Below are 56,016 nucleotides of genomic sequence, written 5' to 3'. Positions count from 1 at the left end.
CCGACCTCGCGCACGAGGTGGCTGCCCTGCGCGAGCTGTGGGTGCTGCGCAGGGGTGAGGACTGGGCACCCGTTCCCGAGGCCGCGAACAAGATCGCGCGCGTGCGCAGACATCCGACACCGCTGGTGCACATCGCGGTCAAGATGATGTTCGGCGGACTCGTGCTGGGAATCGTGCTCTTCCTCCTCGCGCTGGCCTCGGGCGTGTACGACGGCTCCGAACCCAACGTCTTTGCGGACATCGTGTTCCACCCCATGGCGCTGTGCATGGTGCTGCCGCTCGGGGCGTATGTCGGAACCTTCGTGGTCGGGGCGATCGTCCGTCGTCGCTGAGGCCGTGCGGTGCGGCGGTATGCCAAGCGGCGTACTCCCTCGAGTGGCGCTGAATGTCAGGTGCCTGCGGCCTCGCCAGAAGACCTGAAGGTGTGGAAGTCCCAGCCTGTCCTCCGCCCCTCCGCCCCTCCGCCCCTCTGCCCCTCCTCGTCCGCGCTGCTTCGGGACGGGTCCCGTCGGCGTACCAGTACGTTGCCGCGCATGACTCGTACGCCTGCGTCCCGAGCGATTCGCCTGTTGGCGGTCACGCTGCTTGCCACGATCCTGGTCGGCTGCGGCGGAAGTGAGGACCCGTCGCCGAGGGCATCGAAGAGTTCCGCCCCACCGCCCGAAAGTCTGCGGGAGGCCGACCCTTGCTCCTTCCTCCCGAGGTCCCGGGTGACTGCCTACGACCTCAAGAAGGTGGGCAAGGACATCAGCGAAACGTCCCGCAGTTGCACCTGGACCTCTGCCAAGTTCTCGATGATGATCCTCGTCAGGTGGGACTCCCAGACACTGGTCGACTTCGGCCAGGCCTTTCCGGTCCCCGGCGAGGACGACGTGAACCTCGACGGTGTGGGTGTCGTCATCGGCAAGAGCGATGTCAGGCCGGCGTGTGCCTCGGTGTTCCTCCCTGAACAGGGAACGGTCGTCCAACTCGTCGTCGGTGACAAGCGCCCGTCCACTGCTGACGCCGCTTGCGAACGCGTCAAGACCATCGGTGCGTCCACGATCCAGGAGATCCGCGACCAGAACCTGCTGGACGCAGAACCCAGCGCAGCCGCGTCGACAACCTCTTGATGCCCTAGGACGATCGCTGCCGCCCCGCGTCCGTCGCCCAACTGCTCGTCGCCTGGCAGCACATGGCCGAGGTGTACTCCGGCCCCGAACTGCTGGCCGCGCGCCGCCCTCGGTGTCCCCGACACCCACCACCTGCCGAACGTCCCGGGCTCGGGATATCTGGAGTACGGCACCGACGAAATGGTCCGTTTCAAGGCGGCCTAGGTGTCCGGCCTGTACCGGCCCGCCTCTGCCCGAGTCACCACAGGGGACGGACAGCTGCCGGTGGACGGCCGCCCCGGGCCGTTCACCCCGGCCCCGGTGACCGTGCACCATCTGTAGCCCGGCCCCTGGCCCAGGTGCCGGACCCCGGGCGGGCGGGAACGATTCGCTGGCCGACACGGTTCTCGACTTCGGCGGTGGCGGCATGAGTCGATGCCGACGCTGCTGCGGGCCGCCGACGACTTCGACCAAGCCCTCTTCTTCCTCGTCTTCGGCGAAAGCGAGTCCGGCAAGTCCAACCTGCTGCGCCTGCTCATCAAGCAGCTGACCGACCTGCACGACGGGGACTCCTGCAAGCTCTTCGTCATCGACAACCGCCGCTCCCTTCTGGACGCCACCCCGGCAACCCACCTGGCCGAGTACGTGCCCATGTCCAACGCCATGGACCACCATGTGGAGGCCCTGGCCGACCTCATGCGCCGCCGGACACCCTCGCCCGACGTCACAGCCGAACAGTTGCGGGCCCGCAACTGGTGGAGCGGTCCGACGATCTACGTGATCGTCGACGACTACGACCTGGTGTCGACCTCCGGCGGCAACCCCCTCGCCCCCCTCACGGAACTCCTCCCGTTCGCCCGCGACGTGGGCATCCGCTTCATCGTCGCCCGCAACACCGCAGGCGCCGGCCGCTCCTCCTACGAACCCTTCATGCAGCGGATCAAGGAACTGGGTGCCCAGGGCGTCGTGCTCTCCGGCGATCCGAACGAGGGCGACATCCTCGGCAACGTACGTCCGAGTCGGATGCCGGCGGGACGGGGAATCTTCGTCTCGCGCAGGCGGGGGAACCTGCTGGTGCAGACGGGCCTCATGGGCGGGGAGAGTCAGAGCTGACAATCCCGCGGGCGACGGCGTGAATTGCGCATCGCGGGTTTCGGCCGCCGAACATCCATCTCCGCCGAACATCCATCTCCGCCGTACATCGTCTCGACGGCGACGACCGGGAGGGGTCCCGGGACCGGCTCTGTAGCGTGCGTGAGCGAGCAGTTCACAACCGGCTCTGTTCTCCGTCCAGTTCTGTCCCAGGGGACGGGAAAGGAGGCGCCATGAGCAAGACCCGAGAAGACGTCAAAGCCGGGATCTGGGTCATCGGCGGTATCGCCGCCCTCGTCACGATCGGTCTGACCCTCACCCTCGCCATCGGTGGGGTCAGCCGGCTGACCGCGCCGTTCCGCGGCGAAGTCGACAAGCGCGACCGCACCGAAGGTTCAGGCTCGTTCCGGATCGCCACTTACGAGGAGTTCTTCGGACTCTGCTCCACGGTGCAGTCGAAAGAAGGGGCCATGAAAGCCCTGGAGGAGGAGAACAAGACCGCCTCCGAGCCCAGGCGGGCTCAGATCAGCACCTCCCTCACCGCCCTGAAGGCGTCCCGGATCGAAGCGGTCAACGAATACAACGCCAAGGCCGCGCAGGAGCACCGGGCCGCGTTCAAGGACAAGGATCTGCCGCCGCGGTTGGCCGTGGACGACATGAACACCACGTGCGCGCCCTGACGAAGAGGGGGAGAAGATGAAAGGCGCCCGTACCGCGCTCGTCGTCGCCGCCGTTCTGCTGTCCGGCTTCGGCGTCACCGCCTGCGAGGACGACTCCTCACAGGCGAAGGAGACGAAGGCGAAGGAGAAGGCCTACGACAAAATGGTGGCGAACCAGCCCATAGAAATCCCCGAGTACTCGACGACGCGAGAGACCATCAACAGGTGGATCAAGACGTGGGGGAAGGCGAGCTCGAAGGGCAAACTCAGCTACGTCTACCTTCAGAACGCCAAGGGTGAGTACGGGTACTTCGTTCTCAAGGGACTGCCAGTCTCGTACTGTTCGCTGGGTACGCCACCGTCGAAGACGGAATCGAGCAACGGCGGCATGGTCAACGTCCCGCTGCCGGAAATGGACGGCACTTACAGCAACGGGGCCGGCACCTGCAACACGTACTACGGCTTCGACGCCACCACGGGTGCCTACCTGGAATTCACCCTCGGCATGAACCAGAGCTTCTTCCTCTTCGACCAGCCTTCGACGCTGCCGGAATTCACCACCGCGTCCCAGATGGGACCCAGCTCGATCGACGACGTGGCCCGCTGAACTCCGTGAGTCCCGGTCCACCGCGCCATCAGTCGGCCTCGACCGTCACCCGCACCCCGACCCGCACCCCCCACCCCGCCATGACCCCGGCCTGCGCCTCCAGTACATGCCGCGACCGCAGCCGGGGCAGCCCCAACCGACCCGGCTTCATGGTCCGTACGGCGATGACACGCATCCCCTGGTCGAGGTAGGCGACGTCGATGGGCATGCGCATACGGAACGTGTGGACACTGCCCGCCGGCGTGAGCAGCATCGCCCCGTCGACGGCATCCCGCCCCAGCAGTCCCTTCGTACGGGCCCGGTACGACGCCGCGATCTCCAGAGGGACCGGCACGTCACCCCGCTCGCCGTGCACGAGCAGCGTCCCCCACCCGTCACGCCACCGCCGCCCCATCCTCAGCAACCTCCTGGATTTTCGGTTGTCCGCCCAGTGTTACCCGGGTAGGAAGGCCCCATGACCGGACTCGGCGCAGTTTTCCGCCCCCAGCTGGCCCCCGAAAGACTCCGCACCGTCGCCCGGCTCGCCGACGACGCGGGCCTCGAAGAGCTCTGGCTCTGGGAGGACTGTTTCCGGGAGGGAGGGATCTCCACCGCGGCGGCCGCCCTCGCCTGGACCGAGCGGATCAAGGTCGGTGTCGGGCTGCTGCCCGTGCCGCTGCGGAACGTCGCGATCACGGCCATGGAGGCCGCCACTCTGCACCGGATGTTCCCGGGGCGGCCGATCCTCGCCGTCGGACACGGTGTGCAGGACTGGATGGGCCAGGTCGGGGCTCGGGTCGAGTCACCGGTCACCCTGCTGCGGGAGCATCTCGACGCGCTGCGCGCCCTGTTGCGAGGGGAGACGGTCACCGTCGAGGGGCGGTACGTCAAGCTCGACGACGTCGCCCTGGACTGGCCGCCCGCCGAGCCGGTGCCCGTGCTCGCCGGGGCCACCGGGCCCCGCTCGCTGCGGCTGGCCGGTTCCGCCGCCGACGGGACGCTGCTCACCGCCTCGACTCCGCCCGAGGGCGTGCGCAAGGCGCGGAAACTCATCGAGGAGGGCCGGGAGTCGGCCGGACGCCCCGGTGCCGAGCCGCATGAAGTCGTCGTCTACCTGCTCACCGCCACCGGGACCGACGGGCCCGCCCGGCTCAAGGCCGAGCTCGGGGCCGAGGGGCTCGCCTCCGTGCCCGATCTCGGCGTCGCCGGGGACGCGGGAGCCGTGGCGGAGGCCGTGCAGCGGCTCGCTGACGCCGGTGCCGACACCGTGGTGCTCCAGCCGACCGGGGACGAGCCCGATCCCGAGGGGTTCGTGCGGTTCGTCGCGGAGGAAGTGCGGCCGTTGGTGCCGTAGGGCGTCGGTCGGCGCGGGGGCGTTGTCAGTGGCTGCTGCCACACTCCGGGTATGAGCGATGACCCGAACATCGGCAACGCTGTGGACGTACGGCTCCGGGAGGTGCTGGACGCCGACCTGGAGGCCTTCCTCGCCCACGAGCACGACCCCGAGGCCATCCGGCGATCGAGGTCCACGCCCCGGCCGCGCGAGGCCTTCATGAAGCACTGGCGGACGAGCGTGCTCGGGGACGAGACCTGTCTCGTGCGGACGGTCCTGGCCGGGGACGAGGTCGCCGGCAGCGTCGTCTCATGGTGGGAGGGGGAGCGCCGCTTCCTCGGGTACTGGCTCGGGCGGCCGTACTGGGGGCGAGGCGTCGGCACCAAGGCCCTCGCCCTCTTCCTCGACACGGAGCGGACCCGTCCCCTGTACGCCGACCCCTTCCACGCCAATACCGCCTCCGTGCGCCTCCTCGAACACCACGGCTTTGAGCGGACCGGCACCGTCCGCCACGGCGACGACGAGCACATACTGCTGGTGCTGTCCGGTCCCCTTCAGTCCGGCCGCTGATCTCCCGTCGCCCCGTCGAGCAACTCCCGTACGGTGCCGCACCGCCGAAGGCCGACACGAACCAGCCGTACTCCACTGAGCCGAGGTGCTGGTCCGCCATGGCGCGGAAAACCGGCAGCGGCCACCGACAACACCCTGCGATCATGACGGCATGGGAGAGAACAGCCGGTCGTTCGAGGACCTCGTCGCCGAGGGTGTAGCCGTGCCCACCGAGGGCTGGGACTTCTCCTGGTTCGAGGGGCGGGCCGGCGAGGCGCGGCCCAGCTGGGGGTATGCCGTGTCCCTCGCCGGGCGGCTGGCCGGTGCGAGTGCCGCGCTCGACCTCCAGACCGGGGGAGGCGAGGTCCTCGACTTCGCGCTCGGCCGGGCCCCGAAGGCGCCCGCGCTGACCGTCGCCACCGAGGGCTGGCCGCCGAACGTCGCCAAGGCCACCGCCCTGCTCGCCCCGCGCGGTGTCGCGGTCGTCGCCTCGCCCGAGGACGCCCCGCTGCCGTTCGCCGACGAGGCCTTCGATCTGGTCACGAGCCGGCACCCGGTGCGGGCGAACTGGACGGAGATCTCCCGCGTGCTGCGCCCCGGTGGCACCTACTTCGCCCAGCACGTCGGGCCGCACAGCGTCTTCGAACTCGTCGAGTACTTCCTCGGTCCCCAGCCGGACGAGGTCCGCAGCGGCCGTCACCCCGACCGCGAGCGCGCCGACGCCGAGGCCGCCGGCCTGGAGATCGTCGACCTGCGCGCCGAGGAACTCCGCATGGAGTTCCACGACATCGCCGCCGTCGTCCACTTCCTGCGCAAGGTGGTGTGGATGGTCCCCGGCTTCACCGTCGAGGCCTATCGGCCCCAACTCCGCGCCCTGCACGAGCAGATCGAGTCCGACGGCCCCTTCGTCGCCCACAGCACCCGCCACCTCTTCGAGGCCCGCAGGCCCGGCGTCTGAGCCGACGCCGGGATGATCCGAACGACAGGGTCTAGGCGTGCGGACCGACCGTCACCGTCCCCACCACCAACTCCGCCTTCGCCTCCAGTACGTCCCCCACCCGCTCCACCTGCTCGCCCAACTCCCGCTCCTGCCGCGCCGTCAGACGCCGTCCGATCAGCTCCACCGTCACCGTCGTACGACGGCCCTGGCGCCGCTGGTGCCAGACCCCGGCGACGACCCCGTCCACCAGCAGCACCGGAAAGTTCCCCGCCTGACCGCCGGCCAGCGCCCGCCGGTAGGCCTCCCCGGGGAACAGCGACTCCCGCGGCTGCGCGGCGATGGCGTACGCGTCGAAGTACGGCAGCAACCGCACCCCACGCACGCGCCCGTCCGGGAACTCGGTGTCGCCCGCCGCGACCCAGGCCCTCGATCCCTCGAAGGGGACTTCCTCGACGGCACCGGCCTCCGCCAGCTCCCTGAACAAGGAGGCTGCCCACCCCGCGGGCGCCGCCAGCCACTTGGCGAGGTGCTGAGACGTCGCCGGGCCGTACGCGCGCAGATACCGTCGCGCAAGCTCCCACAGGGCCGCCTCCCCCGGCACCGGGCCCGGCTCGAACCCCGGCGGCCGCGTATACGTCACCTTCCGCCCCCGATTCGGCCCGAAGCACAGCGCGCCCGACTGGCCGGCCCGGTGTATTACCTGGCGCCAGCGCGGCCACAGGTCCTGGAACGCGGGCATCACCAGGTCGCCGGCCCACGGACCGGTGCGCGCCACAACCTCCTCGCCCAGCTCCTCCACGGTCAGGCACACCCCGTCGAGAGCGTCCCCGATCGCCGCCACGATCTGTGCCGCCTGCTCTGCCGTGACCCGGACATCCGGCGGAAACGGGCTCGGGCCCGTCGGAATCGCGGTCAGGGCGCCGCACCACAGGGGCAGTTCGGCGGCGGGGAGCAGATGGACGGTTCCGCGCGGGCCGAACGTCTTCACCAGTGAGCGGTCGTCCCAGAGCGCGGACCGTACGTCCGCCCGGGTGACCCCGGCGGCCCGCACCCCCACCGACATCTCGGCCGCGGACAACACCTGCGCGTGCGCGCCCAGCATCGCCCCGACCACGTCGGCCACCGGTGTGCCGCGCTCGGCGGGACGCGCCAGGAACTGCCGCTCCATGCGCCGCGCACACGCCTCGCCCCAGGTGATCGTCTTGCTCGCCCTTGCGGTCATGGGCCGACGGTAGGCCGTATACAGGTCAGCTGCTGTCCGCTGAGCGCTACCTGGTGCAAACCGTGCATCCGTACGCGATGCGCCTTAGGTCCCTGCGCATCCAAGGAGCCCACACCTTTTCCACATTGTTATGGAGGCCGACTCGATTTCCCCTCACCTCTCGCGTAAGTTCGGACCAAGGTAATTCGCGTACGCAAAGCTGCGCGGCGGCACCGCGCAGTGGAGGGGGCTGCGCGGTGCCATGCCCCCGTATGTGTCCCTGATGGACGCGCGTCGCATCGAAACCGCGTCCGACCCTCGAAGCCATGCGCCCCGTCAAGTCGACGTTCGCGGTCGGCGTCACCCGGGGGAGGGAAGCGCGGACAAGTCGCCGAGCAGGCCCCAAGCCGAGCCAAACCCTCCGTATCCGGCCGCATCCTGCCCGTTTCCCCTGGAAATCCGCCCCGGAGCGGCCATGAATCGGCCACGAAAGAGCCCTCTCGCGGCTACCGGGCCGTCGCCGAGCGATTTCGGAGAGTAGTTGTGGCACGCCGATGCACGCACCATCCCTTACGAAGGGTTATGGTGGAAACCCCCCCTCGGGCCGGTCCGTCTCCCCCCCACGGACCGGCCCGTTTTTTTGCCCCGGACCGGGGCGCGCATCCAAGCGCCGGGGGACTGCACGTGCCTATAGGGGCGCGGGGAACTGCGCGATCAGCCCCCACCACACGCACCCGCCGACGCACCCCGGCCGCCCCCACCCAAGGCGCCAAACACCCACCCGCACCCCCAAAGACGCGCCCACCCCAAACCCCGGTACGCTCCAAGGCGCGGGGACCGCATTCGTACGGAGGGGCGGACAATCACGTGAACCTGCGCGACAAGCTGCGCGGCCTGCTGGTCAGGCTGTACGCACGCCGGGTGGAGGGTCACCTGGACCACGCTCAGGTGCCCAAGCACATCGGCGTCATCATGGACGGCAACCGGCGCTGGGCGAAGGCCGCGGGTTCCACCACCGTGCACGGTCACCGGGCCGGGGCCGAGAAGATCGAGGAGTTCCTCGGCTGGTGCTCCGAGACGGACGTCGAGGTCGTCACCCTCTGGCTGCTGTCGACGGACAACTTCGACCGGCCGCAGGACGAGCTGGTCCCGCTCCTCGGGATCATCGAGGACGTCGTCCGCACCCTCGTCGCCGACGGCCGCTGGCGCGTGCACCACGTCGGCACGCCCGACCTGCTGCCGTCCGGGATGCAGACCACGCTCAAAGAGGCCGAGGAAGCCACCGCCCACATCGACGGGATACTGGTCAACGTCGCCATCGGCTACGGCGGCCGCCAGGAGATCGCCGACGCCGTGCGCTCGATGATCGTGGACGCCCACGACAAGGGCACCTCGATGGAGGACCTGGCCGAGTCCGTCAGCGTCGACCTGATCGGCCGGCACCTCTACACCGGGGACCAGCCCGACCCCGACCTCGTCATCCGCACCAGCGGCGAGCAGCGGTTGTCCGGTTTCATGCTGTGGCAGACGGCCCATTCCGAGTACTACTTCTGCGAGGTCTTCTGGCCGGCCTTCCGCAAGGTGGACTTCCTGCGCGCCCTGCGTGACTACGCGGCCCGGCACCGGCGTTACGGCGGCTGAGAAAACCCCCACCGCGGGACGGAAGTAACAAGGAGTTCACCAGCGCGCCGTCATATGCGCTGGCATGGCACCGCATGTTCGAGGGCATAAGCCAAGCAGGTCGACACCCGAACCACGGGTGTCGTATCTCAGCGGGCGGCACCGGAGCCGTCCGCCCGGGAGGCCCTTTGCACCAGCCCTACCGTGCGGTCACGGCACGGAAGAAGCAGTGGAGGGCCGGTTTTCGGCCCGTGCATGGCGTGCAGGGCGGCCGACGACCGGTCCAGCTCCACTCCGTCGCTCCCCGACCTCATCCGAGGGGGTACGTCCTTCCGTGGTGACCAGCACAAAGCGCCACAAGCCAGACCGGCGCACCTACGTTCTCGACACCAGCGTCCTGCTGGCCGACCCGAACGCCCTGAACCGCTTCGACGAGCACGAGGTCGTGCTCCCCATCGTCGTGGTGACGGAACTGGAGGCCAAGCGGCACCATCCCGAACTCGGCTACTTCGCCCGGCAGGCGCTGCGCCTGCTGGACGAGTTCAGGGTCCGGCACGGTCGCCTCGACGCCCCCATTCCGATCGGGGACCTCGGCGGCACCGTCCGTGTCGAGCTCAACCACTCGGACCCCAGCGTTCTGCCGACCGGCTACCGCCTGGGGGACAACGACTCCCGCATCCTCGCGGTCGCCCGCAATCTGCAGGCCGAGGGGTTCGACGTCACCGTCGTGTCGAAGGACCTGCCGCTCAGGATCAAGGCCTCGTCCGTCGGCCTCCTCGCCGAGGAGTACCGCGCCGAGCTCGCCATCACGGACTCCTCCGGCTGGACCGGAATGTCCGAACTGACCCTGCCGGGCGAGCAGGTGGACATCCTCTTCGAGGAAGGTCACATCTACGTCCCCGAAGCCTCCGACATGCCCGTCCACACCGGGCTGACGATCCACTCCGAGCGCGGCAAGGCGCTGGGCCGGATCACACCCGAGGGCAACGTCCGTCTGGTGCGCGGAGATCGGGAGGCCTTCGGTATCAAGGGCCGCAGCGCCGAGCAGCGGATCGCACTCGACCTGCTGCTCGACCCGGACGTCGGGATCGTCTCCATGGGCGGTCGCGCCGGCACCGGCAAGTCGGCGCTGGCGCTGTGCGCGGGCCTGGAGGCGGTGCTGGAACGCCGTCAGCACCAGAAGGTGATGGTCTTCCGGCCGCTGTACGCGGTGGGCGGGCAGGAGCTCGGCTATCTGCCGGGTTCCGAGGCCGAGAAGATGAGCCCCTGGGCCCAGGCGGTCTTCGACACGCTGTCCGCGGTCACCAGCCGCGAGGTCATCGAAGAGGTCACCTCGCGGGGAATGCTGGAGGTGCTTCCGCTCACCCATATCCGTGGGCGCTCGCTGCACGACGCGTTTGTGATCGTGGACGAGGCGCAGTCACTGGAAAGGAATGTCCTGCTGACTGTTCTGTCCCGAATTGGCGCCAATTCGCGGGTGGTTCTCACCCATGATGTGGCTCAGCGGGACAATCTGCGGGTCGGGCGCTACGACGGTGTCGTCGCCGTCGTGGAGAAGCTGAAGGGACATCCGCTCTTCGCCCACGTCACGCTGACGAGGTCCGAGAGGTCCCAGATCGCGGCCCTTGTGACCGAAATGCTGGAAGACGGGCAGATCTGACCCAAGTGCTCAACTTGCGGTAGCTACTCGTTGGTTGGCGCCGTTCGGAAAAGGCAGTGAGCCTATCCGGGCGGCGCCTCGGCGTGTGCGGCTTTCCGTAAAACCCCTGGCACAAACGAGGTGTGAGCTTTCACACGCAACACAGAATTGCCTTGCGGTGTCGGGTTACGGCAGAGTCTCACTCCTGTCAGGCCCCGCATACGACACACCTGTGCCCCCAGCGGTACGGAACCACAGCAGCACCACAACCAACTGCATAGCGCCGTCGTATGCCGCCCGAGTCTTCACGCGGCGCTTCCCTCGAGGGAGTTGCCCACCGGGTCCGTGCCTCCCGTGACCCCGCAGTTGGGAGGCCAGCGCCAGGGGCACGATTGCGTCCGCCAGGGTCACCGAAGCGGGCGATGCTGGAAGGAAACCGTGTGAGTCCGATTTCGGTCAGGGGATTCGCAGTGGCGTCGGCCACCGCGGTCACCGCTGTCGGAAGCGTCGTCGGCGTTGCCTCGGGCAGCACCGCGCAGAACAACGACGCCGAGGCGACGGCTGCCGATTCGACGCTCCTCGCGGACATACCCGCGGGCCAGCAGGCCCAGGTGCAGACCGAGTCCCTGTCGGCGCAGGCGGATGTCCAGGCCATTGCCGCGGACGTGAGCGCAAAGAAGGACGCCGAGGAGGCCGCCCGCAAGGCCGCCGCCCAGAGCGCGATCGAGAAGAAGGAAGCCGCCGAGAAGGCGGCGAAGGAAGCCAAGGAGCGCGAAGAGACCGAGGCGAAGGCCTCCCGGTCCTCCTCCGCGGACTTCCCCGTCCAGAGCTCGTACAGCATCGCGCAGATCCAGGCGATGGCGCGCCAGATGGTGCCGAGCGACCAGTTCCAGTGCTTCAGCAACATCGTGGACCACGAGTCCGACTGGAACTACCGGGCCGTCAACCCCTCCTCCGGTGCGTACGGCCTCTTCCAGGCCCTGCCCGGCTCCAAGATGTCGTCCGTCGGCTCGGACTGGCAGACGAACCCGGCCACCCAGATCAAGTGGGGCCTGAACTACATGAACGAGCGCTACGACAGCCCTTGTGGTGCGTGGTCGTTCTGGCAGGCCAACCGCTGGTACTGAGCGCTCCGCTGGGAGAGCCATGAGTGTCGTGGTTCGTCCGCGGCGCCGTTGTGGCTTGTCGCGCCCGCGCGGCGGTAGCCGCAGATCCAGTACAGCCCCGCGCCCCTGAGATCCGCTTTCTCAACCCTGCGTCGCCCCTCGCCGTCCTTTGGTGAGGGGCTTTCGCGCTTCCCCGTGCAGCTCCATGTACGGTCGGACGCAGCGACTCCAGGGGGAGTGGTGGGGAGAGACGGGGGAAGAGGACGGATCATGTCGCGAGTGCCAGGGTGGCTCGGTCGGCTCGGCGCCGGACTGACCGAGGTGAGTGAGCGGTTGGACGAACGCCGCGCCGCGGTGGAACGGGAGAGCGGCGAGCTCCAGCCGGTGCGGAAGTCCTTCACTGAGCCCGAGTCCTCCTCCGCCGACGCCCCAGCGACGCCCACCGGCCACGTGCCACGGCCCCCCGACTACGCGCCCACCGTTCCGCCGCCACGGCCCGACCCCGCACAGGTCGTGCCGTGGGGCGTACGGGTCGCGGCGGAGGCCGGCTGGCGGCTGCTGGTGCTGGCCGGCACGGTCTGGGTGCTGATGCGGGTCATCAGCGCCGTCCAACTCGTCGTGTTCGCCTTCGTCATCGCGTTGCTCCTCACCGCGCTGATGCAGCCCTCGGTGGCCTGGCTGACCCGGCGGGGCGTGCCGCACGGGCTCGCCACCGCCCTGACCGCGATCCTCGGGTTCGTCGTCATCGGGCTGATGGGCTGGTTCGTGACCTGGCAGGTCATGGAGAACATCGACAACCTCTCCGACCAGGTCCAGGACGGCATCGACGAACTGCGCAACTGGCTGCTCAACAGCCCCTTCCACGTCACCGACAAGCAGATCAACGAGATCGCCGAGAACCTCCGGGAGGCGATCGGCGCCAACACCGACGAGATCACCTCGGCCGGTCTGGAAGGCGTCACGGTCGTCGTCGAGGCCCTCACCGGCATTCTGCTGGCCGCCTTCTCCACTCTGTTCCTGCTCTACGACGGCAAGCGGATCTGGCAGTGGACGCTGAAGCTGGTCCCGGCCGCCGCGCGTCCGGGCGTCGCCGGCGCCGGTCCGCGCGCGTGGGCGACGCTCACGGCATACGTACGCGGCACGGTCCTCGTCGCCCTGATCGACGCCGTGTTCATCGGCATCGGCATCTACTTCCTGGACGTCCCGATGGCCGTCCCGCTGGCCGTCTTCATCTTCCTGTTCTCCTTCATCCCGCTCGTCGGCGCGGTGGCCTCCGGCGCGCTGGCCGTGGTCGTGGCGCTGGTGACCCAGGGCGTCTTCACCGCGGTCATGACCCTGGTGGTCGTCCTCGCCGTGCAGCAGATCGAGGGCCACGTCCTCCAGCCGTTCATCCTGGGCCGTGCGGTACGCGTCCATCCGCTGGCGGTGGTGCTGTCGGTGGCGGCCGGGGGCATGGTGGCGGGGATCGGCGGTGCGGTGGTGGCGGTGCCTTTGGTGGCGGTGTCGAACTCGATCGTGGGGTATCTGCGGGCGTATTCGCAGGAGGCGGTGGCACCGCGGCCCCCGGAGACGCAGCAGACCCCGCCCACCGACGGTGAGCGGGGTCCACAGGGCGACGGCGACTACTCGACGTCGGCCAGTACGGCCTCGGCCTCCAAGGTGGAGCCCACGGCCTGAATCACCGAGGCGATCTTGAACGCCTCCTGGACGACCTCGCGGTCGACGCCCGCCTTGCGCAGCACCTGCTCGTGCGAGTCGAGGCACATGCCGCAGCCGTTGATGGCGGACACGGCGAACGACCACAGCTCGAAGTCGACCTTGTCGACACCGGGGTTGCCGATGACGTTCATCCGGAGACCCGCGCGCAGGTTGCCGTACTCGTGGTCGGACAGCAGATGCCGGGTGCGGTAGAAGACGTTGTTCATCGCCATCACGGCGGCCGCGGACTTCGCCGCGCGGTACGCCTCCGGCGTGAGGTTCGCCTTCGCCTCCGGTGCCAGCTCGCGCAGCACGATCGGGGAGCGCGCGGCGATGGCGGTCGCCAGTACCGTGCCCCACAGCTGCTGCGCCGGGAGGTCGGAATTGCCGATGACCGAGCCGAGGTTGAGCTTCAGGTCCTTGGCGTAGTCCGGTACACGGGACTTGAGGGAGTCGAGGGACATGTCACTCACTCTCCGGCAAGCAGCTTGACCGGGTCCAGGGTGTCCTCGCCCTTGGTCCAGTTGCACGGGCACAGCTCGTCCGTCTGGAGAGCGTCCAGGACCCGCAGGACCTCCTTGGGGTTACGGCCGACCGAGCCGGCGGTCACCATGGAGAACTGGATCTCGTTGTTCTGGTCGACGATGAAGACGGCGCGCTTGGCGAAGCCGTCCTCGCCCTCGATGCCGAGGTCGCGCATCAGCTCGTGCTTGGAGTCGGCCATCATCGGGAACGGCAGGTCGCGCAGGTCGTCGTGGTCCTTGCGCCAGGCGTGGTGGACGAACTCCGAGTCACCGGAGAAGCCGAGGACCTGGGCGTCGCGGTCGGCGAACTCCTCGTTCAGCTTGCCGAAGGCCGCGATCTCTGTCGGGCAGACGAAGGTGAAGTCCTTCGGCCAGGCGAAGACGATCTTCCACTTGCCCTCGTAGGTCTTGTGGTTGATCGTCTCGAACTCCTTGCCCTTCTCCAGCGAGACGCAGGCGGTCAGTTCGAACTCGGGGAACTTGTCACCGACAGTGAGCACACGCTCTCCTTGCAGCGAAGAGACACCCGTTCGGACAGGTGTCTCCCTTTGGGTTGGACCTTACCGATCCTGGCACAGGGTGCATTGATACGGGAAATAGCTACACTCGGTCAGGTTGATCGGAGGGTGCTATCAGTGACTGTGAGTAAGAGGAGGCAGCCCAGCCTCGCCCAGTTGCGTGCGTTCGCGGCCGTCGCCGAGCACCTCCACTTCCGGGACGCCGCCGCCGCGATCGGCATGAGCCAGCCCGCGCTGTCCGGTGCCGTATCGGCGCTCGAGGAGTCACTGGGAGTGACGCTTCTGGAGCGCACCACGCGCAAGGTGCTGCTGTCGCCGGCCGGCGAGCGGCTGGCGGTGCGGGCGAAGGCGGTGTTGGTGGAGGTCGGGGCGTTGATGGAGGAGGCGGCGGCGGTCCGGGCGCCGTTCACGGGAGTGCTGCGCCTCGGCGTGATCCCCACGGTGGCGCCGTACCTCCTGCCCACCGTGCTGCGGCTCGTCCACGACCGGTATCCGCACCTCGACCTCCAGGTGCACGAGGAGCAGACCGCGAGCCTCGTGGACGGCCTCACCTCCGGGCGCCTGGACCTGCTGCTGCTCGCGGTCCCCCTCGGTGTGCCCGGTGTCGCCGAACTCCCGCTCTTCGACGAGGACTTCGTGCTCGTCACGCCGCTCGACCACGGGCTCGGCGGCCGCGAGGGCATTCCCCGGGAGGCGCTGCGCGAGCTGAAGCTGCTCCTGCTCGACGAGGGCCACTGCCTGCGCGACCAGGCCCTGGACATCTGCCGGGAAGCCGGGCGCAAGGACGCGCCGGTGACCACGACGGCGGCGGGACTGTCCACGCTGGTCCAACTGGTCGCCGGCGGGCTGGGTGTGACCCTCCTGCCGCGCACCGCCCTCAAGGTCGAGACCAGCCGCAGCAGCCAACTCCTCACCGGATACTTCGCGGACCCGGCCCCCACCCGCCGCGTCGCCCTCGCCATGCGAACGGGCGCGGCACGCGGCGCGGAGTACGAGGAGCTGGCAGCGGCCCTGCGCGAGGCCCTGCGGCCGTTGCCGGTGCGGGTGGTGGGCGCGGACGGGTGAGGCCGATCGTGCCGCCCGCTTTCGCCAGGGCGGCCGTCGCGGAGGCCGGACGGGTGAGGCCGATCGTGCCGCCCGCTTTCGCCAGGGCGGCCGTCGCGGAGGCCGCCGACGCCGGCATCGGGCTCACCGGCGTGATCCATCTCGCGGAGTTCACGGGCGACTTCGTCCTGAGCGTCGATCGCGCCTGTGCTGTCGCGCGCACCTTCGTCCGAACGGGGACGGCCGAGGCCCGGGCCAGTGGAACGACGTCCAGGACAGGGCCTGGCCGCGCGGCATCGGGGCCCCGGCAGGGCTGACGGCCGCAGGCCGTCCGGACCCGTGCGGTTCGGACGGCCTGCGGCCAGTGGCGGGGTGACGCCCCTCACGCCGGGACTACTCCGTGCGCAACCCGTCCGGCCGCATCAGCCGCAGCAGTGGGGGCAGGCTGAGCAGGGTCACTCCCAGGACTACGCCCGCGGCCACGCCCGTCATGGCGAGGACGCTCGGCCAGTCCACGGCGACCGGGGTGTCCGCCATGCGGAGCAGGACCGCGCCCAGGGTCAAGCCCACCGCCGAGGCCAGCAGCAGGCCCAGGGCGATCGGGATCGCCGTCTGCCACAGGACCGACAGGCTCAGGGTGCGGCGCCGGGTGCCGAAGGCGACCAGGGACGACAGGAGCTTCTTGCGGTCGCGCAGCTGCTCCAGCTGGGAGACCAGCAGGCTCGCGCCGATCAGCAGCATGACGAACACGGCGCCGACGAACAGACCGGTGCGGATGGTGCCGTAGCGGTCGGTCGTCTGGGTGGAGGACCACGTCATGGGGTACGCGAGCGGGTCCGCGGCCGTCGCCGTGTTCCGTACGCGGTCGTACACGTCCGACACCGACTGGTCGAGCTTGAGGTACACCTGGCCCTTCAGCGCCGGCGCGGCCGCCGCGGGCATGGCCTTCGGGGTGACGAGGAAGCCACCCCGCCGCTGCCCCGTCAAGTCCTCCTGCGTCCGGGCCTCCTTCAGGCCCTTCGGCACGGTCCAGGCGATCTCCTGCCGCGGCGGTCCGCCATCGTAGGAGGGGCCCAGATACACCGTCCGGCCCGGCTGCTTGGCCAGCTTCGGGGTGTCCTTGTCGTACTCGGAGTTCGACACGTAGAAGATGTCGCCGTCCCGGCAGGAGGGAAGCCGGGCCGTCTGGCGCAGCGACGCGCAGTCGCCGACGGTCATCTCGACAACCATGTCCGGGTCCTTGGGCCGCTCACCCAGATAGCCCTCGGCGTACGCGTAGACCTCCTGGACGCCCTTGGTGTCCCGGAACTCCGCGACCGCCGGGTCGAGCGGCGTGTTGGGGGACAGGGCCACCTCCATCTGCGCCCGCTCGATGTCGTGCAGGGACTCCTTCGTGTACCTGCTCGCCACCCCGGCGAACAGCATCTGCAACGCGATGGCCCCGGCGACCGCGACCGCGACGCCGTTCACCATGCGGGCCGCCGTACCGCTGCTCAACTGGAGCCTGCGGACGGCGAGTTGCCAGGCGACGCCACCCGAGCCGAGCCGGGCGACGACCGCCTCGACGGCCCACGGCAGCAGCGTGGTCACGCCGATGAGCAGCAGCAGCACACCGCCGATCACCAGATACTCGTTGAAGGTGCCCTGGTCACTGCCCTGGCCGATCATCGGCCACAGCATCGCGAGGCCGGCCAGCGGCAGCAGCAGCCGCCACCACAGCCGGCGCCGCGAGGGCTTCGCCGTACGGACCACACCGAGCGGCTCGATCACCACGCCCCGCATCGCGAACAGCGTGACCACCACGGCTGCCGCCGGGACCGCGAGGCCGACCAGCAGGGCCAGCGCGGGGGAGGGGTTGAGGTAGCTCGGGAAGACGCTGACCTCGAACACCTCTACCGAGCCCGCGATCTGGCGGCCGACCAGGAAGAAGACCGTACCGAAGACCAGTCCGAGCACCGCGCCCGCCAGCGCCTCGCCGGCCGCGATCCGCCGGGTCATCCGGCTGTCGGAACCGACCAGCCGTAGTGCCGCGAGCCGTCGGTCGCGCCGCTCGCCGCCGAAGCGCACGGCCGCGGCGATGAACACGGCGACCGGCATCAGCAGCGCCACGAAGACGACGATGACCAGCAGGAGCAGCACGGGGTCGGTCCGGGCCTCGGTCGGGCTGGTGTCCCCGAACCGTTCGATACGGGCGACCCGGGAGCCGTCGATGTACGGCGCGAGGTCGGCGCCGCCCCGGAAGAAGGCGAGTTCGTGCGAGCCGATCAGCCCGCTCTCCCCGATGGTGCCGACGATCCGCTCGGGCAGCCGTTCACGCAGCAGCTTCGCGCCGTCCGACTCCAGCAGCCGCTTCAGCGCGGGGGAGACGACCATCTCGCCCACCGCCGGGAACTTCTCCAGCCCCGGAGGGAGCGGAGCGCGGGGTCCCTCGGGCTCCAGCGCCCGGCCGCGGATGTCCTTGTCCTCGAAGTCGGTGTCGACGTCCGCGACGATCAGGGTGGCGTCCGACCTCTTGGTCTCCGTGTAGCTGTAGTCGATGTCGGCGCGGGCGCTCTCCCGGTCGTGCCGGACCTGCTGCATGTTCGGGATCGCCGTCGTCAGCAGCAGCAGCGCCACGCCGAGCCCGACGCCGACGGCGGTCAGCAGGGCCCGGACCCAGCCCTCACGTCCGCCGGCGAAGGCGAACCGCACCCCCATCGCCAGGTCCTTGGCCCACTGGCCCACGCTCATATGACGCGCTCCATGTCCCGGGACCTGCCGTCCCGTACGACGATCTCGCGGTCGGAGTAGGCGGCCACACGGGCCTCGTGGGTGACGAGGACGACGGCGGCGTTGGCCGACCGGGCGGCGTCCGTCAGCAGCTCCATCACGCGCTCGCCGTTGAGGGAGTCGAGCGCGCCGGTCGGCTCGTCGGCGAACAGCACGCGCGGGTTGGTGACCAGCGCACGGGCGACGGCGACGCGCTGCCCCTGACCGCCGGAGACCTCACCGGGCCGCTTCTTGCGCAGGTCGTCGACCTCCAGCCGCTCCATCCAGGTCAGCGCGGCCCGCTCGGCCTGCTTGCGGGAGGTGCCGTTCAGCCGCAGCGGAAGGGCGACGTTCTCGACGCACGTCAACTCCGGCACCAGCTGACCGAACTGGAAGACGAACCCGAACTCCGAGCGCCGCAGCGCACTGCGCTGGGCGTCGTTCATGGTGGCCAGCTCACGGCCGTTGTAGGTGATGGACCCCGAGTCGGGCGGCACGATGCCGGCGAGGCAGTGCAGCAGCGTCGACTTGCCGGAGCCGGACGGCCCCATCACGGCGACGACCTCGCCGGGGTGGATGGAGAACTCGGCCCCGTCGAGCGCGACGGTCGGGCCGTAGGCCTTGCGCAGCTCCTGGGCCGCGAGCAGGGAACCGGGAGGCGGAGTCACTTGACCACCACCTCGGCCAGCTTGTCGAGGCGCGCGGCGGTGAGCTCCAGCCAGCGCAGGTCGGCCTCCAGATGGAAGAGGGCGTGGTCGCAGATCAGCTGGTCGGCCAGGTCCCCCTTCCGCTTGCGGTCGGTGAGGATCCGCATCATGCGCAGATGCTCGGCACGCTGGGTGTCGAGGATGTCGGCCGCGTCGCGCCGGGTGAGCAGCGCGAGCACGACCTTGGTGTAGAGGGTCGACTGGAGGTACGGCTCCGGCTTCTCGGGCGTCGCGAGCCACCGCTGTACGTCGGTGATACCGGCTTCCGTGATGGCGTAACGCTTGCGCTCGGGCCCGCCGCCGGGCTCGATCCCGTCGACCTCGACGAGCCCGTTCTTCAGCAGCCGGGACATCGTCGAGTAGACCTGGCCGTAGTGCAGCGGCCGGTCGTGACCGAACTTCTCGTCGAAGGCCCGCTTGAGGTCGTAGCCGTGGCGGGGGCCCGACTCCAGGAGCCCTAGGAGGGTGTGACCGATGGACATGAGCAGGACTCTACACGGCGTGTATACGCCGCATGTATACGCCGAGTGTGGAGATCATGGCGGTGGGTGTGAAGGGGCAGCTGGGGGCCGATTGTCACGGTTCTGCTACTGCGACTCAGGGGGCTGCACGGGAGGCCGGCCGCGCCGCGGGATCGGCTTGGCCTCGCCCGGCAGCCGCCCCGCCTCCGCGAGAGCGCGCCGCAGCAGGAACTCGATCTGTGCGTTGGCCGAGCGCAGCTCATCGCCCGCCCACCGCGCGAGTGCCTCGTACACCGACGGGTCGAGCCGCAGCAGGACCTGCTTGCGCTGCTGCGGCCGACGCCGAGGGGCGGGCTCGGCGGAGTTCTCGAACGGGTCGGAGGGTGCCGTCACTGGTAGAGCGTCCCGGTGTTGAGGACCGGCTGCGGGGCCCGGTCGCCGCACAGCACCACCATCAGGTTGGACACCATCGCCGCCTTGCGTTCCTCGTCCAGCTCCACGATGTCCTGCTCGGAGATCCGCGCGAGCGCCGCCTCGACCATGCCCACCGCCCCGTCGACGATCTGCCGCCGCGCCGCGACGACCGCCCCGGCCTGCTGTCGCTGGAGCATCGCGGAGGCGATCTCGGGAGCGTACGCGAGATGCGTGAAGCGCGACTCGATGATCTGCACCCCGGCCGCCTCCACGCGCGCGTGCAGTTCGACGGCGAGCTTCTCGGTGATTTCCTCGGCGTTCCCGCGCAGCGAGAGGCCGCCCTCGTCATGGGCGTCGTACGGGTACTCGATGGCGATGTGCCGCACCGCCGCCTCCGTCTGGGTGGAGACGAACTCCAGGAAGTCGTCCACCTCGAACGTGGCCTGCGCGGTGTCCTCGACTCTCCACACCACGACCGCGGCGAGCTCGATCGGGTTGCCGTAGGCGTCGTTGACCTTGAGGACGGCCGTCTCGTGGTTGCGGACCCGGGTCGAGATCTTGGTGCGAGAGGTGAAGGGGTTCACCCAGCGCAGCCCGTCCTCCCGGATCGTCCCCCGGTACCGCCCGAAGAGCTGGACGACCCGCGCCTCGCCCGGTGCGACCATGTTCAGGCCGGACATCGCGAGGAGTGAGCTGAGGGCGACCACTACGCCCGGAACGATCAGCGAGGCCTTGACGCCTGCCGCGGCGGCGGCCACGGCCCCGCCCGCGATCAGCCCACCCGCGGCCAGCAGCCCGCCCAGCCCGAGCAGCAGGGCGAGTCCGCCGCCGATGCTGTGCGCGGTGAACTCGCGGACGCGCGGGGCCGGCATCTCGGGTACGTCGGGTGCGGCCGGTGTGGTGGTGCCGCCGGTTGTGGCGTCGGTCTTGTCGTTCTGGCCCTTCGGCATGGGTGGTCCCCCGTCCTTCGTGGAGTCGCGGGCGGCGCACGCCTGGCTCCGTGATCATGGATCCAGCCAATAGCTAAGTGATATCACTTTACCCCGTCCGAGCAACCCTGTGCGCGCCTCAGCCGTCGGTTCAGTTGGGACAGGTGCTGATTGTCACGTCCCCAAAAGCCCGGATCGACAGGGCTTTGTCACAACTTCCGGTGTTAGCTTTCTGAGCTGACCTGAGCGGCGAACCTGTGTGGCAGAAGTGCACACAAGAACGAAGCGGAGCGGAACGGACCCATGGGACGAGCGGAAGACAGACGAGCGCGACAGCGCGGTGGCCGCCGCGCGGCGCCCCGGCGTCCTTCCGGGTCGCCGTCGGCCACCGGGGGAGATGCGTCGGCCACCGTCATCGGGACACCGTCGGCCGCCACGGGCGGCCGGGCCGCGGCCCGGCGGGCGGCCAGGTCCGGAGGCAGGGGCGGCGACGGCAAGGGCCTCCTGCGCCGGCTCTTCACCTGGAAGAAGATCCTCGGCACGTTCCTCGGCACCTGCCTGCTCGCCATCGCCGCGTTCATCGGGCTCTACCTGTACGTGGACGTGCCCGACGGCAACGCCGCCGCCCAGGCCGCCCAGCGCCAGAGCAACGTCTACAAGTACAGCGACGGCGCGACCCTGGCCCGCGACGGCAAGGTCAACCGCGAGATCGTGGACCTGTCCAAGGTGCCGAGGGAGGTCCGGGACACCTTCGTCGCGGCCGAGAACAAGTCGTTCTACAACGACAACGGCATCGACCTGAAGGGCACCGCCCGCGGTGTGCTCAACACGCTGATGGGCAAGGGCGCGCAGGGTGGTTCGACCATCACCCAGCAGTACGTCAAGAACTACTACCTCAGCCAGGAACAGACGGTCAGCCGCAAGCTCAAGGAGATCGTGATCTCCCTGAAGGTCGACCGTCAGATGTCCAAGGACGACATCCTCGCCGGCTACATCAACACCAGCTACTACGGCCGCGGCGCCTACGGCATCCAGGCCGCCGCCCAGGCCTACTACCGGGTCGACGCCGAGAAGCTCAAGGTCGAGCAGGGCGCGTACCTCGCCGCGCTGCTCCAGGCGCCGAGCCAGTACGACTGGCATTCCGCGTCCGACACCGGCAAGAAGCTGGTCAAGGCCCGCTGGAACTACGTCCTGGACAACATGGTCGAGGAGGGCTGGCTCGACAAGTCCAAGCGTCAGGGCATGACCTTCCCGGAGCCGAAGGAGCCCAGGCCCACCGCAGGCCGGGAGGGCCAGAAGGGCTATCTGATCGAGCTCGCCAACCGTCAGCTGGAGGACCAGCTGATGAAGCAGAAGAGCCTCACCCGCTCCCAGGCCGAGGCGGCGGTCGTCGACCAGGGCTGGACCATCACCCTGAACATCGACAAGAAGAAGCAGGCGCAGCTGGAGAAGGCCGTCAAGGCGCAGCTCACCAGCAAGCTGGACAAGAAGAAGCGGCCGGTCGACGCGGACGTCCAGGCCGGCGCGGTCTCCGTCGACCCCAAGACGGGCAAGATCGTCGCGCTGTACGGCGGCGTGGACTACTTCAAGCACTACACCAGCAACGCGACCCGCACCGACTACCAGCCCGCGTCGACGTTCAAGCCGGTGATCCTGGCCGCCGCCCTGGAGGAGAGCGCCCAGACACGGTCCGGCAAGCCGATCACCGCGAACACGGTCTACGACGGCACCAGCAAGCGCCAGGTTCTGAACGCCGACGGCAGCAAGGTCGGCTTCGCACCGGAGAACGAGGACGACCGGAACTACGGCCCCATCACCGTCCAGACGGCGATGAACAAGTCCGTCAACTCCGTCTTCGCGCAGATGGGCGTCGACGTCGGCATGAAGAACGTCATGGACGTGGCCGGCAAGCTCGGCATGGACACCAGCGACGAGCAGGCCGTACCCGCGCAGACGCTCGGCTCCATGGGCGCGAGCCCGCTTCAGATGGCCGGTGTGTACGCGACCCTCGACAACCACGGCCAGAAGGTCACCCCGGGCATCCTCAAGGCAGCCGAGCACAACAGCGGCAAGGTCGAGATCCCGAGCGCGATCGGCGAGCAGGTCATCAGCCGTGAGGCCGCCGACTCGGTGACCTCGGTGCTGACGGGCGTCGTCGACGACGGTACGGCGAGCGCGTCCGTGGCGAACAACCCCAAGCGTGACGGCCAGAAGGTCGCCGGCAAGACGGGTACGTCCGACGACAACAAGTCGGCCTGGTTCACCGGTTTCACGCCGGACCTGGTCACGTCCGTGGGCCTGTTCGGTGAGGACGAAAAGCCTCCGCACCCGCAGGTCAAGATGTACGGCGCGGGCGGCGAGCCCCGCGTCAACGGTGGCGGTTTCCCGGCGCAGATCTGGGCGGCGTACATGTTCGGCGTGACCGATCCGGACGCCAGGTTCGACCTGAACACCGACCAGGGCGCCGCCGTCCAGCCGACCTGGACCCCGACCCCGAGCCAGGAGCCGACGACCCAGGAGCCGACGGAGGAACCGACGACTCAGAAGCCCACGGAGACCCCGACGACCGAGGAGCCGACGGAGACCCCGACGACCGAGCCGCCGACGCAGACCCCGACGACAAAGCCGGCCCCGCCGACCCCGACGGGAGAGCCGACGGACGACGTCAGCCTGGACCCGGTCAGACCCGGTGACGACCAGTAGGACAGCGCCCTGAAGGGGCGCGGGGCTGTGTTGAATCTGCGGCTCCGCCGCGCGGGCGCGACAAGCCACGACGCACCCGCGCGGTCGGCGACGCGCAGTTCCCCAACGGCGCTCAGCCGCGATTCAACTCGAACCAGACAACTTTCCCGGTGCTCAACCGCGTGGCCCCCCACCGCCGAGCCAGCCGGTTCACGAGGTACAGCCCCCGCCCACCCTCATCCGTGGCCCGAGCCTGCCTGAGCCGCGGCAACTGCGGCACATCGTCCCCGACCTCGCACCGCAGCACATCGGTCCGCAACAGCCGCAACGTCACCGGCCGCGTGGCATACCGCACCGCATTCGTCACGACCTCACTGACCAACAGCTCCACCGAATCGGTGAGTTCCTCCAGGCCCCAGCGGGCCAGCGCACGCCGGGCCAGACGTCGGGCACGACCCGGCGCCGAGTCCTCCGGCTCCAGGAACCAGTACGCCACGTCGCTCGGCGCGATCCCGTCGAAGCGGGCGGCGAGCAGCGCGATGTCGTCGTCCCGGTCGCCCGGCCCGAGCATGTCCAGCACCTCGTCACACAGGGCCTCCAGGGGCGGCGGATGGTCCGGCCCCGTCAGCTGCGCGGTCGCGGCGAGCTTCTCGCGCAGCTGCTCTATGCCGGTCCACACGTCACGCAGCCGCGACTCGACCAGACCGTCCGTGTAGAGGAACAGGGTCGCTCCGGCCGGCGCGTCCAGCTCAACGGCCTCGAAGTCGACGCCACCGACACCGATCGGCGCGCCCGCCGGAACCCGCAGTACCTCCGCGCGGCCGCCCAGGTGCAGCAGGACGGGCGGCGGATGGCCGGCGTTGGCGATGGTGATGCGGTGCGAGACCGGGTCGTAGACGGCGTAGAGGCAGGTCGCCATGCGGTCGGTGCCCAGGCGCTGGGCCTGCTCGTCGAGGTGGTGCAGGACCTCCTGCGGGGGCAGATCGAGTCCGGCGAGCGTCTGGGCCGTCGTCCGTAGCTGGCCCATGATCGCGGCCGAGGTCATGGAGTGGCCCATGACGTCACCGACGACCAGCGCCACGCGGCTGCCCGGCAGCGGGATCGCGTCGTACCAGTCGCCGCCCACCCGGGCGGTCTCGGCGGCCGGGAGATAGCGGGAGGCGAGCCGTACGCCCGTCGGGCGCGGCAGCGTCTCCGGCAGCATGGTGCGCTGGAGCTCGTCGGCGATGTACGCCTCACGGCCGTACAGCACCGCCTTGTCGATGCCGAGCGCGCTGTGCGTGGCGAGCTGGGCGGCGACGAGGAGGTCGTCGGGCTCGAAGGCGAGGCGGTCGGGGCGGCGCAGGAAGACGGCGGCGCCGATGACACGGCGCCGGCCGCGCAGCGGGGCGAGGATCGCGCGCTGGCCGTCCGGGATGATCAACTCGCCGTTCTCGCCGAGGAGTTCGGGCAGGGCGGCGCGGGCCGCTGGGGCGTCGGCGAAGACGGGACGTACGCCGCGCAGCACCTCGGCGAGCGCGCCGCCGGGCCGGACCTCGCACAGTTCGGCAGTGACCGTGGACAGGTCGGCCAGCTCGGGCGGCTCCGGCTGCTGCGGTGCGGGCAGGAAGCCGCCGCTGTCGGTGTCCCGCTCCTCCGGGATGCGGTCCGTGCGGCGCAACCGCAGCACGACGGGACCCGTGGGCCGCTCGTCGCCGACCGGCAGCGGGTCGCGCAGATAGACGAGGATCGCGTCGGAGAAGGTCGGCACGGTCGCCCGGCACAGCCCCATCACGATCTCGTCCAGGTCTATGCCGCGGGCGATCCGCCGGGTGGCGGCGCCCACGAAGCGCAGCCGGTCCCCGTCCCGCCGCATCGGCGTGGGCCGCCCGGGCGGCAGCCCCTCTCCGGTGCGCCGCTCGGCGGCGGACTGGGGCGGCTCGGTGCCGGGCTGCGGCGGGATGGCCTCGGGGACGGGCCGCGGCCGGTGCGAGCCGGGCTCGGCGGCGACGGAGGGCTGCGAGTGCTCGGGGCCGTTGCCGGCGATGTCTGAGGGCTCCTTGCTCGGGCCGGACGGTGCGGTGGTGCCCGGCGTGGAAGGGGTCTCTCCGGTGCGTGCCTGCGCGGGCAAGGCGGTGCCGCCGGCGCAGGCTCCGCCGCCAGGGGGGTGCGGCGGCGTGGAGTGCGTCGTCGACGGTGTGTCCGGTGGTGTCGAGGTACGCGCGAGCGCCCCGCGGGACTCCGCGGGGTCGACGCCCGTCTCGGGGCGTTCGAAGGAGATCGGCTGCTCCGTCACGCCTTTCGAATCCATCCGTCCGGGGCTGCGCACCACGCGTGCAGTTCGGCCCGCCGAAACTCCGATACCCGGAATACGTGCCCCAGGAACGGAATTCCCGCGTGACCGGAGGCAGTTCCTGTGCCGCCCGTGGGGCGTCCGCCCGTCACGGCGTTGCCCTGGTAACCCTCGCTCACGTCCTGCCGCCCCTCGGTGACGATCGGTCAAGCCCGGCGCGCACTCTGGTAGTTGCTGCCGATGCGCGCCCTTGCGGAGGACGATCCTACGTTTGATGCCCGGGGGCGCATCAAGGGTCTCATGAGGACATGTGCGCCGGCGTGCGATCCCAGTCCTCAGGCAAAGAAGGTACAGCCCAGGCGGGATCCGGGCGCCAGTGCTGCCAGCCGTCGGCGAACGGCGGCCCCCAGGCGCGGATCACCTCGACCGCGCCGCGCCCCGCCGCCCGTACCCGCGCGGCCAGCCGGTCGTCCACCAGCCCGTCCCGCTGGGCCTGCGCGAACTCGTCCTCGTCCCGCCAGTGCCAACTGCGGTCAGGATGCACGGAGATGTCGAGGAAGTGGTCCTCGGAGTCCACCCCGCCCGTCCAACGGGCCAGTGGCTCCTCAAGGTTCACATACCAGTTCTTGAACTGCCACCCGGGCTCCCAGAACAGCCACACCGACCACGGCTCACCGGGCCGCGCCAGCTTCAGCACCCCGGTCCCGAACCAGCGGTCGCGCTGGACCGTACGCGGCTTGGTGTACCGCGTCTCCAGCGGTTCCTCGTGTACCGACGTCCCGTCGGCGAGCACGGGTTTCACACACTCCGTGCCCGGAGCCAGCCATACGGCGAGGATCTCCTGGTCGTCCCGTACGACGGTGACGGGACGCGCGATGTGGAAGCGACGGCCGGCGTTCTCCCGGTACCGCCACAGGATCTGTGTCCCGGGCGCCCAGAATCCCGTCGAGCCGCCCGCTTCCACTTCCGTCGTCACCGCTCCACCGTCTGCCATGTACAGATATTAGGTGCCACAGGCATACGACGCTGCGGCGAGCGTCACGGTTCACCGACGGCACGGCGACCTCGCGACGAGTCGTTACGGCCGCGTCATCCGCAGGACATCGAGGGCCTCGTCCAGCTGCTCCGTCGTGAGGTCGCCCCGCTCCACATACCCGCCCTCCAGGACGACTTGGCGGATGGTCTTCCGCTCCGCCAGCGCCTTCTTGGCGACCTTGGCGGCCTCCTCGTACCCGATGTACCTGTTGAGCGGCGTCACGACGGAGGGCGACGACTCCGCGTACTCCAGGGCCCGTTCGCGATGGGCGACGATGCCGTCGACGGTCCGGTCGGCCAGCAGCCGGGAGGCGCCCGCGAGCAACCGGACGGATTCCAGGACGTTCTTCGCGATGACCGGCAGCATCACGTTCAGCTCGAAGTTGCCGGAGGCGCCGGCGGTGGCCACGGTGGCGTCGTTGCCGACGACCTGCGCGGCGACCATGAGCACGGCCTCCGGAATGACCGGGTTCACCTTGCCCGGCATGATCGAGGACCCCGGCTGGAGGTCGGGGAGCGAGATCTCGGCGAGTCCGGTGCGCGGCCCGGAGGACATCCACCGCAGATCGTTCGAGATCTTCGTCAGGCCGACCGCGATGGTCCGCAGCTGCCCACTGGTCTCCACGATCCCGTCCCGGGCACCCTGCGCCTCGAAGTGGTCGCGTGCCTCGGTGAGCGGCAGCCCGGTGGCGCGGGCGACCTCCTCGATGACGGCGGCGGAGAAGCCGGGCGGGGTGTTGATGCCGGTGCCCACCGCCGTCCCTCCGAGGGGCAGTTCGGCGAGCCGGGGCAGGGAGGCGCCCAGCCGCTCGACGCCGTACCGCACTTGGGCGGCGTAACCGCCGAACTCCTGTCCCAGCGTCACCGGCGTTGCGTCCATGAGATGGGTCCGCCCCGACTTCACGACGTCGGCGAACTCCTCGGCCTTGCGCTCCAGGGAGGCGGCGAGGTGCTCCAGGGCCGGGACCAGGTCACGGGTGACGGCGGCGGTGGCGGCGATGTGGATGGAGGAGGGGAAGACGTCGTTGGACGACTGTGAGGCGTTCACATGGTCGTTGGGGTGGACGTCCCGCCCGAGCCGCTCGGTCGCGAGGGTGGCGATCACCTCGTTGGCGTTCATGTTGGACGAGGTGCCGGACCCGGTCTGGAACACGTCCACGGGGAAGTGCTCGTCCCACCGCCCCTCGGCGACCTCGCCGGCCGCCTCCTGAATGGCCTCGGCGATGTCCTTGTCGAGCACCCCGAGCCGCGCGTTCACCTTGGCGGCGGCGCCCTTGATGCGCGCGAGCGCCTCGATGTGGGCGCGCTCGATGCGCTGGCCGGAGATCGGGAAGTTCTCGACGGCACGCTGCGTCTGGGCCCGCCACTTGGCGTCCGCGGGGACGCGGACCTCGCCCATGGAGTCGTGCTCGATGCGGTAGTCGCTCATATCGCGTACAGCGATCGGGGCGGGGCGGATGTTCCGGGCACTGGGCGGATGCATCAGGTATTCCCCCGGTTGCCTCTGTCGTGCGGGCTTCGTTGTGACATTCAGCAAATTTGCTACCCGCCAGTAGCATGTTAGAACATTAGATCATATCGGTGTGGGTCATCCGAAGGTTCCGGTGGGATCCCCCTCCACCTCCACCTGTCACGCACTCAGCATGGAGACATGGTGTTGAACGACCTCGCTGTCCCGTCAGATCCGCTTTGCGTCGATTCAATGACCGTGGCCCTGGTCAGCCGTGACGGCACCCGGCCATCCGGCCTGGCCGACCTCGACAGCCGTCTGGTCAGCGGGCCGCACGAGGTTCACACAAGCGACGATGTCGTCCTGTTCTACGGCTCTGGCATGGCGCAGGAGCTGACGCGGTTCTCGGCCGAGGCGGAGGGCGATCTGCCGCCCGTCGCGGTGCTGGCGCACCGGCTCGACTGGCAGGACGTGTCGCAGGCCCTGGGCCACGGCGCCAACAGCTACCTGCTGGCCACCCGTTACGTCATGCCGGCACTCCCCTGGATGCTGAAGTTCACGGCGCATGGGGGCAGTTGCCTCGATCCGGCGATCGCCGCCGAACAGGCCGCCGGCCGGGCGCGGGCCCTGGAACGCGGGAAGGAGCGCGGGCTGCGCAAGCTCTCCCAGCGGGAGCGGCAGCTCATGGAACTGCTCACCGCCGGACAGAGCGTCCGCGACATCGCCCGGGAAATGTTCCTGACCGAGAAGACGGTGCGCAACTATCTGAGCCGTATATACGGAAAGCTTGAGGTGCGGGGACGGTCCGAGGCCATTCTGCGCTGGCTCGGGCACATGGGCGCAGCGGCAACCGACGACGCGCCGGTGCGCGAACGGGTGCGCACCTCAGGGCCCGAAGCCGCCTGAGGCGCCGCGCTCATGGCGCGTTCCGGCACGGTGCGCGCGCAGGGCTGGGCCCGGTTTCCCGGACCCAGCCCTGTTGTGCCGTACGTCAGTTGACGTTCCAGAAGGTCGCAGTTGACGTTCCAGAAGGTCGGCAGCGGGCTGGGGGCCCTGTGCCCGTCATTGCGCAGGGTGTTGTTGCCGCAGTCGGAGGGGCGCCAGTCGAAGTGCACGTTGTCGCCGGCCTCGACGTCGAAGCCGCTGATCGTGACGCTGCCGCCCGGAGTGAACTCGACGAAGCCGGAGATGTCGTTCGTGGCGCCGATATCCGTCAGGATGACGAAGCCGACCCCCGCGGGGATGGCCCGGCTCGCGACGGTGCCGCCGCCGGAACGGGTTGGTCACCCTTGCCGGCAGCCGGCCGGGTTGCCGTCGGTCCAGCCGCCGTCGGTGCAGACGAACATGGCCGCGTTCCTGACGCGGACCTGCACGCGCGTGAACTTCCCGCTGCGGGGGTCGGGGCCGTTGTACGTGGCCGTGTAGCCGATGCCGCCGACCGAGGTTCCCTGGCAGGCACTGTCGCTGTACGCGTCGATCGTGAACTGGTTGCCCTCGGACAGTTGCGTGCCCGTGCTGATGTTGGCGCTGCGGTCGGACGGACGGGCGGTGCAGAAGGAGCCCGTGCCCGGCACGGTGATCTTGATGCTGTTGGCCTGGTCGGGAATGCTGACCGAGCCGCCCTGGACGAAGACCGGGGTGAGGCTTCCGTCGGAGTTGTTCAGCGAGGCGTAGGCCGGGACGCCGGTCGTGGCGACCAGGCCGAGCCCCGCGCCGCCCGCGAGCAGCACTCCCAGTGAACGGTTTCGGAGACGACGCCCCTTCGGGCTGGTCGATGTGCGCACAGCGGTTCCTCTCGGTTCGGTGGCTGTGACCTTGATCAGAATTTCCGCGAGGAGCCATGCGGTGATAGAGGCAAATGTCCTCAACTCCCAGACAGGGACGGATCGGTGATGTTTGCCTCTATTGGCCGAGATGGGAAGCCACCGTGAACATCACAGAGCCCGACCGGCCGAACAGGGTTCCGGGCTTCAGTGGTGGTCCAGGCGGCACCTGGTGTGGCGTGGTCGCCCTGCGCCCGACCGCACCCTTGGCATGTCCGAACCGGCCTGTCGGCTGAAGATCACCCGCAGCCGGCTCACGCACGCGGTGAACCGACTGCGCGAGGTCGGCCTCGTGGACCGGCCGGAGGGCCCCACCGACGACCGCAGCCGACTTGCCATCCTCACGGACGAGGGTCTGGCCCTGCTGGAGCGGGCCGTCCCCGGCCGTGTGGAAGCCGTACGTCGCGCGGTCTTCGACGCCCTCACGCCCGAGCAGGTGGGGCAACCGCGGACAGCGACCGGCCAACGAGGCGATCATGCCGCGGACGCATGTCGCGCACGTCGAGGCGGGGAGACGGGTGCCGTCGAAGGGCTCACTTCTCGGTGCCGGTCCAGGCATTTCAGACCGTCCGGCGTTTGAGGACGAGGCCCGTCCAGGGCCGAAGCGGGGGTCTGGGGGCGAAGGCCCCCAGCGGGGTTGAAGGGGCGGAGCCCCTTCGAGGACGGGACGGGCAGGGGCGGCGGGGGGCGAGTTCTGTCCCCCGCCGCACCCGAGCCGCTACGCCAGCCCCGGCCCCCGCACCGGAATCGACGTGAACGTCGGCTGAGGCGCCGGGTCCTGGAAGAAGTCGTTGCCCTTGTCGTCGACAACGATGAACGCCGGGAAGTCCTCGACCTCGATCTTCCACACGGCCTCCATGCCGAGCTCCTCGTACTCGACGACCTCGACCTTCTTGATGCAGTCCTGGGCGAGCCGGGCGGCCGGGCCGCCGATGGAGCCGAGGTAGAACCCGCCGTGCGTGCCGCACGCGTCCGTGACCTGCTTGCTCCGGTTCCCCTTCGCCAGCATCACCTTGGACCCGCCCGCCGCCTGGAACTGCTCGACGTAGGAGTCCATCCGCCCGGCCGTCGTCGGGCCGAAGGAGCCGGACGCGTAGCCCTCGGGCGTCTTCGCCGGCCCGGCGTAGTACACCGGGTGGTCCTTCAGGTACTGCGGCATCTCCTCACCGGCGTCCAGCCGCTCCTTGATCTTGGCGTGCGCGATGTCGCGGGCCACGACCAGCGGACCGGTGAGCGAAAGCCGGGTCTTCACCGGGTACTTGGTGAGCTCCGCGAGGATGGAGTCCATCGGCTGGCTGAGGTCGATCTTGACGACGTCACCGTCCTGCTCGAGGTGCTCGTCCGTCGTCTCCGGCAGGAACCGCGCCGGGTCCGTCTCCAGCTGCTCCAGGAAGACACCCTCGGCCGTGATCTTCGCGACGGCCTGCCGGTCGGCCGAGCAGGACACGGCGATGGCGACCGGGCAGGAGGCGCCGTGCCGCGGCAGGCGCACGACGCGCACGTCGTGGCAGAAGTACTTGCCGCCGAACTGCGCCCCGATCCCGATCTTCTGCGTCAGCTCGAAGACCTTCTCCTCCAGCTCCTTGTCCCGGAACCCGTGCCCGAGCGGCGAGCCCTCGGCGGGGATCTCGTCCAGGTAGTGGGCGGAGGCGTACTTGGCGGTCTTGAGGGCGTACTCCGCGCTCGTACCGCCGACCACGATCGCCAGGTGGTACGGCGGACAGGCGGCCGTTCCCAGTGAACGGATCTTCTCCTCCAGGAACTTCATCATGGAGGCCTCGTTCAGGACGGCCTTGGTCTCCTGGTAGAGGAAGGACTTGTTGGCCGAGCCGCCGCCCTTCGCCATGAACAGGAACTTGTAGGCGCCGCCGTCGGTGGCGTACAGCTCGATCTGGGCCGGCAGGTTCGACCCGGTGTTCTTCTCCTCCCACATGGTGAGCGGAGCCATCTGCGAGTACCGCAGGTTCAGATTGAGGTACGCGTCGTAGATGCCGCGCGACAGCGCTTCCTCGTCGCCGCCCTCGGTCAGCACGTTCTGTCCGCGCTTGCCCATCACGATCGCCGTACCGGTGTCCTGGCACATCGGCAGGACGCCCGCGGCCGCGATGTTCGCGTTCTTGAGGAGGTCCAGGGCGACGAACTTGTCGTTGCTGGACGCCTCGGGGTCGTCGATGATCCGGCGCAGCTGCGCGAGATGGGCGGGGCGCAGGTAGTGCTGGATGTCGTGGATGGCCTCCTCGGCGAGCTTGCGCAGCGCCTCGGGCTCGACCTTGAGGAACGTCCGCCCGTCGGCCTCGAAGGTGGAGACACCTTCGGAGGTCACCAGCCGGTACGGGGTGGTGTCCTCTCCCATGGGGAGCAGATCGGTGTACGCGAACTCAGGCATGTCGCCCATTCCTCACTAAACAGACAGCGCGGCTGGCCTCCGTTGGCAGCGTCCACCAGCGTAGAACCTGCCACTGACGACGAGCTTGTGAGGTAAGGCTCAGTTCGTCATCCATGGGTCGTCATCCATGGGTCGGCATCCCCGGGCGGTCATCCATGGGCGGTCATCCACAGGCGGTCATCCACAGGGCTATCGCGATCTATCGTGTTTCGGTACGCTGCTGCCCGTGGACCTTCAGAAGCAGACCGCACCCGCTGCCGCCACCGAACTCCGTGCCTCCGACGCCGACCGCGACCGGATCGCCGACATCCTGCGCGACGCCCTGGCCGAGGGCCGCCTCACCGCCGACGAGCACGCCGAGCGCGTCGAAGGCGTGCTGGCGGCCAGGACGGTGGGTGAACTGGATGTCTTCATACGGGACCTGCCCGCCGCCCATGTGCGCCGCACACCACACATCCCCGCCCCCGGCCGACCCGACCCGGGCGCGATACCGGCCGACCCCGACGACAACGTGGTCGCGGTCTTCAGCAGCGCCGTCCGCAAGGGCCGCTGGCGCGCGGGCCGCCGTATCCATGCGTACGCGATCTTCGGCAGCGTGGAGATAGACCTCAGCGAGGCCCTGTTCGAGTACCAGCAGGTCGTGATCCGGGCGTTCTCGGTCTTCGGCAACGTCGAGGTCCGCGTCCCGGAGAACGTCTCGCTGCGCGGCACCGGCGGCGGAGTGCTCGGCAACTTCGAGGTGGACCACCTCGACGCGGAGGACCCGCAGGCGCCGGTCGTCCATGTCGACGGCTGGGCGGTGCTGGGCAACATCGAGGGCCGGCCGAAGCGGGGGAAAGTCGTCGCCGACATTCTCGACCGTGTCCAGCGCAAGGTCGACAAGAGTTTGCGCAAGCATCTGGATCGTTGACGGTTGTGAATCGGACCGGCTTCCGCCGCACCTTTCGGCCGTTGCGGACGCCCCGGACAAGGGTGCCGAACCCCCTGGGATCCAGCGGTTCGGAACTCCCTGCATAGGCGCGCGCACAGCGGGTAGACCTTGCTGCATCGTCTCTCGCTCGCGAAGCCGTCGTCAGGAGTAGACCGTGCTGCAACCGCCGCATTCGTCCCTGCAGGTAGCTGCCGTTCCGGCCCAGCGGGTGCCAGTGCGAGACAGGGACCAAGACGCCCCATGGCATACGGAAGCCGTGTGCCGCCGCGACGAGGCCGGCCTGTTCTTCGCGCCTTCGAAAGAGCCCACCGCGGCCCGACTCTCCCGCGAGGAGGCGGCCAAGCGGGTCTGTGCCCGCTGCCCCGTCATGGTCGAGTGCCGCGAACACGCCCTCCTCCAGCCCGAGCCGTACGGCGTCTGGGGCGGCCTGACCGCGGCGGAACGCCGAGTGGTCCTGGCCAGGCGCCGCCGCCGCGAGATGGAGCTGAAGAAGACGGCGGGGACGGCGAACCGGATAGCGCAGGCGGGTTAGACATCAGGAAAGGCGCCCCCTCCGCACCGGGGGCGCCTTTCTGTCGCCGGGAAGCGCGCCGCCCCAGGGGCGCGGGACTGTGTTTGATTGGCGGTCGCGTGGGCGCGACCAGCCACGCATCACCCGCAGTCGCCGACGATCCGCAGCCCCGGGCTACTGGGCGAACTCTCTACTTCGCGCGGTCGAAATCAATCGCGCTGTAGGCCCGCAGCTTGCTCAGCCGGTGCTCGGAGTCGATCCGCCGCACCGTCCCCGACTTCGAGCGCATCACGATCGAGTCGGTCGTCGCGTTCTCCGACCGGTACCGCACACCCCGCAGCAGCTCGCCGTCGGTGATGCCGGTCGCGACGAAGAACACGTTGTCCCCGGCGACCAGGTCGTCCGTCAGCAGCACCCGGTCGAGGTCGTGGCCGGCGTCGATGGCCCGCTGCCGCTCCTCGTCGTCCTTCGGCCAGAGCTTGCCCTGGATCGTGCCGCCCAGGCACTTCACCGCACAGGCCGAGATGATCCCCTCCGGCGTACCGCCGATGCCGAGCAGCATGTCGACACCGGTGCCCTCGCGCAGGGCGTAGATCGACCCCGCGACATCGCCGTCGGAGATCAGCTTGATGCGCGCACCGGCATCCCGGATCTCCTTGATGATGCCCTCGTGCCGGGGCCGGTCGAGGATGACGACGGTGACGTCCTCGGGCGTGGACCGCTTCGCCTTGGCGACCCGGCGGATGTTCACGGACACGGGCGCGTCGATGTCGACGAAGTCGGCGGCCTCGGGGCCGGTGACCAGCTTGTCCATGTAGAAGACGGCGGACGGGTCGAACATGGATCCCCGGTCCGCCGCGGCGAGCACGGAGATCGCGTTGGGCATGCCCTTCGCGGTCAGCGTGGTCCCGTCGATCGGGTCGACGGCGATGTCGACCTCGGCCCCGGTTCCGTCGCCGACCCGCTCCCCGTTGAAGAGCATCGGCGCTTCGTCCTTCTCGCCCTCACCGATGACGACGACGCCGTTCATCGACACGGTGTGGACGAGGGTCCGCATGGCGCGCACCGCGGCACCGTCGGCGCCGTTCTTGTCGCCGCGCCCGACCCAGCGGCCCGCGGCCATCGCCGCCGCCTCGGTCACACGGACCAGTTCCAGGGCGAGGTTGCGATCGGGGGCTTCGCTGGGTACTTCGAGCTCGGACGGCAAATGATGATGATTCTCGGTCATCGGAGCGCACCTTTCTGATACGACGACGGCCGGATGAGGGTGACCGCCCTGACTCTATCCCCGGGCGCGCAGAATGAGCAGGGGGCCCCACGGATGAGCAGGCCAGGGCACCTGCGACGATAGGGGGCGTGGCAGGTTCGAACGGCAAGCAGAAGTCGGTCCGCAACATGGTCCTCTCCTTGGGAGTGACCGTGCTCGCGGCGGGAGTCATCTATCTCTTCGTTCCCCATGAGGACGGCGCTCCCGACCTCCCGCGGGTCGACTACCGCGTCGAGCTGCTCACGGCCCGCCGCGCGGCGTCCTACCCGGTGGTCGCGCCGCAGGGGCTGCCCGACACCTGGAAGCCGACGTCCGTCCGCTTCAAGGGCGACGACTTCGACGCGTGGCACCTCGGCTTCCACACCTCGGCCGGGGACTACGTCCAGGTCCAGCAGTCCGCCGAGAAGCCGGCGACGTTCCTGGAGGAGGCCACCCAGGGCGGGCGGGCCACCGACGTCACCGAGAAGATCGGCGACCGGACGTGGACGCGCTACACGGGCGGCCGGTACGACGCGCTCGTGCATCAGGAGAAGGGCGTGACCACGGTGGTGGCGGGCACGGGGTCGTTCGAGCAGCTGACGCAGATGGCGAAGTCGCTGAAGGCGGAGTGACCTGAGGGTCGGGTACGCCCTGGTGGCGGCGACCGACCGTCCGCGGATGACGAAAGGCCCTCGGCATACCGCCGAGGGCCTCTGTTGTGCGGGTCGGTTCAGCTCAGACCGTGGTGATGACCTGGTCGTACTCCAGACGCGGGGAGCGCGGGTACCAGGCGTCGGCGCCCGGCTTGCCGATGTTGACGACCATCAGGGGGGTGTGGTCGTCGTCCAGGAACTCCTTGCGGACGCCCTCGAAGTCGCAGCCGGTCATCGGTCCGGCGGCCAGCCCGGCGGCGCGGATACCGACGATGAAGTACGCGGCCTGGAGGGCGGCGTTCATCCCGGCGGCGTTCTCACGGGCCGCGCGCTCGCTGAAGAAGACGTCCTTGGCCTGCGGGAACGCCGGGAACAGGGCCGGCAGCTCCTCGTGGAACTCGTTGTCCGCGGACAGGATCGCGACCAGCGGGGCGGCAGCGGTCTTGGCCTGGTTGCCCTCGGCCATGTGCTGGACCAGACGCTCACGGGCCTCGGCCGAGCGGACCAGGGTGATGCGCAGCGGGGTCTGGTTGAAGGCGGTGGGGCCGTACTTGACCAGGTCGTAGATCGCCTGGACCTGCTCCTCGGTCACCGGCTCGTCGGTGAAGGTGTTCGCGGTGCGGGCCTCGCGGAAGAGCAGGTCCTGGGCAGCGGGGTCAAGAACGAGAGACATGCGTGCACCTTCTCGGGTTGTGCCTGGCGTCGTGGGTGGCGTAAACGGACCGGGGCCCGTTTACAGGAACGACAGTACGCGAGACAAGTTCAAGGTTCAACAAAAGGTGGGATGTGGTGATCCGCTTCACAGTCTGATCGCGTGAGGCGGGCCTCAGCCGACCGGCCGCTCAGCCGCCGGTCGCCTACCGGCCGCTCAGCCGCCGGTCGCCTACCGGCCGCTCAGCCGCCGCTCGCCTACCGGCCGACCAGCCGCCGGTCGACTACAGGCCGGCTCTAGGACTCGCCCCCGGCGTTCTCCTGTGCGGCCTCCGCCTCGGCCTCCTCGGCGAGAGCCGCGTCCAGCCGGGCCCGCGCCCCGTCCAGCCAGCGCCGGCACACCTTGGCCAGCTCCTCGCCCCGCTCCCAGAGCGCCAGGGACTCCTCAAGCGTCGTACCGCCGGCCTCCAGCCGCCGTACGACCTCGATCAGCTCGTCCCGGGCCTGCTCGTACCCGAGTGCCTCTTCCACCTTGCTGGTCATTCGCCCACCCTATGCATCGCTTCGTGCATCGCTTCGTGCGTCGCTTCGCGCTTCGTTCTGTGCTTCGACTCGTACCGAGAACTCACCCTCGGCGACGCGCGCCCGCAGCGCCTCGTCGGCCGTCACCTCGCCCGGGTCCCGGACCACATGCCCGTCGGCCCGCTGGAGCACCGCGTATCCCCGCTTCAGGGTCGCGGCGGGGGAGAGGGCCACCACGCGCGCGTGCGTGTGTGTCAGCTCGGACTCGGCGCGGCCGAGGAGGTGGCCGAGGCAGCGGCGGCCGCGGTCGAGGAGCGAGGCCACGTGATCGGCCCGCTCGTCGATCATCCGGTGCGGATCCTCTATCGACGGCCGCGCGAGGGCGTGCGCGAGCCCTCGCTCCTCGCGCTCGACGAACGCCTCGACGCACCGCCGGGCCCGGTCACGCAGCATCCGCACCCGCTCGTACTCCTCGCCCACGTCCGGTACGACCTTCTTCGCGGCGTCGGTGGGGGTGGAGGCGCGCAGGTCGGCGACGTGGTCGAGGAGGGGGTTGTCGGGCTCGTGCCCGATCGCGGAGACGACGGGAGTACGGCAGGAGGCGACGGCCCGCACGAGCTGCTCGTCGGAGAAGGGCAGCAGGTCCTCGACGCTGCCGCCGCCGCGGGCGACGATGATCACGTCCACGGCGTCGATCTCGTCGAGCTCCTTCACCGCCTGCACGACCTGCGGTACGGCGTGGACGCCCTGCACGGGGACGTTGCGGACCTCGAAGCGGACGGCGGGCCAGCGGTGGCGGGCGTTCTCCAGCACGTCCCGCTCGGCCGCGGAGGCCCGGCCGCAGACGAGGCCGATGAGCTGAGGGAGGAAGGGGAGCGGCTTCTTCCGCTCCGGGGCGAAGAGTCCCTCGGCGGCGAGTGACTTCTTCAGCATCTCCAGCCGGGCGAGGAGCTCACCGACGCCGACCGGCTTTATCTCGGCGGCGCGCAGGGAGAGCTGGCCGCGCGGGGCGTACCACTCGGGCTTGGCGAGGACGACGACGCGGGCGCCCTCGCTCACCACGTCGGCGACGGCGTCGAACACCTGCCGGTACGCCGTCACGCTCACGGAGATGTCGTACGACGGGTCGCGCAGCGTCAGGAACACGACGCCGGCGCCGGGGCGTCGGGACAGCTGGGTGATCTGGCCCTCGACCCAGATCGCGCCGAGGCGGTCGATCCACCCCCCGATGAGCCGCGACACCTCGCCGACGGGCAGGGGGGATTCGGGGGATGTCTTCATCGGGGTCCTCCGAGGGTGTCACGGCCTTCGGTCCGGGGTGGATTCGGCGTCCCGCAGAGCGGGTCAGGACGAGGCGAATCGTCGTCAGGGCGCCTCGGCGTTTGCCGACTGATCGGTGAGCGCGACATCCAAGAGGTGCACGATTTCGCCGTTGACCGACCTGTGCTCTCGCTTTGCACGCGCCGCAAGGCGTTCGTGAAGTTCGAGGGGGAGCCGGAAAAGAATTCCGCCCGCGTGATGCTCGTCCGGGCTGGTCTGAACCCTGCTGGCGTTGAGGGCGTAAGGCCTTCGGGAGCGCTGCTCCCGAAGGCTGCCTGAGTCAGGAATCCTCTCCCCGCAGGGAGAGGAGCAGTCAAAGCCATGCGCCGAGCGTAACGGCGACCACCGACAACGCCGCGCCCATGCAATGCTTCTCCGGCGGCCAGTGGGGCGATGCCCCTCGGATGAGGCACTGGGCCCGACCACCTCGGCCGAGACAAAGCCCATTCGTCCCGCCACAACCGCCATTACCTGCGACGACGCCACCACAGCCCGGGCGTTCCCTCGGGCTCGCGAGGGGCACGCCAACCCGTTCGATGCGAGCTTGCGGCGGGACGGTCGCTGAGGTGGCCCCGGTTGGTCAGCCTGCTGTCGGACTCTGCGGGTCCTCCGCTCGCGTGAACCCGTTGCTCCGTTCCACTTTCGCCACGTGCAGCGTGTAGCTCTGGTACCACTCGGCTCGCCCGCGCTGCTGCGCCGCGCGGTGCTCGGCGTTGGTCCGCCACTGCGTGAGGGCGTCGGCGTCGCGGAAGTAGCTGACGGTGATGCCCAGCCCGCCAGGAGTCTGCGCGTGGTCCGTCCCCAGGTACCCGGGGACGTCCTTCACCAGGTCCTCCAGGCGTGCACCGGTCTCGTTGTAGCCGCTCTGGTCCTGGGTTCGCACCGTCGTGAAGACGGCCACGTAGTAGGGGGGTTCATAGGCCCCGACGGGCACGACAGGCGCTTCGGAGTGATTGCTCGTCGCGTCTTCGTGAGGCGGGGTGCGCCGCCGCGCGGACACCTCTATCTCGATCTTCATCCGTGGGTCGGCGAGACCGCACATGAGCATCGTGGCGGCCGGCCGAACGTCGCCGAAGCAGCGACGCAGGACCGGCCAGCAGGGTTCGAAGTCCTCGCGGTCGGGCAGCAGGTAGCGCACGCGCACGACGTCGGCGAAGGTGCACTTCGCCTCGGCCAGTGCGGCCTCGACGTTGCGCAGGCACTGCTCGGCCTGCTCCACCACATCGTCGGAGATCGTCATGGTGGCGTAGTCGAACCCGGTCGTCCCGGACACATGTACCCAGTCGCCGTCGACCACAGCACGGGCATAGCCGATCTGCTCCTCAAAGGCCGAGCCGCTGAGGATGGCGCGTCGCTCTGTCATGCGCCGAACGCTAAATGACCAGTACTGATACGTCTAATACGGTCGCATGCATGATCTGATATCTCTGGGCGTATGGAGCGCCCCGAACTTCCCCTCCCGCAACTGCACGCCTTCGTCGTGCTCGCAGAGGAACTCCACTTCGGTAACGCGGCCGCCCGCCTGGGCATCGCCCAGCCGCCGCTGAGCCAGCAGATCCGCCGCCTGGAGGACAAGGTCGGCCATGCGCTGTTCACCCGCGCCCCAGGGCGCGTCACCCTCACCCCAGCCGGCCGCGAACTGCTGCCCGTCGCCCGGCGGGCTCTCACCGACCTCGCGGACGGCCTGGCCGCAGCCCGGGCCGTCGGCAGCGGCCGGGCCGGCCGCCTGCGGATCGGCTTCGCCGCCTCCCTCGCCCTGACGGTCCTGCCGGGCCTGCTGCGCACCTTCCGTCACCAGTTTCCCGGCGTGCACCTGGACATCCACGAGATGACCACCGCGCCGCAGATCGCCGCCCTGCACGACAGGACCATCGACATCGGCCTGCTGCGCGAACCCCCCGCCGACGAGTCAGGGCTCGGCTTCAGGACCGTACTCAGCGAACCTTTCGTGGCCGTGTTGCCGTCCACCCATCCGCTGGCCACGCAACGGACCGTGCAGCTTGCACAGTTGGCGGACTCGCCCTTCGTGCTGCTGCCCCGCACGGTCGGCCCGCCACTGCACGACCAGATCATCGGCCTGTGCACCGCAGCGGGGTTCACACCGCAGGTAGTCCAGTACGCGGTGGAGTGGCAGACCGTGTGCGCCCTCGTGGAAACCGGTCTGGGCGTCTCCCTGGCCCCGGCGAGCATCCGACGCATCCGCCTCGAAGGCGTCGCCTTCCGCAGGATCGAACCCGGCACCGCCCGTACACGAGTGGCCGTCGCCTGGCGAGAGAACGACCATAATCCCCTGGTCACACGCCTGCTGGCGACCATCAGCCAAGATCCGCCGGACAGGCCCTGACCGTTCAGCACCGTCAGCCCCCCACCGCCCCCACACCTACGCGATCTTCGGGCCTCCGAACGCACCCTTACGATGGGACGCATGACTGCTTCGCCTGGCCGCCGTGTCCTGCTCGCCGCCCCCCGTGGCTACTGCGCGGGTGTGGACCGCGCCGTGATCGCCGTCGAGAAAGCCCTGGAGCAGTACGGCGCTCCGGTGTACGTCCGGCACGAGATCGTCCACAACAAGTACGTCGTGCAGACCCTGGAGAAGAAGGGCGCCATCTTCGTCGAGCGGACGGAGGAGGTGCCGGAGGGGAACATCGTGATGTTCTCCGCGCACGGCGTCGCCCCCGTCGTCCACGAGGAGGCCGCGCGCGGCAAGCTCGCCACCATCGACGCGACCTGCCCGCTGGTCACCAAGGTCCACAAGGAAGCCGTCCGCTTCGCGAACGAGGACTACGACATCCTCCTCATCGGGCACGAGGGCCACGAGGAGGTCATCGGTACGTCCGGCGAGGCACCGGACCACATCCAGCTGGTCGACGGCCCGGGCGACGTCGCCAAGGTCGAGGTCCGTGACGATTCCAAGGTCGTCTGGCTCTCCCAGACCACCCTCTCCGTCGACGAGACCATGGAGACCGTCGACGCGCTGAAGGAGAAGTTCCCGCAGCTCATCTCCCCGCCCAGCGACGACATCTGCTACGCCACGCAGAACCGTCAGCTCGCCGTGAAGCAGATGGGCGCCGAGGCCGAGCTGGTCATCGTGGTCGGTTCCCGCAACTCCTCCAACTCCAAGCGACTGGTCGAGGTCGCCAAGCTGGCCGGCTCCCGCGAGGCCTACCTCGTGGACTTCGCGAGCGAGATCGACGAGGCCTGGCTGGAGGGTGTGACGACGGTCGGCGTCACCTCCGGCGCCTCCGTCCCGGAGGTGCTGGTCGAGGAGGTCCTGGAGTGGCTCGCCCAGCGCGGCTACGGCGACGTGGAGCTGGTCAGGGCGGCCGAGGAGTCGATCACCTTCTCGCTGCCCAAGGAACTCCGCCGTGACCTGCGCGAGGAGGCGGCCGCGCTGATCGCCGAGCGCACCGGGGCCACAGGCTCCGGCGACTCCGGGGAGTGACTGTCGGTCCCGCGTCGTAACGTGGGGCCATGCAGATCTTCGGCTTGGACATCGGTGGATCCGGGATCAAGGGTGCCCCGGTGGACCTCGACAGAGGCGATCTCGCCCAGGAGCGCTTCAAGGTGCTCACTCCGCACCCGGCCACGCCCGACGGGGTGGCCGACGGTGTGAAGCGGGTCGTCGAGCACTACGGCTGGACCGGGCCGGTCGGGCTGACCTTCCCCGGCGTGGTCACCGACGGATCCACGATCCGTACGGCGGCGAACGTCGACAAGAGCTGGATCGACACGGACGCGCGCGCCTTGTTCAGTGACCGCCTCGGCGGCCTGCCGGTGACCGTGGTCAACGACGCGGACGCGGCCGGCGTCGCCGAGATGCACTTCGGCGCGGGCCGCGACCGCCGGGGCACCGTGATCCTCCTCACCTTCGGCACGGGCATCGGCAGCGCGGTCTTCATCGACGGCCGCCTGGTCCCCAACACCGAGCTGGGCCACCTCGAACTCCACGGGCATGACGCCGAGAAGCGTGCCTCCAGCAAGGCGAAGGAGGACGAGGAGCTGACGTGGGAGCACTGGGCTCACCGCGTCCAGAAGTACCTCGCCCATGTCGAGATGCTGTTCTCCCCGGAGCTGTTCATCATCGGCGGCGGGGTGAGCCGCAAGTCCCACAAGTTCCTGCCCCATGTCGAGGGAATCAAGGCGGAGATCGTCCCGGCGCAGTTGCAGAACAACGCGGGGATCGTGGGTGCGGCGATGCACGCGGCGGAGAAGGACGGCTGAGCGCAGCGCCGGAAGAGCCGCTGCGACGAAGGGCCGCCCGCCGACGGTGACGTCACGCCTGCTGTCGTCGGGCCGCCGCCCTGCGTGCCACCAGGCGGACCCTGCGTACGAGCACGATGAGACCGGCGATCAGGGTCCCCCCGTACAGCCACCCGGCCTGTGTGGCGAGGGCGGTGAAGAGACCCATCAGATGACCGCCGATCCCGCCGCCCTCGTCGGCCACCGGGACCAGCCCCACGGCGAACGCGATCGGCACCACCACCGGCGCGGTCATCAGGTCGCCCCGGCGCACCCAGACCGCGGTCAGCACGCACACCGGCAGGAACAGCACGCTGTACACCGTGAGCGACGACCCGAGCAGCAGCGCTTCGAGGTGACCGAGCAGGAACATCACGGCGCCGCAGAACAGGCCGCAGCCGAGGCCTGTGAGCCGGGGGTTGGGAAACCGGCGTAGGGCCTGCTGCACGGGCGGCGACCCGGAGCGCCGTACGGCGGCCGCTGCCGCCGGGGCCGTGCTCGGCCGGCGCTGGGAGACGGGCCGGGTGGCGCGGGCGGGCTGGGCGGGCGCGGCGACTCGGGAGGTCCGGGCGGGACGGGAGGCTCGGCCCTCCGGGCCGGGTCCGGACGACCGGGAGGCCCAGACGGACCGCCCGCCCGGATCCCTTCCCCCGCTCACACCCCTCTGCCCGCTCACACCCCTCGCACGGCTCGCACCGCTCACCTCCGGCGCCCATCCGCCCCCGTCGCGCCTCGCGCGCCCCTCGCCCCGCTCCACACCGTCCCCATCGCTGTTCCCGTACGGCGCGAACCCGCGCTCACCCCGCCCCGCACCACCCCCACCCCGCACCGCCTGCGGCGGCAACGGTGGCGGAGTACCGCGTCGCGATCCGAACCCGGCAGGTCGCGCCCTGTCCTGCTCCACCCGTCCAACCTAGGTCGGTTTATGTGGCGAATTCGCCCTCGGACACACCTTGGGGCGGACCTTGGCCAGGTGTTCGATACGGCGCCGGGGCCCGGCCGGGTACGCCGTAGACTGGTGGATCGGCCCGTGCATCTGCGTCGTCTGCGTCATCGCAGCGAAGATCGAAGAAGGACCGGGCCCCGCCCAGCCGCCTGAAGTCCTCTCACGTACGGGAAGTCGCAACGTGTCGCTCACGATCGGAATCGTCGGTCTGCCGAATGTCGGCAAGTCGACCCTGTTCAACGCCCTGACCAAGAACGACGTGCTGGCGGCCAACTACCCGTTCGCCACGATCGAGCCGAACGTGGGCGTGGTCGGCGTCCCCGACACCCGTCTCGGCAAGCTGGCCGAGATCTTCGGCTCGCAGCGCATCCTCCCGGCGACGGTCGACTTCGTGGACATCGCCGGCATCGTGCGCGGCGCCTCCGAGGGGGAGGGCCTGGGCAACAAGTTCCTCGCGAACATCCGTGAGTCCGACGCGATCTGCCAGGTCATCCGCGCCTTCAAGGACGAGAACGTCGTCCACGTCGACGGCAAGGTCTCGCCCAAGGACGACATCGAGACGATCAACACCGAGCTGATCCTCGCCGACCTCCAGACCATCGAGAAGGTCCTGCCCCGGCTCCAGAAGGAGTCGCGGATCAAGAAGGACATCGCACCGAAGGTGAAGGCCGTCGAGGAGGCCAAGGAGATCCTGGAGAAGGGTGACACGCTGTTCTCCGCGGGCATCGTCCAGGGATCCGGCAACGAGGAGCTCCTGCACGACCTGCACCTCCTGACCACCAAGCCCTTCCTCTACGTCTTCAACGTCGACGAGGACGAGCTGGTCGACGACGACTTCAAGAACGAGCAGCGCGCCCTGGTCGCCCCCGCCGAGGCGATCTTCCTCAACGCCAAGCTGGAGGCGGACCTCGCCGAGCTCGACGAGGAGGACGCGATGGAGCTGCTGGAGTCGGTCGGCGCCGAGGAGCCCGGCCTCGCCACCCTCGCCCGCGTCGGCTTCAACACCCTCGGCCTCCAGACCTACCTCACGGCCGGCCCCAAGGAATCCCGCGCCTGGACCATCAAGAAGGGCGCCACCGCCCCCGAGGCCGCCGGAGTCATCCACACCGACTTCCAGAAGGGCTTCATCAAGGCGGAGGTCATCTCCTTCGCCGACCTGGTGGAGACCGGTTCGGTGGCGGAGGCCCGCGCCAAGGGGAAGGCGCGGATGGAGGGCAAGGACTATGTGATGCAGGACGGGGACGTCGTGGAGTTCCGCTTCAACGTGTGATCATGCGCATTCGGCACGTTGGCTGCTGAGTCAAACGTGCAGGCCAGAAGGGGTCGGACTCCGTCGAGTCCGACCCCTTCGTCGTCACCGTGCTGGACGGTGCTGGATATTCTGACGTGGAGCAGTCCGGCGGCAGCACCGGCCCCGACGCGGCGCGGCGTTCAGTACTGCTCGGTCTCCACGAAACCGGCGTCCGTGTCGTTGCTCGCGCCGAAGGCGTCGGCAGCGGCGGTCGGGTCGAATCCGGGCGGACTGTCCTTGAGGCCCAGGCCCAGGCCGGCCAGCTTCGCCTTGACCTCGTCGATGGACTTCGCACCGAAGTTGCGGATGTCGAGCAGGTCGGCCTCGGAGCGCGCCAGGAGCTCGCCCACGGAATGGACGCCCTCACGCTTCAGGCAGTTGTACGAGCGGACGGTGAGCTCGAGCTCCTCGATCGGCAGGGCGAGATCGGCGGCGAGGGCGGTGTCCGTGGGGGACGGGCCCATGTCGATGCCCTCGGCGTCGATGTTCAGTTCGCGGGCGAGACCGAACAGCTCGACCAGGGTCTTACCGGCCGACGCCATCGCATCCCGCGGACGCATGGCCTGCTTGGTCTCGACGTCGACGATCAGCTTGTCGAAGTCGGTGCGCTGCTCGACACGGGTCGCCTCGACCTTGTACGTGACCTTCAGAACCGGCGAGTAGATGGAGTCGACCGGGATACGACCGATCTCCTGGCCCACCTGCTTGTTCTGCACGGCGGAGACGTAACCACGGCCACGCTCGACCGTGAGCTCCATCTCCAGCTTGCCCTTGCCGTTGAGCGTGGCGAGGACGAGGTCGGGGTTGTGCACCTCGACACCGGCCGGGGGCGCGATGTCGGCGGCGGTGACCAGACCCGGGCCCTGCTTGCGCAGGTACATCACGACCGGCTCGTCCTGCTCACTGCTCACGACCAGCTGCTTGATGTTGAGGATCAGATCGGTGATGTCCTCCTTGACGCCCGGCACGGTGGTGAACTCGTGCAGGATGCCGTCGATGCGGATGCTGGTGACAGCCGCGCCGGGGATCGAGGACAGGAGGGTGCGGCGGAGGGAGTTGCCAAGGGTGTAGCCGAAGCCCGGCTCCAGGGGCTCGATCACGAACCGGGAGCGGAACTCGTCGACTACCTCTTCGGTCAGGGACGGACGCTGAGCAATCAGCACGGGGTGTTGCCTCCAGTGGTTTTGCGCCCGCTATGTGACGCCGTAGACATGACGAAGGGTACGGGTCATACGGCGGTACGGTCTCCGGCGAGGCGGAGCCGCCCGTCTGACCAACTCGGCCAGGAGGCTTCGACTCCCAGCGTCGCGCAGCTCCGAGGAAGCCAGGCCCAACTGACCGGTACGACCGGATGACGGCCCGCAGCAAGCCGAAGAAGGGGCAGGCCGGAGCGGAGGGCTGTCGGGCGGCGACGAAGAAGTGGCGGGCGAAGACGGACCAGAAGATCGTCCGGCGACGACAGGACACCGCCCGCAAGGCAGCGGACGCGGCGATCGGCGCCACGAAGACGGCCCTGATCGAGAGGGGCCGTAAGCACGGGCTCAGAAGGAGGGAATCCCCCGCCTTCAGGCGGGGGAGCAGTCACAGTAGATGGGGGCCACTGCCGGTCAGTGGGACCGCGGACCGCCGCTCGGACCCGCCCGCACCCGGATGGCAGGATGCGAGGACGCGGCGGGAGGGGCGGGAAGGGGGCCGGGGCGCGATGGGGCGGAGCGAGCGGGAGACGGTGGCCCGGGGCGGGCGGCTGTACGAGGCGGCACAGGCGGTGGCCGGCGACCACGCGCGTGCCGTGGAAGCCGTACGGGAGGCCCTGGCGCCGATCCACGACGACCTGGCCCGGCGCGAGCTGGACGTCATCCCGGTGGCCCGGCTCAAGGACGTCACGGAGGGCAGGCTGCGGCTCGGCGAGGTGGAGAAGGGCGGGTTCCGGACGGTCGGACAGGTGCTCGATGCCGGGCCGTACCGGCTGCGCCAGCTGCCCGGGGTCGGACAGCAGACCGCCGACCAGACGGTGGCCGCGGCCAGGCGGATCGCCGACGCCGTACGGGACACCATCGCCGTACACATCGACGTGGACCGGCCGGAACCCCGGACCACCGCCCTGCTCATGGCGCTCGGCGTGCTGGTGGAGGCGGGCCCCGAGGCGCGCCGGGCCGTCGACGCGGCCGAAGCGCTGACCCGGCGGCTCGGCCCGCTGCTGGCCGAGGCGGGGCCGGTGGCCGGGCGGCTGCGCATGCTGTTCGCCGGGCAGGCCAAGCGGGAACGCGCGCTCGCGGCCGCCGCCGAGATCCGCGCCCTGACCGAACGGGCCGACCAGGACGGCGTACCCGAACTGCTCGCGCAGGCCTCGGTCGACCTGTTGCGCCGCCCGGAGTCCGAGCCGGCCGCCCTGGTCGACTTCGAGCTGCGCTCCGCCGAGTACTACGGCCTGCTCGCCGAGGTCTCCGGCCGCGCTCCCGACCCCGCGGCGGCCGAGGGGTTCCTGCCGGACGAGGTGGCCGAGCGGGTCAGGGCCCAGACGCTCGACGACACCCACCGCCGGGTCTCGCTGCGCGGCTACCAGGCCTTCGGCACGCGCTTCGCCCTCGCCCAGCGCCGCACGATCCTCGGCGACGAGATGGGGCTCGGCAAGACGATCCAGGCCATCGCCGCGCTGGCGCATCTCGCCGCTGCCGGGCAGAGCCACTTCCTGGTGGTCAGCCCGGCCAGCGTGCTGATCAACTGGACCCGGGAGATCGAGAAGCGCAGCACGCTGCGCGTGACGCCGCTGCACGGCCCCGACCGGCAGGAGGCGTTCGCCGACTGGAAGGGCCGCGGCGGCGTCGCGGTCACCACCTTCGACGCCCTGCGCGGCTTCCCGGCGCCCGGCGTCGGCGAGCTGGGCATGCTCGTCGTCGACGAGGCGCACTACGTGAAGAACCCCGAGACCCTCCGCTCCAGGACCGTCTCCGCATGGGCCGGGACGTGCGAGCGGGTGCTGTTCCTGACCGGTACGCCGATGGAGAACCGCGTCGAGGAGTTCCGCAGCCTGGTGCGGATCCTGCGGCCCGACCTGACCGAGGCCGTCGACGACCACGACTCGGTGGCCGGCTCGAAGGCGTTCCGCAAGGCCGTCGCGCCGGTCTACCTGCGCCGCAACCAGCAGGACGTCCTCACCGAGCTCCCCGCGCTCCAGCACACCGACGAGTGGGAGGAGCCCAGCGCGGCGGACGAGGAGGCCTACCGCGAGGCCGTGCGCGCCGGCAACTTCATGGCGATGCGCAGAGCGGCGTACGCCCGTCCCGAGCGCTCGGCGAAGCTGGACCGGCTGCGCGAGATAGCCGGCGAGGCCGCCGAGAACGGGCTGAAGGTCGTCGTGTTCTCCGGTTTCCGGGACGTACTGGGGGTGGTGCGGGACGCACTGGCGAACGCCGAGGCAGGGGCAGCGGGCACGGGTCCGGCACACGGCCGGGTCTTCGGGCCGATCTCGGGCAGCGTGCCGCCCACCCGCCGGCAGCAGCTCGTCGACGACTTCGCCGCCGTGCCCGGCCACGCGGTGCTGCTCGCGCAGATCGAGGCGGGGGGAGTGGGCCTGAACATGCAGGCCGCCTCCGTCGTCATCCTCTGCGAGCCGCAGCTCAAGCCGACCGTCGAACACCAGGCGGCCGCCCGCGCCCACCGCATGGGCCAGGTCCGCTCGGTCCATGTGCACCGTCTGCTCTGCACGGGCGGGGTGGACGAACGGCTCGTGCGGCTGCTGGAGAACAAGTCCCGCCTGTTCGACGCGTACGCCCGCCGCAGCGTGGTCGCCGAGTCGACACCGGACGCCGTCGACATCTCGGACCTCGCCCTGGCCCGCCGCATCGTCGAGGAGGAGCAGGCACGGCTGAACACGACGACCGCCGAGCCCGCGGCGGAACAGGCGTGAGCGGGGCACCGTACGGGGATCACGGCCGCCCGCCGGCACGCCTGCGCGTAGGCCCGTACGAGGGGACGGTGGGCGTCCTCGCATACGCCCGCCGCATCGTTGACCGGCCGGGTGACGAACCGCTGCCTGCCGCACGCTGGACAGTAGGCCGATGCGACTACGAGGAGCTGTCATGAACAAGGTGTGGCTGATCACCGGCGCGACCAGCGGTTTCGGACGGGCGCTGGTGGAGGCGGCGCTGGCGGAGGGCGACGTGGTGGTCGGCGCGGCCCGCCGGCCCGAAGGGCTGGACGACCTGGTGGCCGCGCACCCCGACCAGGCGGAGGCGCTGCGGCTGGACGTCACGGAGACGGGGGCGGCGGAAGCGGCCGTACAGGACGTCGTCGCGCGGCACGGACGGATCGACGTCCTGGTCAACAACGCGGGGCGCACCCACGTCGGCGCCTTCGAGGAGACGACCGAGCGGGAACTGCGCGAGTTGTTCGACGTGCATGTCTTCGGGCCGGCCGCCCTGACCCGGGCCGTACTGCCGCACATGCGCGAGCGCCGCTCCGGGGCGATCGTGCAGATGAGCAGCATGGGTGGACAGATGTCCTTCGCGGGCTTCTCGGCGTACAGCGGCACGAAGTTCGCCCTGGAGGGCCTGTCCGAGGGCCTCGCCGACGAGGTCGCCGAGTACGGCATCAAGGTGCTGATCGTCGAGCCGGGTTCCTTCCGCACGGCGCTCTTCGAGACCGGCCGGGCGGGAACGAGCACGGACAGCGGCCTGTACGCCAAGGTGGCGCAGACCCGCGCATCCGTCTCCGCGGGTGACGGCACCCAGCCCGGCGACCCGGCGAAGGCGGCGGCCCTGATCCGGGCCGCGCTGGAGGCCGAGCGGACCCCCCTGCGGTTGCCCCTGGGCGACGACGGGGTCACGGCCGTCCTCGGCCATCTGGACCAGGTGCGCGAGGACATCGGGGCGTGGGAGAAGTCGACGCGGGCGACGGCGTTCGACGACTGACGCCGTCCGGCCGTTCACGTCTGCCGTTCCGTGAGAACGGGGACAGGCCGCGACGCCAGGTCGGACGGCCTGTCCCCCCGCTCAGGAAGCGGTCACCAGCAGAGCTTGCTCAGGGTGTGGGAGTCGCACGGCATGGGGGCGGCGGGGGCGGCCGAAGCGGCGGGGGCGGAGACGGCCGCGAGTATGGCGGCGATGAAAAGGGCAGCTGCGTAGCGCATGTCGAACGTCCTTTCTGGGGCCCGCCAGGACACGTCGTCCTGGCGGAATGCCTCCCAGGCTTGCGTAGACCCGCACGGCCTGCACGTCGAAAGCTCACGGACAGTGATCGGGCGGCTGGTCGCCGTGCCGGTGGCCCGGCGAGGTGCTGGGGAGTGAAACCCCTTCCGGGCGGGCGGAGTTCGCCGTGCACGCCCCTTGTGCAATTCCTGTGGAGGCCTCAATCTTTCGGCTGACGCACAGGAGTGGCACAGGAAATTGACATGCTCCTGTCCACTTCGGGTTGCCCCCACCAGCGCACCACCGATCGAGGAGGACCCCTCAGATGGCAGTGATGCGTAACACCCGAAGAGACACCCGGCGAAGACTGGCCGCGCTCGGCGTGACGGCCGCCGCGGCCCTCACCGCGGGCCTCGTCTCCGCTCTCCCCGCCGCGGCCGCTCCCGAGGGCCGTATCCAGTACGCGGGCGCCGCCAACGCCGTGGCCGACAGCTACATCGTGACCCTGAAGGCGGACCACGCCCGTTCGGGTTCCCAGGCCGGGCGCACGCTCGTCGAGCAGTACGGCGCCGGCATCGAGCGCACGTACAGGAAGGCGCTCAACGGCTACGCGATCGAGGCCTCCGAGGCCGAGGCCAGGCGGCTCGCCGCCGACCCGGCCGTCGCCTCCGTGGTCCAGAACCGCACGTTCAGCATCGACGCGACCCAGACCAACCCGCCCTCCTGGGGCCTGGACCGCATCGACCAGAAGAACCTGCCGCTGAACAGCTCCTACACCTACCCGGACTCGGCCGGGCAGGGCGTGACGGCGTACGTCATCGACACCGGCGTGCGCATCACCCACAGTGACTTCGGCGGCCGCGCCTCCTACGGCTACGACGCCATCGACAACGACAACACCGCCCAGGACGGCCACGGCCACGGCACGCACGTCGCGGGCACGGTCGCCGGATCCTCGTACGGCGTGGCGAAGAAGGCGAAGGTCGTCGGCGTCCGGGTGCTGAACAACTCCGGCCAGGGCACCACCGACCAGGTCGTCGCCGGCATCGACTGGGTCGCCCGGAACGCGGTCAAGCCGGCCGTCGCCAACATGTCCCTCGGCGGCGGCGCCGACACCGCCCTCGACACGGCCGTACGCAACGCCATCGCCTCCGGCATCACCTTCGCGGTGGCGGCGGGCAACGAGTCGACGAACGCCTCCACCAAGTCGCCCGCACGCGTCACCGAGGCCATCACGGTCGGCGCGACAACGAGCTCGGACGCCAAGGCGAGCTACTCCAACTACGGCTCGGTGCTCGACCTCTTCGCGCCGGGCTCGTCCATCACCTCGGCCTGGAACTCCGGCGACTCGGCGACCAACACCATCTCCGGTACGTCGATGGCGAGCCCGCACGTGGCGGGCGCGGCCGCGCTCCACCTCGCCGCCAACCCCACGGCCACCCCGTCCCAGGTTGCCTCGGCCCTGACGTCCGCCGCCACGACCGGCGTCGTCACCAGCCCCGGCACGGGCTCGCCCAACCGCCTCCTCCACGTCGGCGGCGGCACGACCACCCCGCCCGGCCCGCGCTTCGAGAACACCGCTGACGTCGCGATCAGCGACAACTCCACGGTCGAGTCCCCGGTGACGGTCTCCGGCGTCTCCGGCAACGCGCCCTCTTCCCTGGCCGTCGAGGTCCACATCGTGCACACGTACATCGGCGACCTCCAGGTCCAGCTGATCGCCCCCGACGGCACGGCGTACACACTGAAGTCGTACGGCACGGGCGGCAGTTCGGACAACATCGACACCACGTACTCGGTGAACGCCTCCTCGGAGACCGCGAACGGCACGTGGAAGCTGCGCGTGAGCGACAACGCGAACTACGACACCGGACGGATCGACGCCTGGGCGCTCCAGCTCTAGCCCGACGTCAGTAGTCCTCCTCGTCCTCGCGGAACGGCTCCGGGTCCATGACCCAGCCGGCCGCGAGGACGAGCCGCGTGTGCCGGTGCAGCGCGAGGAAGCCGAAGGGGCGATCGAAGCCGGCCTTGACGGTGGTGGTCACCCAGCGGGGCTTCGGCATCCCGGCACCGGCCATGCCGAAGGCCGTCACCGCGGCCGCCTCGAAGCCGCGGGCACCGAACCTCGCCACCGCGGACTGCCGGGCCGACCCGACGTACAGAGGAAAGTCGCCGATGCCGGGAAAGTGACCGGGGCGCTGCTCCCGCAACGCCGTCGTGAGCCCGAACACCTCGTGGTGGTCGAGGAGATCATGGTCCGCCCGCACCGCGTACGCCACGGTCCGGACCTCCAGGGTCGGCGGCTCCGGCGACGTGGCGCGCTCCTTCACGACCCACAGACCGGGGCCCACGTCGCCGTACGGGAGCCGGGGCCCCGCGACGACGGGATGCCGACGGTCCAGGATGCCCACCCCCGCCGCCAGCACCTGCCCGGGCGTCATCCCCTCCTCGCCCAGCAGCAGATGAACGTCGATCGCACCGTCGCCCAGTACCTTCAGTTCGGTGACATGCCCCTGCGGGGTGTCCGCCACGCCGATCCGGTCCAGCAACGTGCTCTTGCGCCACAGCCCCAGCACTTCCCGCCCGGACCACGGCCCGGCCTCCGGCATCCAGCACGACTCCCGGAACGGCTGGAGCCACGCGGTCCGCAACGCCAGCGCACTCGCCAGCACCATCTCGGTGTCCTCGTCCAGCAGGACGGGCATCGCGTCGATCAGCCCACCGGTCCGCTTCACCGCCCAGGCGTCCAACGCCGCCTTGTCGGCCGCCGCATCCCCCGTCAGCACCCCGTGCGCCTCAGCGGGCAACCCCGCCTCCCAGCGCTCCCGCAGCTCCAGCGTCCGCTTGGTCCACAGCCCGAGCGCCGAGTCCAGCCCGCGCATCGCCCCCGTCGCGCCCAACAACTCCCGCGCCGCATCCGCCGCCTGGTCCGCCGGCAGCCCCAACGCGTCGGCCAGCTCCGCCTTCGCCGCACCACCCGCCCCGTCCGCGAGAAACGCGAGCAGCGGCCACACGCCCGCCGCCGAGAAGACCGTGCCGCCCGCACCGTCCTCCGAGGCCCGCACCGCCCCCGCCCATCGCGCGGTGAGCGCGTTGGCCGCCCGGATCGTCGCATTCGTCACCCGCATGACATCCCCCCTCGTCCCCCGCTTACCATTCGCCCAAGTCGTACGCCCGTTCCCACTCCCCGGCGCCGCCGCCTGAACCAGGAGCACGGTACTCGTGTCCATACCTCCGCCTGCCGGCCCGGAACAGCCCCAAGGGCCGTACGGGCAGGGCCAGCACCCGTCGCCGTCGCCGTACCCGCAGGGCGCAGCCGGTGCCCCGGGACCGTTTGCGCACCCGTACCAGCCCTATGGCGGCCCCTACGGCCCCTACAGCCCCCACGGTCCCTACGGCCGTCCCGTCCCCGTCAACGGCGTCGCCATCAGCTCCCTCGTCCTCGGCGTCCTCTGCTTCGTGCCGGCCGTCGGACTGGTGCTGGGGCTGATCGCGCTGGCGCAGATCAGGAGGCGGGGCGAGCACGGCAAGGGCATGGCGGTGGCCGGTTCCGTGCTGTCCTCGGTCGGGCTCGCGCTGTGGGCACTGGCGCTGTCCACGGGGTCCGCCTCCGACGTCTGGGACGGCTTCAAGGGCGCCGCGAGCGGCGAGGGCACCGCTTACGCGCTCGCCAAGGGCGACTGCTTCGACACGCCGAACGGCGATCTGGAGGGCGACGCCTACGACGTCGACGAGGTGTCCTGCGCCGGCGAGCACGACGCCGAGGTGTTCGCCGTCGTCACTTTGCCGGGCGGCTCCTTCCCGGGCCACGACGAGATCGAGCGGACCGCGGACGAGAAGTGCTACACGCTCCAGGGCGACTACGCCATGGACACCTGGGCCGTACCGGACGACGTGGAGGTCCACTACCTCGTCCCGTCCCGGCAGAGCTGGCGCGACGGTGACCGCGAGATCACCTGCATGTGGGGCAGCACGGCCGAGAACGGCGGCCTCACCGGCTCGTTGCGCACCGACCCGACGACGCTCGACGCCGACCAGACCGCCTTCCTCACCGCGACCAACGCCATCGACACGGCCCTGTACGAGGAGCCCTCGGAATACCCCGAGGAGGACCTGGCCCCCAACCACGCCTGGGCGAAGGACGTCCACGCCGCGCTCGGCGAGCAGATCGAGGCGCTGCGCGGACACAGGTGGCCGGCCGATGCCGAGGAGCCGGTCGCCGATCTGATCGACGAGATGGAGGCCGCCCGCAAGGAGTGGTCGCGGGCGGCCGTGGCGAAGGACGTGGACACGTACTACACGCACTACGAACGCGGGTACGAGTACGTCGACGGCCCCACGACCGTCACCGCGCGCAAGGCTCTGGGCCTGGACACCACGATGCCGACGCCCTATGAGGACGACTCCGAGGACGGCGGGAGCGGGATCGTGGGTGTCGTCGATGTGTGAGCGGAGGTGTGAGCGCGGCTATAGCGGGGAGAAAGTGCCTGCGTAAAGCCCCCCGGGGCCACAAGTCATCACATCGAGTGATTCTCTGGCCTTTGCTTGCACGGGACAACCCACGGTTGCCACGCTGTTGCTGTCTGTACAAGCTGATGGGAGCGGCCAGTGACTTTCGGTGAGCAGCCGGCCTACCTGCGCGTCGCGGGTGATCTCCGCAAGAAGATCGTCGACGGTTCGCTGCCACCGCACACCCGACTCCCGTCCCAGGCCCGCATCCGCGAGGAGTACGGCGTCTCGGACACCGTCGCGCTGGAGGCCCGCAAGGTGCTGATGGCCGAGGGGCTGGTCGAGGGCCGCTCCGGCTCCGGGACGTACGTCCGTGAGCGCCCCGTGCCCCGCCGGATCTCCCGCTCCGGCTTCCGCCCGCCGAACGGGGCCACGCCCTTCCGCCAGGAGCAGGCCGACGGCGAGGCGCGCGGCACCTGGGAGTCCAGCAGCCGGCAGGCCGAGGCGAGCGTCGCCGTCGCCGAGCGGCTCGGCATCCGGCCCGGCGACCGCGTCATGTGCACCAAGTACCTCTTCCGTGACGCCGGCGAGGCGATGATGCTCTCCACCTCCTGGGAGCCGCTCGCCGTCACCGGCCGTACGCCCGTGATGCTGCCCGAGGAGGGCCCGCTCGGCGGCATGGGCGTCGTCGAGCGCATGGCGGCCATCGACGTCGTCGTGGACAACGTCACCGAGGAAGTGGGCGCCCGCCCCGGCCTCGCGGAGGAGCTGCTGACGCTGGGCGGCGTCCCCGGTCATGTGGTCGTGGTCATCCAGCGCACCTACTTCGCGTCCGGGCGTCCGGTGGAGACGGCGGACGTCGTGATTCCGGCCGACCGCTACCGGGTCGCGTACCACCTCCCGGTGAAGTAGCGCACTTGTTCGTGAAGTAGCGCACACCTTCACCGCAGTTACCTCCGGCAGGGCCTCAACTCCCGTCCCTTCGCCCGCCGTTCGAATCTGGCCGTCTTCGCAGGTCGTCGCGAGCATGCGCGGTATGTCCGTGACCGGATGCGTCGACGTCTCCGCACGGCGCGTTCGTTGCCGTGCGCCCCCTCCGACTTGGCTGGTTGCGTACCTCTTTGTGAAAAGCCGTATTCGCAGCGTAAAGGTTAGGCGTAGGCTCGGGCATATGCGGATTGCGGTTTCCTTAGCGGGCGGGGCACGGCACAGGCCGCGAGCGGTACCCGGGCGGTCGTGGGCGGGAAGGAGCGGTGGGGCGCGATGAACGACAGCACGATCACTCTTCCTTGGCTCGTGATTCGCCAGGACGACAACGGCAATCGCTACCGCGTGGGCCGGTACGCGACCCGGGCAGAGGCCCAGAAGATCGCGGACAGCCTCGACAGCCGCGGCCACAAGCAGCTGTACTGGGTCGAACGACTCACCCAGAACAGCGACAGCGCGTCCTGACAGGCCGCAGCGCTGTGTCGCGCCCTGAGGGGGCGCGGGGCTGTGCCGATATGCGGCTCCGCCGCGTGGCGCGCGTCCTGAAGGGGCGCGGGGAACTGCGCGCTCGGCCGCGACGGCGCCGCAGTCGAAGGGCCGGCGTGTCCTGGCGTTCTGAGCGGAGCGCCTGGGCTCT

Annotated in this window: 52 protein-coding genes and 3 pseudogenes (1 of these 55 running past the window's edge); 30 read left to right on the top strand and 25 right to left on the bottom strand. The window is 70.0% G+C overall.

The window, feature by feature from the left end:
* From KUM44_RS40995 to KUM44_RS40975, 5 genes and pseudogenes are all read left to right on the top strand, one after another.
* Positions 1–332 carry the end of a hypothetical protein gene (locus KUM44_RS40995; RefSeq protein WP_217214852.1) on the top strand. Its footprint begins 406 nt before the window's first position, so only the last 332 of its 738 coding nucleotides appear in the window; its start codon lies beyond the left edge, outside the window; the stop codon is at positions 330–332.
* A 201-nt stretch (positions 333–533) separates the two neighbouring features.
* Entirely contained in the window at positions 534–1,112 is a 579-nt protein-coding gene (locus tag KUM44_RS40990) for a DUF3558 family protein (protein WP_217214851.1), read from the top strand.
* Positions 1,113–1,553: 441 nt separating this feature from the next.
* Positions 1,554–2,204, top strand: a pseudogene (locus KUM44_RS40985) (FtsK/SpoIIIE domain-containing protein); the annotation flags it as partial.
* Positions 2,205–2,416: 212 nt separating this feature from the next.
* The gene (locus KUM44_RS40980; RefSeq protein WP_254390827.1) at positions 2,417–2,863 is read left to right on the top strand and encodes a hypothetical protein; all 447 of its coding nucleotides are present in this window, start codon (positions 2,417–2,419) and stop codon (positions 2,861–2,863) included.
* 16 nt (positions 2,864–2,879) lie between these two features.
* On the top strand, positions 2,880–3,449 hold the full coding sequence (locus KUM44_RS40975) for a hypothetical protein (RefSeq protein ID WP_217214850.1): 570 nt from the start codon (positions 2,880–2,882) through the stop codon (positions 3,447–3,449).
* A 28-nt stretch (positions 3,450–3,477) separates the two neighbouring features.
* On the opposite strand, the gene KUM44_RS40970 is transcribed toward KUM44_RS40975, so the two are convergent.
* A complete protein-coding gene (locus tag KUM44_RS40970; RefSeq protein ID WP_217214849.1) occupies positions 3,478–3,843 on the bottom strand; it encodes a DUF192 domain-containing protein in 366 nt (121 codons plus the stop codon).
* A gap of 60 nt (positions 3,844–3,903) precedes the next feature.
* Between KUM44_RS40970 and KUM44_RS40965 the strand changes: the two genes are divergently transcribed.
* The 3 genes from KUM44_RS40965 to KUM44_RS40955 all read left to right on the top strand — a co-directional run bounded on the left by KUM44_RS40965 (position 3,904) and on the right by KUM44_RS40955 (position 6,268).
* Entirely contained in the window at positions 3,904–4,782 is an 879-nt protein-coding gene (locus KUM44_RS40965) for an LLM class flavin-dependent oxidoreductase (protein WP_217214848.1), read from the top strand.
* Between the two features lie 51 nt (positions 4,783–4,833).
* Complete coding sequence (locus KUM44_RS40960) at positions 4,834–5,331, top strand: GNAT family N-acetyltransferase (protein WP_217214847.1); 498 nt, start codon at positions 4,834–4,836, stop codon at positions 5,329–5,331.
* Between the two features lie 151 nt (positions 5,332–5,482).
* A complete protein-coding gene (locus KUM44_RS40955) occupies positions 5,483–6,268 on the top strand; it encodes a class I SAM-dependent methyltransferase (protein WP_217214846.1) in 786 nt (261 codons plus the stop codon).
* Between the two features lie 31 nt (positions 6,269–6,299).
* On the opposite strand, the gene KUM44_RS40950 is transcribed toward KUM44_RS40955, so the two are convergent.
* Positions 6,300–7,472 carry a winged helix DNA-binding domain-containing protein gene (locus tag KUM44_RS40950; protein ID WP_217214845.1) on the bottom strand — a complete coding sequence of 391 codons (1,173 nt, stop codon included), beginning with the start codon at positions 7,470–7,472 and terminating at the stop codon, positions 6,300–6,302.
* Between the two features lie 846 nt (positions 7,473–8,318).
* Between KUM44_RS40950 and KUM44_RS40945 the strand changes: the two genes are divergently transcribed.
* The 4 genes from KUM44_RS40945 (at position 8,319) to KUM44_RS40930 (ending at position 13,493) form a co-directional block, all read left to right on the top strand.
* Positions 8,319–9,092, top strand: a complete 774-nt coding sequence (locus KUM44_RS40945; RefSeq protein ID WP_217214844.1) for an isoprenyl transferase — start codon at positions 8,319–8,321, stop codon at positions 9,090–9,092.
* A gap of 313 nt (positions 9,093–9,405) precedes the next feature.
* Complete coding sequence (locus tag KUM44_RS40940) at positions 9,406–10,731, top strand: PhoH family protein (RefSeq protein ID WP_217214843.1); 1,326 nt, start codon at positions 9,406–9,408, stop codon at positions 10,729–10,731.
* 401 nt (positions 10,732–11,132) lie between these two features.
* Positions 11,133–11,837, top strand: a complete 705-nt coding sequence (locus KUM44_RS40935) for a transglycosylase SLT domain-containing protein (protein WP_217214842.1) — start codon at positions 11,133–11,135, stop codon at positions 11,835–11,837.
* Positions 11,838–12,086: 249 nt separating this feature from the next.
* Positions 12,087–13,493: an AI-2E family transporter gene (locus KUM44_RS40930; protein WP_254390826.1), complete on the top strand. Its 1,407-nt coding sequence runs from the start codon at positions 12,087–12,089 to the stop codon at positions 13,491–13,493.
* Here KUM44_RS40930 and KUM44_RS40925 read toward each other — a convergent pair.
* Complete coding sequence (locus tag KUM44_RS40925; RefSeq protein ID WP_217214841.1) at positions 13,439–13,978, bottom strand: alkyl hydroperoxide reductase; 540 nt, start codon at positions 13,976–13,978, stop codon at positions 13,439–13,441. The two genes, KUM44_RS40930 and KUM44_RS40925, sit on opposite strands and share 55 nt — an antisense overlap.
* Before the next feature lie 5 nt (positions 13,979–13,983).
* Entirely contained in the window at positions 13,984–14,538 is a 555-nt protein-coding gene (locus KUM44_RS40920) for a peroxiredoxin (RefSeq protein ID WP_217214840.1), read from the bottom strand.
* Between the two features lie 135 nt (positions 14,539–14,673).
* Between KUM44_RS40920 and KUM44_RS40915 the strand changes: the two genes are divergently transcribed.
* Both KUM44_RS40915 and KUM44_RS40910 read left to right on the top strand, forming a co-directional pair.
* On the top strand, positions 14,674–15,621 hold the full coding sequence (locus tag KUM44_RS40915; RefSeq protein WP_217214839.1) for a LysR substrate-binding domain-containing protein: 948 nt from the start codon (positions 14,674–14,676) through the stop codon (positions 15,619–15,621).
* A gap of 8 nt (positions 15,622–15,629) precedes the next feature.
* Positions 15,630–15,917, top strand: a complete 288-nt coding sequence (locus KUM44_RS40910; RefSeq protein WP_217214838.1) for a hypothetical protein — start codon at positions 15,630–15,632, stop codon at positions 15,915–15,917.
* Between the two features lie 76 nt (positions 15,918–15,993).
* Here KUM44_RS40910 and KUM44_RS40905 read toward each other — a convergent pair whose 3' ends face one another.
* The 5 genes from KUM44_RS40905 to KUM44_RS40885 form a co-directional block, all read right to left on the bottom strand.
* Positions 15,994–18,330, bottom strand: coding sequence for an ABC transporter permease (locus KUM44_RS40905; RefSeq protein WP_217214837.1), 2,337 nt, complete (start codon positions 18,328–18,330; stop codon positions 15,994–15,996).
* Positions 18,327–19,016, bottom strand: a complete 690-nt coding sequence (locus tag KUM44_RS40900; protein WP_217214836.1) for an ABC transporter ATP-binding protein — start codon at positions 19,014–19,016, stop codon at positions 18,327–18,329. Before KUM44_RS40900 ends, KUM44_RS40905 begins: the two co-directional genes overlap by 4 nt.
* Positions 19,013–19,537, bottom strand: coding sequence for a PadR family transcriptional regulator (locus tag KUM44_RS40895; RefSeq protein ID WP_217214835.1), 525 nt, complete (start codon positions 19,535–19,537; stop codon positions 19,013–19,015). The genes KUM44_RS40900 and KUM44_RS40895 overlap by 4 nt, the downstream gene beginning before the upstream one ends.
* Positions 19,538–19,642: 105 nt before the next feature.
* Positions 19,643–19,909: a hypothetical protein gene (locus KUM44_RS40890; RefSeq protein WP_217214834.1), complete on the bottom strand. Its 267-nt coding sequence runs from the start codon at positions 19,907–19,909 to the stop codon at positions 19,643–19,645.
* Positions 19,906–20,802, bottom strand: a complete 897-nt coding sequence (locus KUM44_RS40885; RefSeq protein WP_217214862.1) for an SPFH domain-containing protein — start codon at positions 20,800–20,802, stop codon at positions 19,906–19,908. The genes KUM44_RS40890 and KUM44_RS40885 overlap by 4 nt, the downstream gene beginning before the upstream one ends.
* Positions 20,803–21,162: 360 nt before the next feature.
* Between KUM44_RS40885 and KUM44_RS40880 the strand changes: the two genes are divergently transcribed.
* Positions 21,163–23,562, top strand: a complete 2,400-nt coding sequence (locus KUM44_RS40880; protein WP_217214833.1) for a transglycosylase domain-containing protein — start codon at positions 21,163–21,165, stop codon at positions 23,560–23,562.
* 112 nt (positions 23,563–23,674) lie between these two features.
* Here KUM44_RS40880 and KUM44_RS40875 read toward each other — a convergent pair whose 3' ends face one another.
* From KUM44_RS40875 to KUM44_RS40865, 3 genes are all read right to left on the bottom strand, one after another.
* Positions 23,675–25,831, bottom strand: coding sequence for a SpoIIE family protein phosphatase (locus KUM44_RS40875; protein WP_254390825.1), 2,157 nt, complete (start codon positions 25,829–25,831; stop codon positions 23,675–23,677).
* A 280-nt stretch (positions 25,832–26,111) separates the two neighbouring features.
* Positions 26,112–26,807 carry a DUF402 domain-containing protein gene (locus KUM44_RS40870; protein WP_217214831.1) on the bottom strand — a complete coding sequence of 232 codons (696 nt, stop codon included), beginning with the start codon at positions 26,805–26,807 and terminating at the stop codon, positions 26,112–26,114.
* A gap of 84 nt (positions 26,808–26,891) precedes the next feature.
* Positions 26,892–28,277, bottom strand: a complete 1,386-nt coding sequence (locus KUM44_RS40865; protein ID WP_217214861.1) for an aspartate ammonia-lyase — start codon at positions 28,275–28,277, stop codon at positions 26,892–26,894.
* Between the two features lie 273 nt (positions 28,278–28,550).
* Here KUM44_RS40865 and KUM44_RS40860 point away from each other — a divergent pair, with 273 nt between their 5' ends.
* Positions 28,551–29,204 carry a response regulator transcription factor gene (locus KUM44_RS40860; RefSeq protein ID WP_217214830.1) on the top strand — a complete coding sequence of 218 codons (654 nt, stop codon included), beginning with the start codon at positions 28,551–28,553 and terminating at the stop codon, positions 29,202–29,204.
* A gap of 377 nt (positions 29,205–29,581) precedes the next feature.
* On the opposite strand, the gene KUM44_RS40855 is transcribed toward KUM44_RS40860, so the two are convergent.
* Positions 29,582–30,082, bottom strand: coding sequence for a hypothetical protein (locus KUM44_RS40855; RefSeq protein ID WP_217214829.1), 501 nt, complete (start codon positions 30,080–30,082; stop codon positions 29,582–29,584).
* Between the two features lie 757 nt (positions 30,083–30,839).
* Positions 30,840–32,507 carry a fumarate hydratase gene (locus tag KUM44_RS40850; RefSeq protein WP_217214828.1) on the bottom strand — a complete coding sequence of 556 codons (1,668 nt, stop codon included), beginning with the start codon at positions 32,505–32,507 and terminating at the stop codon, positions 30,840–30,842.
* A 226-nt stretch (positions 32,508–32,733) separates the two neighbouring features.
* Here KUM44_RS40850 and KUM44_RS40845 point away from each other — a divergent pair, with 226 nt between their 5' ends.
* Complete coding sequence (locus KUM44_RS40845; protein ID WP_217214827.1) at positions 32,734–33,417, top strand: DUF1707 domain-containing protein; 684 nt, start codon at positions 32,734–32,736, stop codon at positions 33,415–33,417.
* A gap of 175 nt (positions 33,418–33,592) precedes the next feature.
* Positions 33,593–33,970, top strand: a complete 378-nt coding sequence (locus tag KUM44_RS40840; protein WP_217214826.1) for a WhiB family transcriptional regulator — start codon at positions 33,593–33,595, stop codon at positions 33,968–33,970.
* 169 nt (positions 33,971–34,139) lie between these two features.
* Here the strand turns inward: KUM44_RS40840 and glpX are convergent, their stop codons facing one another.
* The gene (gene glpX, locus KUM44_RS40835; RefSeq protein ID WP_062718430.1) at positions 34,140–35,177 is read right to left on the bottom strand and encodes a class II fructose-bisphosphatase; all 1,038 of its coding nucleotides are present in this window, start codon (positions 35,175–35,177) and stop codon (positions 34,140–34,142) included.
* Between the two features lie 128 nt (positions 35,178–35,305).
* Between glpX and KUM44_RS40830 the strand changes: the two genes are divergently transcribed.
* Positions 35,306–35,827 carry a DUF4245 domain-containing protein gene (locus KUM44_RS40830; protein ID WP_217214825.1) on the top strand — a complete coding sequence of 174 codons (522 nt, stop codon included), beginning with the start codon at positions 35,306–35,308 and terminating at the stop codon, positions 35,825–35,827.
* A 103-nt stretch (positions 35,828–35,930) separates the two neighbouring features.
* Here the strand turns inward: KUM44_RS40830 and KUM44_RS40825 are convergent, their stop codons facing one another.
* The 4 genes from KUM44_RS40825 to KUM44_RS46375 form a co-directional block, all read right to left on the bottom strand.
* A complete protein-coding gene (locus KUM44_RS40825) occupies positions 35,931–36,521 on the bottom strand; it encodes a malonic semialdehyde reductase (RefSeq protein ID WP_217214824.1) in 591 nt (196 codons plus the stop codon).
* Between the two features lie 275 nt (positions 36,522–36,796).
* Positions 36,797–37,042, bottom strand: coding sequence for an exodeoxyribonuclease VII small subunit (locus KUM44_RS40820; protein WP_217214823.1), 246 nt, complete (start codon positions 37,040–37,042; stop codon positions 36,797–36,799).
* A gap of 9 nt (positions 37,043–37,051) precedes the next feature.
* The gene (xseA, locus tag KUM44_RS40815; RefSeq protein ID WP_217214822.1) at positions 37,052–38,302 is read right to left on the bottom strand and encodes an exodeoxyribonuclease VII large subunit; all 1,251 of its coding nucleotides are present in this window, start codon (positions 38,300–38,302) and stop codon (positions 37,052–37,054) included.
* 84 nt (positions 38,303–38,386) lie between these two features.
* Positions 38,387–38,527 carry an Arc family DNA-binding protein gene (locus tag KUM44_RS46375; RefSeq protein ID WP_308402836.1) on the bottom strand — a complete coding sequence of 47 codons (141 nt, stop codon included), beginning with the start codon at positions 38,525–38,527 and terminating at the stop codon, positions 38,387–38,389.
* Between KUM44_RS46375 and KUM44_RS46370 the strand changes: the two are divergent.
* Positions 38,519–38,620 (top strand): annotated as a pseudogene (locus KUM44_RS46370) (RNA-guided endonuclease TnpB family protein); the annotation flags it as partial. The gene KUM44_RS46375 and the pseudogene KUM44_RS46370 sit on opposite strands and share 9 nt — an antisense overlap.
* A 301-nt stretch (positions 38,621–38,921) precedes the next feature.
* Here KUM44_RS46370 and KUM44_RS46365 read toward each other — a convergent pair.
* On the bottom strand, positions 38,922–39,242 hold the full coding sequence (locus tag KUM44_RS46365; RefSeq protein WP_374202123.1) for an antibiotic biosynthesis monooxygenase: 321 nt from the start codon (positions 39,240–39,242) through the stop codon (positions 38,922–38,924).
* Positions 39,243–39,326: 84 nt separating this feature from the next.
* Positions 39,327–39,704, bottom strand: a pseudogene (locus KUM44_RS46360) (RidA family protein); the annotation flags it as partial.
* A 72-nt stretch (positions 39,705–39,776) separates the two neighbouring features.
* On the opposite strand from KUM44_RS46360, the gene KUM44_RS40800 reads away from it, so the two are divergent.
* The 3 genes from KUM44_RS40800 (at position 39,777) to ppgK (ending at position 42,562) form a co-directional block, all read left to right on the top strand.
* Positions 39,777–40,685 (top strand): LysR family transcriptional regulator, encoded by a 909-nt coding sequence (locus KUM44_RS40800; protein ID WP_217214820.1) that lies wholly within the window; start codon positions 39,777–39,779, stop codon positions 40,683–40,685.
* A 72-nt stretch (positions 40,686–40,757) separates the two neighbouring features.
* Positions 40,758–41,783, top strand: a complete 1,026-nt coding sequence (locus tag KUM44_RS40795) for a 4-hydroxy-3-methylbut-2-enyl diphosphate reductase (protein WP_217214819.1) — start codon at positions 40,758–40,760, stop codon at positions 41,781–41,783.
* Between the two features lie 29 nt (positions 41,784–41,812).
* Positions 41,813–42,562 carry a polyphosphate--glucose phosphotransferase gene (gene ppgK, locus KUM44_RS40790; RefSeq protein ID WP_217214818.1) on the top strand — a complete coding sequence of 250 codons (750 nt, stop codon included), beginning with the start codon at positions 41,813–41,815 and terminating at the stop codon, positions 42,560–42,562.
* A gap of 52 nt (positions 42,563–42,614) precedes the next feature.
* Here the strand turns inward: ppgK and KUM44_RS40785 are convergent, their stop codons facing one another.
* Positions 42,615–43,238, bottom strand: coding sequence for a DUF6542 domain-containing protein (locus KUM44_RS40785; RefSeq protein ID WP_308402832.1), 624 nt, complete (start codon positions 43,236–43,238; stop codon positions 42,615–42,617).
* A 469-nt stretch (positions 43,239–43,707) separates the two neighbouring features.
* Between KUM44_RS40785 and ychF the strand changes: the two genes are divergently transcribed.
* On the top strand, positions 43,708–44,796 hold the full coding sequence (ychF, locus tag KUM44_RS40780; RefSeq protein ID WP_217214817.1) for a redox-regulated ATPase YchF: 1,089 nt from the start codon (positions 43,708–43,710) through the stop codon (positions 44,794–44,796).
* A gap of 161 nt (positions 44,797–44,957) precedes the next feature.
* On the opposite strand, the gene KUM44_RS40775 is transcribed toward ychF, so the two are convergent.
* Positions 44,958–45,980 carry a DNA-directed RNA polymerase subunit alpha gene (locus KUM44_RS40775; RefSeq protein ID WP_217214816.1) on the bottom strand — a complete coding sequence of 341 codons (1,023 nt, stop codon included), beginning with the start codon at positions 45,978–45,980 and terminating at the stop codon, positions 44,958–44,960.
* Positions 45,981–46,519: 539 nt separating this feature from the next.
* Here KUM44_RS40775 and KUM44_RS40770 point away from each other — a divergent pair.
* Together KUM44_RS40770 and KUM44_RS40765 are read left to right on the top strand one after the other, a co-directional pair.
* Positions 46,520–48,724, top strand: coding sequence for a DEAD/DEAH box helicase (locus KUM44_RS40770; protein ID WP_217214815.1), 2,205 nt, complete (start codon positions 46,520–46,522; stop codon positions 48,722–48,724).
* A gap of 172 nt (positions 48,725–48,896) precedes the next feature.
* Positions 48,897–49,727: an oxidoreductase gene (locus tag KUM44_RS40765; protein WP_217214814.1), complete on the top strand. Its 831-nt coding sequence runs from the start codon at positions 48,897–48,899 to the stop codon at positions 49,725–49,727.
* 92 nt (positions 49,728–49,819) lie between these two features.
* On the opposite strand, the gene KUM44_RS47020 is transcribed toward KUM44_RS40765, so the two are convergent.
* Complete coding sequence (locus KUM44_RS47020) at positions 49,820–49,945, bottom strand: hypothetical protein (protein WP_302186115.1); 126 nt, start codon at positions 49,943–49,945, stop codon at positions 49,820–49,822.
* A 323-nt stretch (positions 49,946–50,268) separates the two neighbouring features.
* Here KUM44_RS47020 and KUM44_RS40760 point away from each other — a divergent pair, with 323 nt between their 5' ends.
* Positions 50,269–51,846: a S8 family peptidase gene (locus KUM44_RS40760; protein WP_217214813.1), complete on the top strand. Its 1,578-nt coding sequence runs from the start codon at positions 50,269–50,271 to the stop codon at positions 51,844–51,846.
* Positions 51,847–51,853: 7 nt separating this feature from the next.
* Here the strand turns inward: KUM44_RS40760 and KUM44_RS40755 are convergent, their stop codons facing one another.
* Positions 51,854–53,071: a serpin family protein gene (locus tag KUM44_RS40755; protein WP_217214812.1), complete on the bottom strand. Its 1,218-nt coding sequence runs from the start codon at positions 53,069–53,071 to the stop codon at positions 51,854–51,856.
* Between the two features lie 94 nt (positions 53,072–53,165).
* On the opposite strand from KUM44_RS40755, the gene KUM44_RS40750 reads away from it, so the two are divergent.
* The 3 genes from KUM44_RS40750 to KUM44_RS40740 all read left to right on the top strand — a co-directional run bounded on the left by KUM44_RS40750 (position 53,166) and on the right by KUM44_RS40740 (position 55,844).
* Positions 53,166–54,392: a DUF4190 domain-containing protein gene (locus KUM44_RS40750; RefSeq protein ID WP_217214811.1), complete on the top strand. Its 1,227-nt coding sequence runs from the start codon at positions 53,166–53,168 to the stop codon at positions 54,390–54,392.
* A 159-nt stretch (positions 54,393–54,551) separates the two neighbouring features.
* Complete coding sequence (locus KUM44_RS40745) at positions 54,552–55,304, top strand: GntR family transcriptional regulator (RefSeq protein ID WP_217214810.1); 753 nt, start codon at positions 54,552–54,554, stop codon at positions 55,302–55,304.
* 351 nt (positions 55,305–55,655) lie between these two features.
* Positions 55,656–55,844, top strand: coding sequence for an SPOR domain-containing protein (locus KUM44_RS40740; RefSeq protein WP_217214809.1), 189 nt, complete (start codon positions 55,656–55,658; stop codon positions 55,842–55,844).
* The last annotated feature ends 172 nt before the right edge of the window (positions 55,845–56,016 follow it).

The organism is Streptomyces sp. AC550_RSS872, assembly GCF_019049285.1.
Classification (GTDB): domain Bacteria; phylum Actinomycetota; class Actinomycetes; order Streptomycetales; family Streptomycetaceae; genus Streptomyces.
Note: the sequence above shows the minus strand (reverse complement) of the source record. Positions and strands in the feature narration are given on the sequence as shown.

Excerpts from the sequence above, each read along its gene's own strand:
- KUM44_RS40990 (WP_217214851.1), top strand. The coding sequence starts at position 534 with ATGACTCGTACGCCTGCGTCCCGAGCGATTCGCCTGTTGGCGGTCACG.
- KUM44_RS40980 (WP_254390827.1), top strand. The coding sequence starts at position 2,417 with ATGAGCAAGACCCGAGAAGACGTCAAAGCCGGGATCTGGGTCATCGGC.
- KUM44_RS40975 (WP_217214850.1), top strand. The coding sequence starts at position 2,880 with ATGAAAGGCGCCCGTACCGCGCTCGTCGTCGCCGCCGTTCTGCTGTCC.
- KUM44_RS40970 (WP_217214849.1), bottom strand. The coding sequence starts at position 3,843 with ATGGGGCGGCGGTGGCGTGACGGGTGGGGGACGCTGCTCGTGCACGGC.
- KUM44_RS40965 (WP_217214848.1), top strand. The coding sequence starts at position 3,904 with ATGACCGGACTCGGCGCAGTTTTCCGCCCCCAGCTGGCCCCCGAAAGA.
- KUM44_RS40960 (WP_217214847.1), top strand. The coding sequence starts at position 4,834 with ATGAGCGATGACCCGAACATCGGCAACGCTGTGGACGTACGGCTCCGG.
- KUM44_RS40955 (WP_217214846.1), top strand. The coding sequence starts at position 5,483 with ATGGGAGAGAACAGCCGGTCGTTCGAGGACCTCGTCGCCGAGGGTGTA.
- KUM44_RS40950 (WP_217214845.1), bottom strand. The coding sequence starts at position 7,472 with ATGACCGCAAGGGCGAGCAAGACGATCACCTGGGGCGAGGCGTGTGCG.
- KUM44_RS40935 (WP_217214842.1), top strand. The coding sequence starts at position 11,133 with ATGCTGGAAGGAAACCGTGTGAGTCCGATTTCGGTCAGGGGATTCGCA.
- KUM44_RS40930 (WP_254390826.1), top strand. The coding sequence starts at position 12,087 with ATGTCGCGAGTGCCAGGGTGGCTCGGTCGGCTCGGCGCCGGACTGACC.
- KUM44_RS40925 (WP_217214841.1), bottom strand. The coding sequence starts at position 13,978 with ATGTCCCTCGACTCCCTCAAGTCCCGTGTACCGGACTACGCCAAGGAC.
- KUM44_RS40905 (WP_217214837.1), bottom strand. The coding sequence starts at position 18,330 with ATGAGCGTGGGCCAGTGGGCCAAGGACCTGGCGATGGGGGTGCGGTTC.
- KUM44_RS40895 (WP_217214835.1), bottom strand. The coding sequence starts at position 19,537 with ATGTCCATCGGTCACACCCTCCTAGGGCTCCTGGAGTCGGGCCCCCGC.
- KUM44_RS40885 (WP_217214862.1), bottom strand. The coding sequence starts at position 20,802 with ATGCCGGCCCCGCGCGTCCGCGAGTTCACCGCGCACAGCATCGGCGGC.
- KUM44_RS40880 (WP_217214833.1), top strand. The coding sequence starts at position 21,163 with ATGGGACGAGCGGAAGACAGACGAGCGCGACAGCGCGGTGGCCGCCGC.
- KUM44_RS40875 (WP_254390825.1), bottom strand. The coding sequence starts at position 25,831 with ATGGATTCGAAAGGCGTGACGGAGCAGCCGATCTCCTTCGAACGCCCC.
- KUM44_RS40870 (WP_217214831.1), bottom strand. The coding sequence starts at position 26,807 with ATGGCAGACGGTGGAGCGGTGACGACGGAAGTGGAAGCGGGCGGCTCG.
- KUM44_RS40865 (WP_217214861.1), bottom strand. The coding sequence starts at position 28,277 with ATGAGCGACTACCGCATCGAGCACGACTCCATGGGCGAGGTCCGCGTC.
- KUM44_RS40860 (WP_217214830.1), top strand. The coding sequence starts at position 28,551 with ATGACCGTGGCCCTGGTCAGCCGTGACGGCACCCGGCCATCCGGCCTG.
- KUM44_RS40850 (WP_217214828.1), bottom strand. The coding sequence starts at position 32,507 with ATGCCTGAGTTCGCGTACACCGATCTGCTCCCCATGGGAGAGGACACC.
- glpX (WP_062718430.1), bottom strand. The coding sequence starts at position 35,177 with ATGACCGAGAATCATCATCATTTGCCGTCCGAGCTCGAAGTACCCAGC.
- KUM44_RS40825 (WP_217214824.1), bottom strand. The coding sequence starts at position 36,521 with ATGTCTCTCGTTCTTGACCCCGCTGCCCAGGACCTGCTCTTCCGCGAG.
- KUM44_RS40820 (WP_217214823.1), bottom strand. The coding sequence starts at position 37,042 with ATGACCAGCAAGGTGGAAGAGGCACTCGGGTACGAGCAGGCCCGGGAC.
- xseA (WP_217214822.1), bottom strand. The coding sequence starts at position 38,302 with ATGAAGACATCCCCCGAATCCCCCCTGCCCGTCGGCGAGGTGTCGCGG.
- KUM44_RS40800 (WP_217214820.1), top strand. The coding sequence starts at position 39,777 with ATGGAGCGCCCCGAACTTCCCCTCCCGCAACTGCACGCCTTCGTCGTG.
- KUM44_RS40795 (WP_217214819.1), top strand. The coding sequence starts at position 40,758 with ATGGGACGCATGACTGCTTCGCCTGGCCGCCGTGTCCTGCTCGCCGCC.
- ppgK (WP_217214818.1), top strand. The coding sequence starts at position 41,813 with ATGCAGATCTTCGGCTTGGACATCGGTGGATCCGGGATCAAGGGTGCC.
- KUM44_RS40770 (WP_217214815.1), top strand. The coding sequence starts at position 46,520 with ATGGGGCGGAGCGAGCGGGAGACGGTGGCCCGGGGCGGGCGGCTGTAC.
- KUM44_RS40765 (WP_217214814.1), top strand. The coding sequence starts at position 48,897 with ATGAACAAGGTGTGGCTGATCACCGGCGCGACCAGCGGTTTCGGACGG.
- KUM44_RS47020 (WP_302186115.1), bottom strand. The coding sequence starts at position 49,945 with ATGCGCTACGCAGCTGCCCTTTTCATCGCCGCCATACTCGCGGCCGTC.
- KUM44_RS40760 (WP_217214813.1), top strand. The coding sequence starts at position 50,269 with ATGGCAGTGATGCGTAACACCCGAAGAGACACCCGGCGAAGACTGGCC.
- KUM44_RS40755 (WP_217214812.1), bottom strand. The coding sequence starts at position 53,071 with ATGCGGGTGACGAATGCGACGATCCGGGCGGCCAACGCGCTCACCGCG.
- KUM44_RS40740 (WP_217214809.1), top strand. The coding sequence starts at position 55,656 with ATGAACGACAGCACGATCACTCTTCCTTGGCTCGTGATTCGCCAGGAC.